Source organism: Nocardioides sp., assembly GCF_004803405.1.
GTDB lineage: Bacteria > Actinomycetota > Actinomycetes > Propionibacteriales > Nocardioidaceae > Nocardioides > Nocardioides vastitatis.
In genome coordinates, this window is sequence record NZ_SSXI01000144.1 from 55,014 (window position 1) to 101,314 (window position 46,301).

The following is a 46,301-nucleotide window of genomic DNA, read 5'->3' on the forward strand; positions in this document are numbered from 1 at the left end:
CCGCGCTGAAGGAGAGCGACGCCTACCCGGCGATGCCGGAGGACGGCTACGGCTGGGAGAAGCTCTTCAGCGAGCGGATGTGCCGCCACTTCGCCGAGGACTTCGGCATGGTCACCCGCGTCGCGCGGTACCACAACGTCTACGGCCCGGAGGGCACCTGGACCGGCGGCCGGGAGAAGGCGCCCGCGGCCGTGTGCCGCAAGATCGCCGAGGCTGTCATCACCGGCAACCACGAGGTCGAGATCTGGGGCGACGGTGAGCAGACCCGCAGCTTCATGTACGTCGACGACTGCCTCAAGGGCTCGCAGATGATCCTCGCCAGCGACCTCGAGGAGCCGATCAACCTGGGCTCCGCCGAGCTGGTCTCGATCAACCAGCTGTACACCATCGTGGAGGAGATCGCTGGCATCCGGTGTGAGCGGAAGTACAAGCTGGACGCGCCCCAGGGCGTGCGCGGCCGCAACTCCGACAACACCCGGATCAAGGAGGTCTTCGACTGGGAGCCCTCCGTGACCCTGGCGGACGGGCTCGCGAAGACCTACGCCTGGGTGTACGACCAGGTCAAGCGCGCCCAGGGCTGAGGTCTACCGCGTGCGCATCTTGGTGCACGACCACAGCGGACACCCGTTCCAGGCCGAGCTGAGCCGGGAGCTGGCCCGTCGTGGTCATGCCGTCACCCACTCCTACGCAGCGGGCTACGTGTCGGGCAAGGGCCGACTCGAGCCGGCACCTGGGGAGACCATCACCTTCGAGGGAATCGGCGGCGACAAGCCGATCGACAACCTCCGCTTCGCCAGTCGGCTGTGGCGCGAGGTCGTCCGTGGCTTCGCGCTGACCAGCGAGGTCCGCCGGGTGCGCGCCGACATCACCATGGTCTCCAACGCACAGATTCCGACCCTCGTCGTCTTCGCCTTCCTGATGGCTCTGCTTCGAAAGCCCTGGGTGCTGTGGCACCAGGACGTCTACGCAGTGGCCGTGCGTTCCTTCGCCGGCGAGAAGCTGGGACGCGGCTTCCGGTCAGTCGCCGCCATCTTCGAGGTCGCGGAGCGGTGGTGCTCCCGCCACGCGGCAGCCATCGTCGTGATCGCGCCGTCGTTCGTCCCTGTCCACGAAGCGTGGGGCACCTCGGAGAAGGTCACTGTGATCCCGAACTGGGCGCCGCTCGACGAGATCGTGCCCACCGCACGTAAGAACGACTGGGCCACCGAGCACGAGCTGGACGACGAGAAGACGATCCTCTACTCCGGCACCCTCGGGCTCAAGCACAACCCAGCGCTGCTCGTACGGCTGGCACGCTCCGTGATCGACCACGGCAGCCGGGTGCGGCTGGTGGTCGTCAACGACGGGCCCGCTGTCGCGGTGCTCCGCGCCGAGGCCGACCGGCTGGATGTCCCGATCACCCTGCTGCCCTTCCAGCCCTACGAGCGGCTGCCCGAGGTGCTCGGCACCGGAGACGTCCTGGTGGTGCTCCTCGAGCAGGCCGCCGGCGCGTTCTCCGTGCCGTCCAAGACCCTCTCCTATCTCTGCGCCGGCAGGCCGGTCCTCGGCCTGATGCCATCGGAGAACCTCGCCTCGGCCCTGATCACGCGAGCCGGAGGGGCGGTGCTGCCGCCCGTCGACGAGTCCCTGTCGGCCGCCGCGACGTGGGTCGCCGACGTGCTGGGGGATGACGAGATGCGCGCGGAGCTCGGCGAGGCGGCCCGAGACCTCGCCGAGGAGGAGTTCGCCCTCGACCGCTGCGCTGACCGGTTCGAGGCTCTGTTGCTGCAGGCCGGTCGGTAAATCCGGGCCCACGAGGAACGGGCGTGGAATTTCCCTCAACTTTCGTATCCCCTCGCCAACTCGCTCGTTGAGGGATTCGCGGAACGCTCCATTCCGCTCGACTCGGGCAGCCAGGAAGGTCGCTGGGGGGACATGAGGAGGCTGATCGTTGTGCGCAAGCGCCTGTTCGACGTCGTCGTGATCACCCTGGCGGCCGTTGTTTGGGTCCCCGTGGTGCTCCTTGCGGCCCTGGCCGTCCTGCTGCTGTCCGGGCGGCCCATCTTCTACCGCTCGCAACGCTGGGTCGGCCCCGGCCGGGCGATCGAGATGCTGAAGCTGCGGGTGATGGTGCCCGACGCCCACACGATCAAGGACCACGACGCGTCGGACCTGTTCTTGAACACCCTGCCGGACTCCCCTCTCTACACGCCGGTCGGTCGCGTGCTCGACCGTCTGGGCATCAACGAGATCCCGCAGTTCCTCCACGTCCTGCAGGGACACATGAGCATCGTCGGCGCGCGACCGCTGACCGACGACGTGCGTGACGCGTTGGTGGAGGCGCACGGCGCCATCGACGATCGTTGGGAGTCGCCGGCGGGGCTGACCGGCCTGCCCCAGCTCGTCGGTCGCACCGCGCTGACAGATCAGCAGCGGCTGCAGCTCGAGTGCGCGTACTCCCGCCTGGTGATGGAGGGCGGCTACCGGATCCGGACCGACTTCATGATCCTGCTGTCGACCGTCCTGATCACCTTCGGTCTTCGCAAGCCGATGACCTTCCCGGAGGCGCTGGCGTTCGCCACGCTGCGGCCGACGCGGGTGCGCCAGCTGGCGTCGCAGTCCTACACGCCCTCCCGCGACGTCGACGCCGTGGCCTGAACCGCAGCCTCCTCGGGCACCTGCACACGTTCCGGCGGGCGGGACGCTGCCCAGCAGGCGGCGCTGAGGCTGACCGGTAGCCACAGGGTCCTGTTGTCGAGGACGGGCACGGCGGCCATCAGGCCGACGTAGGCCCAGGCCGGGTAGGCGAGCCGCCGCAATGGGTGGTGGGTGAAGAGCGGCCGGGTGAGGCTGAAGAGGACGAAGAAGAACCCGATGAGGCCGATCAGGCCGGTGGCCATCGCGACTGCGACGACGACGTTGTGCACTTCGATGACGTCGGCGAACCCGCTTCCGATGAACGGGCTGGCCTGGAACGCGTCCAGCCCCTTCTCCGTCGCTTCGCGGCGAATCCGGTCCGAGCCCTCGGCGTCCTGGGTGCCGGCGAGCCGGTCGAGTGCGGAGCCGTCGCTGCTTGCCGCAATCACCACGGGCAACGCGCAGATCAGAAGCGCTCCGCCCAGGGCCAGGATGAAGCCCTTGAACACCGAGCGCTCCACGAGCGGGATCATCACGACCAGCCCGGCGATCACCAGCAGTGCCGCTCGGCTGCCGCTCATCAGCACTGACTGGACGCACAGCGCGGCGCTTCCAAGCACGATCAGCCGGTACCACAGCTCGCGCCGCAGGTAGAAGAGATAGAGGAGAGCGGCCACCGCCATCAACCCGGCTTCGGCCAGAGCGTTCGGGTGGTGGGTGAGCCCGACATAGCGGTTCCCGCCCTCCAGCGGGCCTTCGGCGAACGCGACCACCACACTCACCAGGTGGCCGGCGACATAGCTGCCGAGCAGAAGGCTGACGACCAGCGCCGTCGGTTGCCACAGAGCCACCACGCACACGAGCCCCACGATCAGCATGAGCCACTGGATGAACTCGAGTGCGCTCGCCAGTGGATCCGGCGAGACTGCGGTCGCGAGCCATCCAGTCACGAAGATGGCTGCTACGCCGAGGAGATAGGTCCCGGGCAGCCGCACCGCCCTGGTGAGCAGGGTGGGGACCAGGAGCAGGATGCCGAGCGCGAGGAGCATGTCCGTCGGTGTCCAGGGCGAGTCCGGAGCCGAGGCGAGACCCTTCGCCATGGGAGCCGTGGCGAAGGCTGCGGTCAGGGTGAGCACCGCGGTCCGCTCCCGACCGAAGAGCGCCAGGAGCAGGAGGTAACCGGCAGCGAGCAGAGCGAGCATCGCGACCTCCGGCCTGAGCGTCGCAGCTGCCACCAGGCCCGCACCGCCGATGACCAGGGCGAGGGTGACCAGCCGACGCTCGACCAGCCCGTCGGACGCGGCAGCGGAGACGGGTCGCGCGCTTGTCTGGCTCGACACTGCTCTCCTTTGCCCGGTCACCGTCGTCCGCACCGACGGCCGGACGGAGTCTAAGGGACGGCCGTCCCCGTCACTGAGCGACTCAGCCACCTGCGAAGGGAGGCAGGAACTCCACAGTGTCACCGGGTCGCACCACGACCGCCCCCGGGTCCCCGGACGAGACGGGGCGATCGCCGATGAGCACCGAGCAGACCGCGATCACGTCGGGCAGGCGGGAATCCGGATGGCGTTGCGCCACCTCGGCCCGCAGCTCCGCCAGGCTCAAGGGTCCCGGGACGTCCACCGACTCCTCGGCCACTCCTGCCGCAGAGCGTGCGGCGGCCCAGTAGCGGACCCGGATGGTCTTCGTCTCATTCACCGTCAATCTCTTCCCCGTTGCGCAGGCGTTTCGCTATCGTCCCCTACAGGAAAACTGATATGGGCCGGGACCCAGCGCTGCGTTTCGGTCTCGACACGGCGCTGCCGTTCTCGGCGCCAGTGAGGAGACCCGAGTGAGCACTCTTCTGCTCCTGACCAGCGCCTTGCAACCCTCTGCCGAGGTCCTGCCCGGTCTGGCCCTCCTCGGCCACCATGTCAAGATCCTGCCCGCCGAGGGCAGCGCGCTGCTCGAGGCACCGGAGTCCGACCTGGTTCTGGTCGACGGCCGGCACGACCTGGCGAGCTCGCGCGACCTGTGCCGTCTGATCCGGACCACGGGCACCGACATCCCCGTCATCCTGGTCGCGACCGAGGGTGGCCTGGCCGTCGTCGCCCACGACTGGGGTATGGACGACGTCGTCCTGCACACCTGCGGCCCCGCCGAGCTCGAGGCCCGGATCAAGCTGGCCATCGGTCGGCTGGCGGCCGCCCGTGAGGCGGCCGATCCCGAGGCCCACGTCATCCGCTCCGGTGAGGTCGTCGTGGACGACGCCACCTACACCGCGAAGGTGGGCGGCCGCGTGCTGGACCTGACCTTCAAGGAGTTCGAGCTCCTGAAGTTCCTCGCCCAGCACCCGGGCCGGGTCTTCAGCCGCCAGCAGCTGCTGCAGGAGGTGTGGGGCTACGACTACTTCGGTGGCACCCGCACCGTCGACGTTCACGTCCGGCGACTCCGCGCGAAGCTCGGCCCTGAGAACGAGACGCTGATCGGCACCGTGCGCAATGTCGGCTACCGGTTCGTACTGCCGTCCAAGGACGCGGAGGCAGCCGCGGCCCGAGTGCCCGAGCGCGACGACGTCGGCGCCTGAGACGGTCCGCGTCCGAGCGGCCCGGGGGGCCGCGATAACGTCGAGGCGTGGCTCCCGACGACCTGCTCCTGGTCGGTGACGACGCTCTTGCCGCCGTCACCGAGGTGCGCCGAGCCTGCGCCGAGCACGACGGCGCGGACCCTCTCGACGAGGCCGCCCACCTCCGGCTGAAGCACGACGGCCTGGCCGGCACCGACGCGTGGGTGACACGTGACGGCTTCGCTCTGCGCAGGGGGGCCGAGGTGGACCTGGCCGTGGCGCCACCCGCCCGGGAGAACGGTCTCGGCGGCCGACTCGCGGAGTTGGCGTGCCTGGAGCCGGGAAAGATCAGCGCGTGGTCGCACGGTGACCACCCCGCCGCCGCCCGCCTGGCCGACCGGCTCGGCTTCGCCCGCGAGCGGGAGCTGTGGGTGATGCGCCGGCCGTCGGCCCTCCCCCTTCCCCCGGTGGATCCGCCGCCGGGCGTGCTCATTCGTGACTACGGAGATCGCGACGCCGCCGCCCTGCTGGAGGTGAACGGGGCCGCGTTCGCACACCATCCCGAGCAGGGCGCAATGGACCAGGCCGGGCTCGCGGAGCGGATGGCAGAGCCCTGGTTCGACCCCGCCGGCCTCCTCCTGGCCGTGGGTGACGACGGCGAGCTGCTGGGCTTCCACTGGACCAAGCAGCACGACGATGCGACCGGCGAGGTCTACGTCATCGGCATCTCGCCCGCCGCACAGGGCCACGGCCTCGGGCGCGTCCTCACCCTCGCGGGCCTTCACCATCTCGCCGCCCGAGGCGTGGATCAGGTGCTGCTCTACGTCGAGTCCGACAACTCCGCAGCGCTGCGGCTCTACGACGGCCTCGGCTTCACGCACGCCGCAGCGGACACCCACGTGCAGTACCGACGAGCAGGACGATCTTGAACATCACCCCCAACTCAGCACAGCCTGAGTAGATTTGCCTCCTATGAGCTCTGTCACCGACGGCGAGCCGGGGCCTGAGGGCGGCCGGCTGGCTGACGCGCGTCGCGGACGCGGCCGGGGACGGAGAGGTCACCACTGGCGCAGCGACGACGAGGGTGCCCCGGTCGCCGGGGAGCTCGACCCCGACGAGGTCGAGGCCCTGCTACGCCTCGGGTCCACGTCCGAGGAGAGTGATCGTCGTCCGGAGGACGCGGCGGCCGACGCACCGGGTGTCGCGAAGTCCCGGGCCGAGGATGCCGAGAGCATCTCCTCCCGCGTCAGCGGGCGGCTTGGCGACGCCCCCGCGCTGCCCGCCGACACCGGCGAGGTCAACTGGGGAGTGCTGGTGACTCCGGCCGAGGATGACCGGCCGCCGACGCCGGAGCCGGCCGACGTCGGCGCCGACAACACCGACGCCGCCGCCGAGTGGGCTCGCCTGATCGAGCGGTCCGCAGGCCGGTCGGACGACTTCGCCGCCGAGGAGAGCGAGGTCGCCGCCGAGGAGGCCGAGCCGCAGCTCGACCAGCCCGCGCGGCAGCGGAGCGAGGAGTCAGCCGAGGAGCGGGTCATCGCCGACGCTGTCGAAGGCGGCTTCGCCGAGCCGATCCCGGCGGTTCAGCCCAAGGGGCTCGCCCGGTTCCGCCGGCGACCCACGGCCTCCGGTTCCCTGCCGAAGCTCCACACGCGGGCCGGATCCGACTTCGCCGACCCGCCGCTGCTCGACGAGCCCATTCCCGACGTCGACGGGCCGAGCGAGGTCGTCAAGCGCCCGGCCGAGGTGCTGTCGCACACGCACGTCGAGCTCGAGGCGCAGTCGCACCCGGACGTGGACGAGATCCCGACCGACGCTGAGCGCGCCGCCGCCGAGGAGGCAGCCGCCGAGCACAGCGGGACCGTCCAGCGGCTGCGCGCCGAGCTGGTCGAGATCCAGCAGCAGGCCCTGGAGCTCGCTCGGGCCAGGCTCGAGGCGGAGGCGGCGGCGGCCGAGCAGGCCTACGCCCGCGCCGAGGCGGAGGCGCGCGCCGCCGAGTACCTCGAGAAGGTCGCCGAGATCCGGGCGCGCATGGTGGCCGACGGCGACCCCGTCGTCGACACTCCTGGCCCTACCGCCAGCTCGGCCGGCGCGATCGGCGTCACCCTCACGCCTCCCCTCGACGAGTCTCCCGTCGAGGAGCCCGCGGTGGAGGCGACGTCGGGAACCGACGTGCCCGACCGGACCTGGGAGATCGACCCGCAGGAGGCAGCGCCCGAACTCGTCGATGAGTCCGCGGGTGCCGACGCGCCGCCTGTCCCGACCGGGGCGCCCGACGTGCACATCGATCCCCAGCCGTCGCTCGTCGAGCGTTGGCGTTCCGGGGCGACGACGCCTCCTACGACCGACGACACCGACGACATCGACGACATCGAGGACGCCGACTTCGAGACAGTCGAGGACCCGCTCGACGACGCTCTCGAGGAGTCGCTCGAGGATGCGGAGCCGGTCCTGGTGGAGGCGCCCAGCCTGCTCGATCAGTGGCGCGCCACCGCCACCAGCGTCGAGCCCGCGACACATCTCGAAGGCGTCGACGAGCCCATCGATGGGCCCGCCGATGGGCCCACCGACGACCCAACCGAGGCCCCGTACGACGTCGAGGCCTACGCCGAGGCCGAGGACGAAGCCGAGGTCGAGGCGGAACCGGAGCCGGTCGCGACACCCGAGCCGGACGCCGAGCCCGATGCCGAGCCGGACGCCGAGCCCGAGGCCGATGCCGATGCCGAGCCGGATGCCGAGTCCGCGATCGAGCCCGAGTCGCTCGTCAAGCTCGTCGCGGCACGAGCGGCGGAGGTGGTGCCACCGAAGCCGGCCGCGGCGCCCGCGGTGGCGGTCAAGCGCATCCCCTTCCACTCCCGGCGCGGCAACGGCAGCCTGCCGTGGATCGCGACGATCGCCGCCCTGGCCTGCGCCTTCGTCGTCGGTCGGATGGCGTATCTCGGCACCCTGTGGGACGACGTCCCGCTCAGCGTCACGATGACGGTCGTCGCCACGATCCTGCTGGGTTTCGCCCTCAAGGCCGGCAACTCCGCGCGTAGCGTGCACCTCGACGAGTCGGGCATCTTGAAGGTCACCGTCGGTGACATGAACAGCCGGTTCGACCTCACCAGCCCGAACACGAGGATCGAGCAGACAGGTGCGCCGGGCCAGCGGAACTGGCGGGTCTCGATCCTCCGACGCAGCATGTCTCCGGTCACCATCGACTCCCGCATGGTCGACCCGCACATCTTCATGAAGGCCCTTCGCCAGTGGCGACCGGACCTCTAGGCACCGACCCCGCGGACTCCCTCCGCTCGGAGCGAGACGTCCTGGCGCGCCGCTGCGCTGACGCGGAGGAGCAGATCCAGCGTCTGACCACCGAGCTCGAGCAGGCGCGTGCACAGCTCGCCGCCTACGAGTCTGAGGGCACCGCCGGGATCTCCCTCCTCTCCGGACAGCCGGCCTCCTCCGACCGCCTCACCGGGGACGGCAGCGACCCGCGCGTCCTGTCTCTGTTCCTGGCCGCCACAGCGGTGGTCGCCGCGATGGTCGCCTTCCTGGCACTCGTCAACGGCAAGCTCGGCACGCCCTTCGGGGTGGTGATGGTGCTGCTCACCATCGGTCTGGTCTGGGGCGCGGCCCGCAGCCGGGTCGTCCCGGTGGAGGTCAGCGTCGTCCGCGGGGTCGTGTACGTCGTGCAGGGTGAGGCCAGCCACCGCTTCGACCTCCGCAAGGAGCACACCCAGGTGCAGATGGTCGGACAGCCCGACGACCCGGGCTGGTCCGTCCGGTTCCCGCGACGCCACATGGAGCCGGTCGTGATCGACCGCACGATGGTCGACCCGCACGACTTCGTCTGGCAGCTGCGGGAGTACCGGCCGCAGCTCTGATCAGACCAGCGCCGCCCGCAGCCGTCCGGCGATCTCGAGGACGGCCGCTCGGCTGGTCCGGCCGACGCCCACGATGTTGAGGAAGCCGTGGATCTGGTCGGCGAACCGCTCGAGCTCGACCGACACACCCGCATCCGCCAGCCTGCGGGCGTACGCCTCGCCCTCGTCACGCAACGGGTCGAATCCGGCGGTCGCGACGAAGGCAGGGGCGAGTCCCTCGGGCAGCTCCGCACGCACCGGCGAGAGTCGCTCGTCCAGGAGCTGCGACGGGTCCGAGGTGTAGGAGGAGTTGGCCCGGTCCATGAACTCCTTGGTCAGGTAGAAGCCCTCCGAGAAGATCCGGGCGCTGTCGTTGTCGCGCAGCGCGTCGGCGCAGGGGTAGACCAGCATCTGCCATGCGACCGGGACCCCGTCCCGCGCGGCCGCGATCGCGACCCAGGCCGCCAGGTTGGCGCCGGCGGAGTCGCCGCCGACCGCGACCCGGGCCGGGTCGGCGCGCAGGTCCTCGGCGTTCTTGTGGATCCAGCGGAAGGCGTCGTACGCATCCTCGTGCGCCGCTGGGATCGTGTGCTCGGGTGCCAGCCGGTAGTCGACGGCCAGCACCGGTACCCCGGAGCGCTCGGCGAGCACCCGGCACGGCGCGTCGTGCGAGTCCAGGTCTCCCTCCATGAATCCACCACCGTGGAAGAAGACCAGCAGCGGCCCGAGCGAGCGCCGCGGCACGACCGGCGCGGTGGGCAGGTAGTGCCGCGCCGGTCGGCCCGCGACCTCGAGGTCGCGGACCGCTCCGATCGGCTGCCGCCCGCCGACGATCCCGGACTCGTGGCGCAGGTCGTCGCGCATCTTCTCGATCGGCACCTGCTCGTCGCGCCGCCGCGCGAGGGACTGCAGTCGCAGCAGCAGCTGGAGGTCGGTGGCGAGGGTCTGTCCGTCGCGGACGACGGGGCGGCCCGCGAGCGGGCGCTGGACCTTCTCAGGGAGCCCCATCAGGGCCTTGAGGGCGACTGCTTCGACGGCGGCGCGCGGACTCACGCGCACAACCTAGTCGGTACGGCGCCCGCCCGGCCGCGACGGTCACCTGCCGTTCACCCGGCGGTGCGACACTGAATCCCATGTCCTCCGAGCCGCAGCACGACGTCGAGCGGGCCGACCACCGCGGCGGCCTCGCAGCCGTCCCCGCACCGGCAGCCGCACCGGCGCCGAGCGAGGGGACGATGCTGAGCACGCCGTACGTCCCGGACCCGGAGATGATGGCCGCCATCGCCGACCAGCCGGACCGTTTCCTGGACCGCGAGCTGTCGTGGCTTCGGTTCAACGAGCGGGTCCTCGAGCTGGCGGAGGACGAGGAGCTGCCCCTGCTGGAGCGTGCCCGGTTCCTGGCGATCTTCACCAGCAACCTCGACGAGTTCTTCATGGTCCGCGTCGCCGGGCTGAAGCGCCGGATCGCGACCGGCCTCGCCGTCCGGGCCGTCTCGGGGCTGATGCCGCGCGATGCCCTGGAGCTGATCTGGAACCGTGCCGGCGAGCTCAGCCAGCGCCACGCGCGCACGTTCCGCGAGCAGGTGGTGCCGGCCCTGCGCGAGCACGACATCGAGCTGGTTCGCTGGGCAGATCTCGACAAGGACGAGCAGAAGTTCTGCAAGCGGCTGTTCAAGGAGCGGATCTTCCCGGTGCTGACGCCGCTGGCGGTCGACCCGGCCCACCCCTTCCCCTACATCTCGGGCCTCTCGCTCAACCTGGCCGTCCTCATTCGCAACCCGAAGACCGGCAAGGACCACTTCGCGCGCGTCAAGGTGCCTTCGAACTTCGACCGCTTCGTCGCGCTCGGCAACGCCCGGTTCGTCCCGCTGGAGGATGTGATCGGCGCGCACCTCGGCAGGCTCTTCCCCGGCATGGACGTGCTGGAGGTGCACACCTTCCGGGTGACCCGCAACGAGGACCTCGAGGTCGAGGAGGACGACGCCGAGAACCTCCTCGCCGCACTCGAGAAGGAGCTGCTGCGTCGTAAGTTCGGCCCACCGGTCCGGCTCGAGGTCGAGGAGTCGATCTCGGCGTCGGTGCTGGAGCTGCTGGTCTCCGAGCTCGACATCAGCGAGCACGAGGTGTTCCGCCTGCCCGGGCCGCTCGACCTCCGCGGCCTGCACAGCATCGCCGACCTGCCTCGCGAGGATCTCAAGTACCCCTCCTTCGTCCCGACGACGCACCGCCGCCTGGCCGAGGTGGAGTCCGCGGCACCGGTCGACGTGTTCAAGGCACTGCGCAGGCACGACGTGCTCGTCCATCACCCGTACGACTCCTTCGCGACCTCGGTCCAGCGGTTCATCGAGCAGGCGGCCGCGGACCCGCACGTGCTGGCGATCAAGCAGACGCTCTACCGCACCTCGGGCGACTCGCCGATCATCGACGCCCTCATCGACGCGGCCGAGGCCGGCAAGCAGGTGCTGGTCCTCGTCGAGATCAAGGCTCGCTTCGACGAGCAGGCCAACATCCGCTGGGCGCGCAAGCTCGAGCAGGCCGGGTGTCACGTCGTCTACGGCCTGGTGGGACTCAAGACCCACTGCAAGCTGGCGATGGTGGTGCGCGACGAGCCGGAGGGCATTCGGCGCTACACCCACATCGGCACGGGCAACTACAACCCCAAGACGTCCCGGATGTATGAGGACCTGGGGCTGCTGACGACCGACGAGACCATCGGCGAGGACGTCGCGCACCTCTTCAACAACCTGTCCGGGTGGTCCCGCAAGGCGACGTACGACGAGCTGCTGGTCGCGCCGGACTCGGTCCGCAGCGGCCTGATCGACCGGATCCACGCCGAGATCGCCCACCACAAGGCGGGGCGCCCCGCGGGCATCCGCGTCAAGGCGAACTCCGTGGTGGACGAGCCGATCATCGACGCGCTCTATCTCGCCTCGACCGAGGGAGTGAAGGTCGAGCTGCTGATCCGCGGCATCTGCGCCCTGCGCCCCGGCGTGCCGGGGCTGAGCGACAACATCACGGTGCGCTCGATCCTCGGGCGGTTCCTCGAGCACAGCCGGATCTTCGCCTTCGCGGGCGGAGGCGACCCGGAGGCGTGGATCGGCTCGGCCGACATGATGCACCGCAACCTGGACCGCCGGGTCGAAGTGCTGGTCCGACTGCCGAGGCACAGCCAGGAGGAGGTTCGTGAGCTCCTGGACCTCGCGTTCGCGCCCACGACACAGGCCTGGGAGCTCGGACCGAGCGGCGAGTGGACCCGGAACGCCGGATCCGAGCACCTGCAGGAGACTTTGATCGAGCGGCAGCGCAGGCGCCGGCAGGCGCCCTGACCTGCGACAACGTGGCCCGCGCCGGGCCACGTGCTGGTCGACACACCGTGCCGCTGGGCCGCGGGTTGCGTTCACCAGAGCGTGACCCCCTAGCATGAGTCCGTTCGCCTCCGCCTCAACGGGAGTCCATGTGGGTCTGCGTCTGCGTCCGGTCGATACCTCCTTCTACGACCTCTTCACCCAGTCGGCGCAGCATCTCGTCGCCGGCGCCGAGCTTCTCGCCGAGATGCTCTCCGACTCCTCCGACAAGGTGACGGTCGCCGAGCGCATGCGCGCGGCCGAGCACGCTGCGGACGAGACCACCCACGAGATCGTCAAGAAGGTCAACAGCACCTTCGTCACGCCGATCGACCGCGAGGACATCTACAACCTCGGGTCCGGTCTCGACGACGTCATGGACATGATGGACGAGGCCGTCGACCTGATCCTGCTCTACGAGGTCGAGGCCCTCCCGCCGGAGCTCTCCGAGCAGGTCGACGTCCTCCAGCGCTGCGCGGAGCTGACGGCCAACGCGATGCCGCGGCTGCGGTCGATGAAGTCTCTCGAGGACTACTGGATCGAGATCAACCGACTCGAGAACACCGGCGACCGCAACCACCGGCGCACGCTCGCGAAGCTGTTCTCCGGTGAGTTCTCGACCATCGAGGTCCTCAAGCTGAAGGACATCGTCGAATCCCTCGAGGGCGCCATCGACGCCTTCGAGAAGGTCGCGAACATCGTGGAACAGATCGCCGTCAAGGAAAGCTGAGCGGGTGTCCGTAACCCTCGCGATCGTCATCGCGGTCGTCGTCGTTGCCCTGGTGTTCGACTACACCAACGGGTTCCACGACGCGGCGAACGCGATCGCCACCTCGGTCTCGACCCGCGCGCTGACCCCCAAGGTCGCCCTCGCGCTGGCCGCGATCATGAACTTCGTGGGCGCCTTCCTCGGGCAGAAGGTCGCCCACACGGTCAGCGACACGATCTCCCCACCAGAGTCGAACCATGGGCTGATCATCGTGATGGCCGGCCTGATCGGCGCGATCGTGTGGAACCTGATCACCTGGTACTTCGGGCTGCCCTCGTCCTCCTCGCACGCCCTGATCGGCGGCCTCGTGGGTGCTGCTCTTGCGGCAACGGTCGCGGTCTCCTGGGACACGGTGCTGCAGAAGGTCGTGATCCCGATGTTCATCTCCCCGCTGGTCGCGTTCGCGCTCGGCGGGAGCGTCATGCTGGCCATCCTGTGGATCTTCAAGGGCGCCGGCCCGCACAAGGCCAACCGCGGGTTCCGGATCATGCAGACGGTTTCGGCTGCCGCGATGGCGCTCGGGCACGGCCTCCAGGACGCCCAGAAGACGATGGGCGTGATCTTCCTCGCCCTGCTCACCGGCGGCTACGTCGGAGCTGACGACGACCTTCCCCTCTGGGTGATCTTCGCGGCCGCGGCCGCGATCTCGCTCGGCACCTGGGCCGGCGGCTGGCGGATCATGCGCACCCTCGGCCGTCGGATCATCGCCCTCGACCCGCCGCAGGGCTTCGCCGCCGAGTCCGTCGCGGCGTCCGTGCTCTACACGACGGCCTTTGTCTACGAGGCGCCGATCTCCACCACGCACACGATCACCTCGGCGGTGATGGGCGTGGGTGCCACGAAGCGCCTCTCCGCGGTGCGCTGGGGAGTGGCACGCACCATCCTCGCGGCCTGGGTGCTGACGTTCCCGATGGCGGCCTCGGTCGCTGCGCTCAGCTACTTCATCCTGCACGGCATCACGCGCCTCTGAGCATCCGGGCCGCAGGCTCCCCCTGGGGTCAGTCCGGGTCCGGGGTCAGCGAGTAGCCACGCCCGCGGATCCGTCGTACGACGGCGGCGCCGTGGAGGCGGCTGCGCAACCGGGTGACGTGCATGGCGATGGTGTTGCCGCCGGGGCGGCTGCTCGCAGTCCCCCACAGCGCATCCCGCAGCTCGTCGTCGCTCACCACTCCCGGCGCCCGCAGCATCAACGCGCGCAGCAGCTCGAACTCCTTCAGCGGCAGGTCCGCGATCCGCTCGCCGTGCACCCGGACGCTGTAGGCGGTGGCGTCGAGCACGATCGGGCCGACCTCGAGCCGGGCGTGCTCCGCGAGCGAGCGGGGCGCGTGCGAGAGCAGCTCCCACAGGTGCGGCGCCGCATAGGGTCGCAGGACCACGGCAGACGCGCCGGCCAGGATCAGCGCGCCGACCTCGCGGGACTCCGCGCCGGAGGGGTCGACCGCTCCCGCGATGACGTACGGCGAGCCGTGCCGCCGGATCGCGCCGACGAACTCCGCGGGGGCGATCCCTGGAGCGTCGGGGGCCAGCAGGACGGCGTGCGGATCGGTGCGACCGAACTCGACGAGGCCGTCGATCGTCGAGGTGACCCAGGTGACGTGCACCCCTCGGCCCGCCATCGCCTCGGACAGCGCCCCGTCGTCGCCCATGGGGTCGACGACGAGGAGCTGGGCACCCGCTGTCTCCGCCCAGCGGTGGAGGTAGGCACGGACGGTCTGCTGTCGTGTGACGGATCCCGAGAAGGACGCACGCGGTGACTGCGTGCTCATCGCATCGCTCAGCCGAACCGACCCGAGATGTAGTCCTCGGTGCGCTTGTCGAACGGGTTGGAGAACAGCTGCTTGGTGCGGTCGAACTCGACGAGGAGGCCGGTCCGGTTGCCGGTGGTCTCGTCCGGCTTCGCGGTGAAGAAGGCGGTTCGGTCGGAGACCCGAGCGGCCTGCTGCATGTTGTGGGTGACGACGATGATCGTGTACTCGTCACGCAGCTGCATCATCAGGTCCTCGATCTTCGAGGTCGCGATCGGGTCGAGCGCCGAGCAGGGCTCGTCCATCAAGATGACGTCGGGCTTCGTGGCGATCGTCCGTGCGATGCACAGCCGCTGCTGCTGGCCGCCCGAGAGCCCGTACGCCGACTGCTTGAGCTTGTCCTTGACCTCGTCCCACAGCGCGGCACCACGCAATGCCTCCTCGACCAGGTCGTCCATGCTGTCGACCTTCATGCCGGTGACCCGCGGTCCGTAGGCGATGTTGTCGTAGATCGACTTGGGGAACGGGTTCGGCTTCTGGAAGACCATCCCGATGTGGGTGCGGACCGCGATCGGGTCCACCTTCTTCTCGTAGATGTTCTGTCCGTGGTAGAGCACCGAGCCCTCGACCCGGGCGCCGGCGACGAGGTCGTTCATGCGGTTCAGGCAGCGCAGCACCGTCGACTTGCCGCAGCCGGAGGGCCCGATCATCGCGGTGATCTCGTTCTTGCCGAACTGCAGGTTGACGTCGTGCACGGCGTGGAAGTCGCCGTAGAACACGTTGAGACCGTCGGCCTCCATCACGGCTTCGGCGGGGACTTCGCCGATCGTCTGCTCACCCTCGATGGCGGAGTACACGTCGAAGCGCGGCTCCTCGGGGGTGCTCGTGCTGAACGTCGCAGGGTGACTGGCCATTACGGGGCTCCTACCAGGACTTCTGGAACTTGTTGCGGATGATGATGGCGACCGCGTTCATTGCGAGAACCATGACGAGTAGCACGATGATCGCGGCCGAGGCGGCCGTCTGGAAGGCCTCCTGCGAGTTGCTGGACAGATTGAAGATCTGGATCGGCAGCGCCGTGACCTTGCTGTCGAGGCCGGTCGGCAGGAACCGCACGGTCGCGATGCCCACCAGAATCAGCGGCGCGGCCTCCCCGATGGCGCGGGAGAGCCCGAGGATCGTGCCGGTCGCGATGCCGGGCACCGCCGACGGGAGCGTCTGGCGCCAGGTGGTCTGCCACGGCGTCGCGCCCAGGGCCAACGACGCCTGCCGGATGTCCTGCGGGACCGCCCGCACCGCCTCACGGGTCGTGATGATCACGACCGGCAGGATCAGCAGGGCCAGCGCGATCGCGCCGCCGATCACGATGCCGCCGAACGCGAACCCCAGAAAGCTCATGATCGCCCCGGCGAGCATGCCGTAGATGATCGAGGGCACCGCGGCGAGGTTCTGCAGGTTCACCTCGATCAGCTTGTTGTACCAGCGGGTGCCGTCCGCGAACTCCTCGAGGTGGAGGGCGGCGGCGATGCCGAGCGGGATCGCCAGCAACGCGGTGGTGGCCATCAGCCACAGCGAGCCCACGATGCCGGCCTTGAAGCCGGTGCGCTCGGGGAAGAGCGTCGACTCGAAGCGGGTGAACAGGTTGCCGTCGAGACGCGGCGCTCCCGCGATGGCGGTGTCGATGATCAGCGCCAGGAGCACCATGATCCCGAAGAACAGCGAGAACCAGAGCGCACCGAGGAACAGCAGCGACTTGATGTCGCGGTCGCGGGTCCGGCCGCTCGCGATCGTGGCCAGCGTGACTTCACTGGCGGTGGACGCAGCAACACTCATCAGTAGGCCTGCCTGAATCGTCGGACGATGGCGATGCTGACCGCGTTGATCACGAAGGTGATCGCGAACAGCAGCAGGGCCACCGCGAAGAGCATGTTGTACCCCGGCGTGCCGACGGGCGTCTCACCCTGGGCGGTCTGCGCGATGAAGGCGGTCATGGTCTGGCGTCCCTCACCGGGGTCCAGGCTCATGTTCTTCGCGGCGCCGCCGGCCATGGTCACGATCATCGTCTCGCCGACGGCACGGGACAGGCCCAGCACGACGGCGGCGGCGATGCCGGACAGGGCGGCCGGAAACACCACGCGCAGCGTGGTCTGCATCCGGTTGGCACCCATCGCGAAAGAGCCCTGGCGCAGCGCCTGCGGGACGGCGCTCAGTGCGTCCTCGGCCAGCGAGGCGACCGTGGGGATGATCATCACGCCGAGCACCAGGCCGGCGGACCAGGAGTTGAAGAAGCTGACCTCGAGACCGAGCCAGCCCTGCAGCACGATCTGGGTCACGAAGTAGACGGCGAAGAAGCCGTAGACGACCGACGGGACTCCCGCGAGGAGCTCGACCGTCGGCTTGAGCCACTTCCGAGCACGCTTCGAGGCGTACTCCGAGAGGTACATCGCGGCACCCAAGCCGAACGGCACGGCGACCACGAGCGCGATCGCGGTCGTGATGGCCGTGCCCATCATCAGCGGAACCACCGCAGGGCGGATGTCCTGGCTGCCGATGTCCTTGGTGGCGAAGAACTGGCCGACGGGCACCTGCTGGAAGAACTCGATCGTAGGCCCGATGATCGCGGCGACGATGCCGAAGGTGATGCCGATCGACAGCACTGCCGCAAGCAGCAGCAGTGCCTTGATAACGGCCTCGCCCGGTCGCGACCGGGCGGAGAGATCGGGGGCCGTCAGGCCCGCCCCGGGGGGCGGGCCTGACGTGAGTGCATCAGACATGAACTCGATTTTCCGGTAGGGGCTACGTCAGCCCGCGAGGCCCTCGAGGGCCGTCTTGGTCTCCGCGTAGTCCTCGTCGTTGAGCGGGATGTACTTCGCGCCCTTGGCGATGGCGGCGAGGTTCTCGATGTAGAAGTCGGTGTACGCCTTGACCGCTTCGTTGTCGTTGTACTTGGCGTTGTTCACGTAGATGAACAGCGGGCGGGCCAGCGGGGTGTACTCCCCGGCCTGCGCGGTCTCGGCCGACGGCGCGACGCAGCCCTGGCCGTCGTCGATCTGGAGGGCCTTCACCTTGTCGGCGTTCTCCTCGAAGTAGGTGTAGCCGAAGAAGCCGACCGCGCCCTCGGTGCCGGACACGCCCTGGACCAGCACGTTGTCGTCCTCGGAGCTCTCGAAGTCCTCACGAAGCGTCTCGGACTCGTCGCCCACGACGTCGGCGGCCATGTAGTCATAGGTGCCGGAGTCGGTGCCGGGGATGAAGCCGGCGACCTTCGTGTCGGGGAAGCTCGGGTCGAGGTCGCTCCACTTGGTGACCTTCGAGTTCGGGCCGAAGAGCTCCACGACCTGCTCGGTGGTGAGGCAGTCGACCGCGAGGTCGGGGTGGACGACGACGGTCAGCGCGTCGGTCGCGACGAGGAGCTCGGTGTACTCGATGCCGGCGTCGGTGCAGGCAGTCGCCTCCTCGTCCTTGATCGGGCGCGAGGCGTTGGAGATGTCGGTGTCGCCGCTGCAGAACTTCTCGAAGCCGCCGCCGGTGCCGGCGAAGCCCACCGACACCTCGATGTCGGAGTTCTCATCGGCGAGGAGCTCGGCCGCGGCGCTGCTCATCGGGTAGACGGTCGAGGAGCCGTCCACGGTGACCGAGCCGCTGGCGCCGCTGCCGCCCTCGGCACCCCCACCGCAAGCGGTGAGGATAAGGGCGAGTGCAGCGCCACCGGGAACCAGCGCGCGGCGGAAGGGAGTGACGTTCAAGGAACTTGCCTCTCAGACCTGAGGGGCGTTCTTCGGGCCCCCCGATTCGTACCTGGACACTGGAAACGTAAGGAGCGCCGGTAACACAACTCCCCGGCAGACCTGAACGCACGGTGAACAGTGGCGGTCAGTGGGGCGATGCTCGGTGGCCCACGTCTCAGACGGAGCGGCTCAGGTCACGCCGTGACGCTCCACGGCGACGATGCCACCCTTGCGCACGTGCAGGACCAGCATCTCGCCGGGCTCGAGCTGCGGCGTCCTGGCCGCCAGGTCGAGGCCTGCGGCGTCGTACACCATGGGCAGCACGGGCCGGTGGCTGCAGAGCACGACGCCCTCGTCACCGCCGAGGAGGTCGTCCACCATCAGCTCGACCGTCTCCGGGGTCGCGCCGTCCTCGGTGAGCCGGTCACTCAGCTCGAGCCGGTAGCCGGTCGTGTCCGCGTAGGGCCGCACCGTCTGAAGACAGCGGGTGCTCGTCGACGACACCACTCGCGTGACGTCGTACGCGGCGAGGATCGGCACCAGGCGCTCGGCTTGCAGCTGGCCGTCCTTGAGCAGCGGCCGGTCGGCGTCGTCACCGCGCCACGCCTTGCGGGAGCGGGCCTTCGCGTGCCGGAGTACGACGACCGCGTGAGTCTTGCGCCGGACCCTGCGCGCGCTGGCGAGGGTCTCCCGGTCCCACGGATGCGTCAGCCGGACGGGCGCCTCGTCGATCGGCACCCACTCCACCTGGTCGATCTCGTCGTTGGGGCGGTAGCCGGAGACGTCGTCGTCGCCGACCACACGGCCGGTCCAGTAGTAGACCGTCTTCATCCGGCGTGCCACCGGGTAGCGCTGGAGCGGGAGCGGGGGGCCGAGGCGGACGTGCACCCCGGTCTCCTCGACCACCTCGCGCACCGCGGCTGCCGTCGCGTGCTCCCCGGGATCCAGCTTGCCCTTCGGGAATGACCAGTCGTCATACTTCGGGCGGTGCACGAGGAGGACCTCGCGACCGGGACGGAAGGTGACCACGCCGGCGGCGAGGATGTCGGGCACGGCGCTAGTCTGCACTGTCCGCACGAGATGAGGGAGAGCCACCGCTGATGCGTCGACGATGGATCGTCCTCGGCGCCGTCGCGATCCTGGTCGGGGCCGCCTCGGTGGTCGGGTTCGTGAAGCTTCGTGACGACCGCAGCCGGTTCGCCCAGGCGGTCGCGCTGGCACCCGAGTCGAGCGCCCGCTTCAACTGGACCGACTGGGCGGGCGTGCGGGCCGAGCTGGACGCGGACCTCACCGGCTCGTCGTCGACCGACCAGCTGGACGAGTTCCTGCTGGAGGCGTTCGACCGCGACCTCTCCTCGACGACGGCGCTCAGTGAGTCCGCGCCGACCATCCACGCCGAGCTCGGCTTCTCCCCCGCCACGATCGACTGGGAGCTCTTCGCCCAGGGCGAGCGCGGCGCCGTCGTGATCATGGGCCTTCCGGAGTCCTTCGACGTCGATCACCTGCGCGCCTCACTGAAAGAGGTGGGGTTCACCGAGCCCGACCAGGCCGACGGCGTGTGGCTGGGAGGCGTCGACCTCCTCGAGGGCCTGGACGGTCCGGTCACGCCGGAGCTCGCGGCACTGCAGATCGACGAGGAGGAGGGCCTGCTCTTCGGCAGCGACAACCCCGGGTACCTGGAGGCGCGGGCGGACGCCGAGCGTGGCGAGCGGGATGACGGGGTGGCTGAGGTGATCGACGGGGTCGGCGAGGCGCTGACCGCCACCGCCTACACCGGCGAGCAGGCCTGCGCGGCGCTGTCGATGACCGAGGCCGACGCAACCGACCGCACCCGTGCCGCCGAGCTGGTCGAGCAGGCGGGTGAGGTCAACCCGCTCACGGGCTTCGCGATCGCCGGCCGGCCCGGCGGCGACGTACGCGTCGCGATGTCGTTCGACACCGAGGACCAGGCGCGCAACAACGCGGACAGCCGCTCGCGACTCGCCGTCGGTCCCGCCCCCGGGCAGGGCGGCTCCTTCGGCGAGCGGTTCTCGTTGGGCAAGGTGGTCGCCCACGGGCGGACAGTGACGATGGAGCTCGAGCCGGTCGACGGCGCCTTCGTGCTGTCCGACCTCAGCCACGGGCCGGTGCTGTTCGCGACCTGCTAGAGGCACCCGCCCAGCGGGCCGCGCGGGGCGGCTCAGCCGAGCGGGTCGTCGTGCCGGTGGGTGACACCCAGGATCCGGTCGATCTCCTCGGGCGTGAGTCGGTCATCCGAGGCGCTCGCGGCGATGATGAGGTTCGTGGTCAGCTCGACCTCGACGAGCAGGTCGCCGTCCTCGAGGGATACGTCGTACTGGTCGCCGCCCATGACACCTCCCCCTGCACTCGCCGAGAACGGTCTTCCGCCTTTATTCTCCCCCGCTTCGCAAGGTGCAAACCCCGAACTTCAAACAAATATTCGGTGAGGAGCAAAAAGCTCGTGGGGCCCCGCCGAACCGGCGGGGCCCCACGTCAGGACGCGCAGTCTCCTCCGGTCAGAGGGGACGGACGTTCTCTGCCTGCGGGCCCTTCGGACCCTGGGTGACGTCGAACTCGACCTTCTGGTTGTCCTCGAGGGACTTGTAGCCAGAGGACTGGATCGCCGAGTAGTGAACGAAGACGTCGTCGCCGCCGCCCTCCTGCTCGATGAAGCCGAAGCCCTTCTCCGCGCTGAACCACTTGACGGTGCCCTGAGCCATGTTGCTCGTTACTCCTTGTGTCGGGGCGAGAGCCGCCACCTCGGCGACCCGCAGCGGATGCGATGACACGTCGCTCCGACCCGTGATGGGACACCACAAACCAGATACGCCGTCGGCCACAGACTCCGCAGGCGTCAAACCTTGAGAACTGCATCCGCTGCGAAATCGACCCTACCAACCAGCGCCGCCAAGGGAACTCCCCTGCTGCAAGGTTCTCGAAGTCGGGCGTGAAGGTTCCGCTACGGAGGCGTGACGCAGCGGGAAACCGGATGGCGTCCTCGACCGCAACCGGGACTCGCGCAGGCCCGTCCAGCGCGGGGGGTGGGGGTGACGCCGTACGACCGGGAGAGCGGACCACTATCCTGAGCGAGCCGAGGGCCCCTAGCTCAATTGGCAGAGCTGAGGACTTTTAATCCTTAGGTTGTGGGTTCGAGTCCCACGGGGCCTACCGACGCGGACCGTCGTGGCGGGCCGCACACTCCGCACAGAGACCGACCAGCTCCACGGTGTGGCTCACGTCGGTGAAGCCGTGCTCCTCCGCCACGGCGTGCGCCCACCGCTCGACGGCCGACCCCGTGATCTCCACCGTGCGACCACAGGAGCGGCAGACCAGGTGGTGGTGGTGCGAGGGGCTGCACCGGCGGTACGTCGCCTCGCCGGCGGGATTGTGGCGGACATCGACCTCGCCCGCCTCAGCCATGGCCTGAAGCGTCCGGTAGACCGTCGCGAGGCCGACCTTCTCACCGCCCTGGCGCAGGGCGTCGTGAATGTCCTGGGCGCTCTGGAAGTCGGTCGCCTCGCGCAGGGCGTCGGTGATCGCCAGCCGCTGGCGCGTCGGGCGCAGCGCGGTCGGTCGCTCCTCGGTGCCGGACAACTGCCCTCCAAGTATTGGGAATCGGTCTCAATCTACCCGGTGCTGCATCCCTCGATCCGGCTCAGCCCCCACCCACGTCACCCCCCTGCCTGTCCTTCCGATGCAAGGACGCTGCGGCCGAACCGGAGCTACCCTGATTTGGGGACGAGGGAGAGGGGAGGGCTCCGTCATGGGAAGCGACGACCAGTTCGGGCCCGACACGGAGACGATTCGCGCCTGGTTGAGCAAGCGCGCCAGCTACGCCGATGACGCCAGGGTCGCCGGCCCGCCCCACGACGCGCTCGGAGCGCCTGGCGCCGGCACCGAGGCGGCCGACCGGTCACCTGAGGCACCTGAGGCACCTGAAGCACCTGAGGCACCTGAGGCGCCCGCGGCTCGCTCGACCGCCGCGGCGCTCGACGACACGCCGCCGCACGATGTGGCACCCGAAGCGCCTCACGGCGCGCCTCGCCATGCGCGGCGCCCGACCGATGTCCCGGACGGCGTCGCCGCGGGTCTCTCGGTCCTCGACGCACTCGGCGAGGACCCACCTGATGCCCAGCCGGCCCCTCCACAGCGCGCCGACGACCCGCCCGCCACCGCAGAGATCCCGTCGGCGATCCCGCCCGCGCGGGTCGCCGAGCCGGTGGCCCTCGAAGTCGGCCGCTGGTCCGAGCCGATCGAGAACGTCACGGCGGCTCGCGCCAGCACCAACGTCGAGTTCCCGGTGCGCACCGTCGTCCCCCGCACGCTGACCGTCATCCTGGCTGCTTCCATCGCGGGGGCCGCGGCGTCGGCGTACCTGGCCTGGCAGCAGCCGTCGGCCGCGACCGTCGGCGCCGCCGGCATCCTCGGCCTGCTCTCGCTCATGGCGTGGGCGGCGCGCGCCGGTTCCACGACGGTCGGGTTGTCGATCCATCACGGCCAGCTCTCGGTCCACCACGGTGGCCAGGTCGAGGTCGTCGACCTGTCCAGCCACCACACGCCGATCGCGATCATCGGCGAACCCGGCCAGCGCCGGTGGCGGGTGCTCATCGAGCGCCCCGGCCTGCCACTGACCACGATCACCCGAGCGATGGTGGATCCGCACTCGTTCACCGCCGCGTTGTACCGCGTCCGCCCCGACCTCAGGCCGGGCACTCGAACCGCTGCACGCGAGCCGGCCGCGCAGGACGACTCCCAGGAGCACGGCGTCGGCCAGGCCTCCTGATCAGGTCGTGATCCAGTAGCGAAGCTTGCCGTTCCGCTCGTCCTCGCGAACCCCGCCGTTGCGCTCGATGGTCAGCCGCGACGGCTCGTTGTCGACGTCGCAGGTGACCAGCACCCGGGCGATCCCGAGTCCGGCCGCCTCGCGCACGCCGAGCGCCAGTGCGGCCGAGGCGTGCCCGAGCCGGCGCGCGGAGGGCTTCACCGAGAAGCCGATGTGGCCACCCTCCTCCAGCAGGAACGCGTTGAGGGTGTGGCGCAGGTTGAGGAAGCCCACGAGATCGTCGCCGTCGCTGCCATCGCCCGCCGCGACCCAGAAGTACGACGACCGGACCCGGGTGCCGTCGAGGTCGGCCGCTGACGTCAGCTCCGTCATCGCCACGAACTCTGCGCACCCCGCCTCGGTGGGGATCGGGTCGTGGCTGAGATTCCAGTGACCGGACCCGTGCATCTCCTTCGGGCCGCCGAAGTCCTCGAGCATCGCGACCCACCGCCTCCAGCGGCGGACGTCGGGGGCCACGAGGGATGTCATGGACTCATCTCATCAAGCCGGGGCGCTCCGCCGCCACCGGGATCAGTGGACCTCGGCCACTGAAAGAGAACGTGTTCTAGTCTGCTGCCATGGACCCGTTCCCGACCTCCCCGCCGGACCAGACCCCGGAGGAGGAGATCGCTCGTGAGGTCGGGCTCTGGCGTCCCTTCACCCAGGCGGTCCGCGACCTGGTCGACGCCAGCGTCCTCACCGCGGTCGACGAGGACGAGATCCGCGCCGCTCAGGCCGAGATCGAGCAGATCGTGTCCCGACTGCGCAAGGAGCAGCTGTCGGAGACGCTGGGGATGACCCATCGACCGAACGGCAGGCGCCGCCCGTGGGGCAATCCCGTGATCGGGGTCCGCAATCCGATCGCGCCACCCCTCGTCGTACGGACCGAGGCGACGGGGCGCGCGGAGAGCGACTTCCACTGTGGCGCCGCCTACGAGGGGCCCCCGGGGCTGGTCCATGGCGGCGTCGTGTCCCTCCTGCTCGACCAGATGCTCGGGCAGGCGGTCGGTGCCGGCGGGCGGCCGGGGATGACCGGGACCCTGACGATCGTCTACCGCACGGGCACGCCGCTCGGAGACCTGCGGTGCGAGGCGTGGATCGAGCGCCACGACGAGGTGAAGACCTGGGCGAAGGGCCACATCATCGGACCCGACGGCGTCACCGCCGAGGCCGAGGGCGTGTTCATCCTGCCGCGCTGGGTGCGCGAGCGGATGGCGGCCGCCGCGGCCGGCGAGGACGTCCCGCCGGTGCCGGGACTGAGGATCTTCGAGTAGGTCGTGCGCGACGGCGGACTCGTGACGGTCGCTGCGCGACCTCCTCGACCGGCGACGGGGGCGCTGCGCGACCTCCTCGACCCGCGAAGGTCTCCTACACCTTCACGCCGCGGGCGTTCTCGTCGCTGAGCCGCGCCTCCTCGGCGGCCTGCGCCTCCAGCTCCGCGCGACGACGCGCCTGGGCCGCCTCGTCGTACTCGCCCGGCTCGGAGACCAGGTCGGTCGCACCGCGCTCCAGCCGCTGCAGGGCCACGCGGGCGAAGATCTGCTGCTCGGTCGACGTGCGCTCCGAGCGTCCGGTGCCGATGAAGGAGACGAACCAGTGCAAAACGGCCGTGACGCGATTCTTGAAGCCGGTGATGTAGAAGAGGTGCACGACCAGCCACATCAGCCAGGCGATGACGCCGGTGAGCCGGAGCTTGCCGACCATCGCGACCGCGCGGAAGCGGCTGATGATCGCCATCGACCCCTTGTCGAAGTACTTGAACGGCTTCTGCGGCGCATGGCCCTTGAGCCGGCCGTCGATCTCCTTGGCCGCATACTTCGCGCCCTGGATCGCGACCTGCGCGACACCGGGCAGGTTGTCGAGCGAGATCATGTCGCCGACCACGAACACCTCGGGGTGACCGGGGAGCGTGAGGTCGGGGTTGACGGAGATCCGGCCGGCGCGGTCGAGCGGGGCGCCGGTCTGCTCCGAGAGCAGCTTGCCGAGGGGGTTGGCCTGGACGCCGGCCGCCCACACCTTGGTGACCGCGTCGACGCGCTGCTGGGTGCCGTCCTTGTACTTCACCACCAGTCCGCGCTCGTCGACATGGGACACCAGTGCGCCGAGCATGACCTCGACACCGATCTTCTCGAGCTTCTCCTGGGTCCACTTGCCGAGCTTGGCGCCGAAGGGCGGCAGCACCTGGGGTGCGGCGTCGACGAGGATCACCCGCGCGTGGCGGGTGCTGATCGCACGGAAGTCACGGGTCAGCGTGCGGTGGGCGAGCTCGGCGATCTGGCCGGCCATCTCGACACCGGTCGGGCCGGCGCCGACCACGACGAAGGTCAGCAGGTGGTCGACGTTCTCGCCGCGGGACGCCCCGAGCTCGGCCATCTCGAAAGCGCCGAAGATTCGGCCGCGGAGCTCGAGCGCGTCGTCGATGCTCTTCATCCCCGGCGCGAACTCCGCGAAGTGGTCGTTGCCGAAGTACGACTGGCCGGCGCCCGCGGCCACGATCAGGGAGTCGTACGGCGTCACCAGCTCGCGACCCAGGACGTGGGAGGTGACGAGCCTCTTCTCCAGATCGATGTCGGTGACCTCGCCGAGCAGGACCTGCGCGTTCTTCTGGTTGGCCAGGACCTCCCGCGTCGGCGGCGCGATCTCTCCTTCGGAGAGGATGCCGGTCGCCACCTGGTAGAGCAGCGGCTGGAAGAGGTGGTGCGTCGTCTTCGCGATCATGGTCACGTCGACGTCGGACCTCCTCAGCGCCTTGGTGCCGAACAGTCCGCCGAATCCGGAGCCGATGACCACGACCTGATGCTTGTCCGAGCGGCGTACCAACGCCCGATCCGGCATTCCGTCGACTGCTGCCATGGCTTCCTCCTGGCGCCTCGGTGACCTGTGCGAAAGGTGCGGTGGGCCGCGTTCCGCGGCGGCCGTGCCGGACCTCGTCGTCCGTCCGGCTCATTGTCCCGCGTGCGGCCGGTGACCCCCAAGCCAGCGCCGTCGTCTGGTCGGTCACAGGCGGAGATTTCGTTGAAACTTCTTGGAGTGAGCTGGTTTAGCGCGTGATCCACAGGGGTATCGGCCTCAGGATCAGCACTATCAGACCGATAAGAAGTACGGACTCGGGCGCTGAAACTTGCAGTGGAGGCTTCACCCGTGCCAAACCGGCAGACCCTGGAGCTGGGCCCCGGCCCACGCAGCGTGCACGATGCACGCCGCTGGGTCGTGCAGACCTGCCGGGACATCGGTCGCGAGGAGCTCTGCGAGTGTGCCGAGCTGGCCATCTCCGAGCTGGTCACCAACGCTGTTCTCCACGGCGAGCCACCGATCAGGATGCAGTTGCGCGGCACCCCCGAACATCCCCGGTTCGAGGTCCACGACGGTTCGACGATCGCGCCGCAGGCCTCGACCCAGGCCGGCGGCTTCGACATCGATGCCTTCGACCTCGGCGCCTTCGACGAGCTCGACCCTGAGCAGATCGCCGCCCTGACGACGGTGGGGCGTGGGCTGGACATCGTCGCCCGGGCATCGGTCGCCTGGGGAACCGAGATCGAGGAGGACGGCAAGACGGTCTGGTTCGAGCCGGCCGCCGACCTGTCGGAGACCGGTGGGGCGCCGTACCAGCTCACCCGCAGCATCCCGCCCCTGGCCGAGGAGCGCACCCGCGTCGGCGAGGTGGCCGTGCAGATCAACGGGGTGCCGGTGGCTGAGTTCGGCCGCTTCCAGCGGCACTACCGCGACCTGCGCCGCGAGATCCGGCTGCTCGCCCTCGCCCACGAGGACGACTACCCGCTGGCGAAGGTGCTCTCCGAGCACTTCAACGCGCTCGAGCGTCCGCTGCGGGCCAACATGGGTCGCGAGCAGGTGGACGACGCGCGCGGCCAGGGGCGCCGGACCGTCGACCTGCGGCTCCGGATGCCGCGGGACGCCGCTCGTCAGATCGGCGGCCTCACCGACCTGCTCGACGCTGCCGACGAGTTCAGCCGCGCCCAGCGCCTCCTCACCGCGCCGCGCTCGCCCGAGCAGCGGTCGTTCCAGATCTGGTTCCTCGGCGAGTTCCGCCGGCAGGCGGCCGGGGCAGCGCCCGTGTCGTGGCAGGGCGGATCCGGGACCGGCGCACCTTCGCGGGCCCTTTAGAGTCGCCCGCATGACTCCCCCGCCGCGGTTGCTTCTCGCGGTGGCTGCGGGCGGCGCGCTCGGTGGCGTCGTGAGGTACGGCGCCGGGCTGGCCGTGCCGGACGGGACCGGCATCCCGTGGACCACGTTCGCGGTGAACGTCGCGGGCTCCTCCCTCCTGGCCGGGCTGCTCCTGCTCCCGCTCGCGCGCCGCTCGGAGGTCTGGGCGGCGGGACTGGGGCCGGGCGTGCTGGGCGGCTTCACGACCTTCTCGGCGACCTCGGAGCAGGGGCGGGCGCTGCTCGCCGACGGCCACCCGGGGCTGGCGCTGGCCTACCTGGTCGGGACGCTGGCGGTCTGCCTGGCCGCAGTGGCGTTGGTGGGACGCATCGCTCCGCCGCTGCCCGAGGAGGACGAGCTGTGACCGCGCCGTGCCGCCTCGGAGGCTCCGCGTGACCGCACTCCTGGTCGCGCTGGGTTCCGGCGTCGGCTCCGTGCTGCGGTACGTCCTCGGCCAGCGGTTCGACGGGACCCGTCACACCGGCACCCTGACCGCGAACACCACGGCCAGCCTGCTGCTCGGCGCCTGCGTCGGCTGGTCCCTCGACGGGTCCACGCTCGCGATCGCCGGCGCGGGGTTCTGCGGCGGCCTGTCGACGTACTCCTCGCTGATGGTGCAGGCGCGCGATCTCGGCGGTGTCCGGGGCGCTGTCTACGCGGTCGCCACGGTCCTGCTGGGGCTGGGCGCCTGCGCCCTGGGCTACTGGGGCGCGGCTCAGGCGTAGCCGAGCTCGTGCAAGCGCGCGTCGTCGATGCCGAAGTGGTGGGCGACCTCGTGGACCACGGTGATGCGAACCTCCTTGGCGAGGTCCTCGCGGTCCTCGCACATGTCGAGCAGCGGCCCGCGGAACAGGAAGATCCGGTCGGGCAGCTGCGGGAGCATGGTGCCGTCCCGCTCCGTGAGCGCGACGCCGTCGTAGAGTCCGAGCAGGTCGTCGGGCTCGTTCTCGGGAGGCTCGGCCTCGACCAGCACGACGACGTTGTGCACGAGGCGGGCGATCTCCTCGGGAATCTCGTCCAGGGCCTCGTCGACGAGGGCGTCGAACTCCTCGGGGCTCATCTCGACCGGCACACCGGCCATTGTGCCCGGTCCGGGGATGCAGAGAGCCCCCACCGTGACGGTGGGGGCTCTGCTGTGCCGGCGACCCTGACGAGACTCGAACTCGCGACCTCCGCCGTGACAGGGCGGCGCGCTAACCAACTGCGCTACAGGGCCTTGCTGCTTCGTGGTGAAGCGGTGGAACTCTAACCCATCGCCTCGGCCGGTTCCCAATCGGGAGCCGGCATCCATTGTGCACCGCACCCCCAACCGGATTCGAACCGGCGTACCCGCCGTGAAAGGGCGGTGTCCTAGGCCGCTAGACGATGGGGGCCCGCTGCCCGTGGCATTGCCTCCAGCAGCCCGGCAAGCATAGTGCGAGGCCGTCATGGCGCACTCATTGCCGTAGTATTCGCCCCGATGGCATGGTCCACGAATGGTCCGTCCCTGGTCCGCGCATTTCCTGCAGACCAGGCGGCGTCCAGTCCAGAATGGTGACCTCACCCTCCGGGGGGCAGCGCTCGCCGTTGGGAGCGCACGCCGAGCGTTATGGGGCGCAGGCTCGGGTAAGGCGCCACCTGGGGGTGGGGATTGCATCGACCCTTCGCGCCCTGGAGAAGTGAATAAAGTCGATGACACAACTGGACCGCACTCGGGCGCTCCGCAAAGTCAGCGCAACCCCCACCAGAGAAATCCTTCGGCACCTGACCGACGTGGCGCACACAGCGCCGCCTCGTTCCGGCCGCGAACCCGACGACATACCGCGGGTACCCACCTCCTTCGTGCCCCGTCCCGTCCTGGCCCGTCGCCTCGGCCGGCTTGCGGCCCTGACCATCGTGGAGGCCCTGCCGGGCCTCGGCTCCACGTCACTGATGGCCAGCTGGGCTCGCGAGGAGCGGGCCCGCGGCCGAGACGTCGTGTGGCTGCGTACCTCGTCGGCCGACAGCGACGGTGATGCCGTCCTCGATCGCCTCGGGGCACGCCTGGTCGCCGCGGGGGTGATCCGGACAGCCCCAGCCGGCGACGACGAGTCCGGTCGACGATCCTGGCTTGATCGGCTGGCGCAGGTCAGCACACCGGTGATCGTGGTCCTCGACGACTCGGCCCGAGTGACCACGGAGGAGACGGCCGCGGCACTGGTCGAGATGGTCCGGTCCGCGCATGCGATCCACCTCGTCGTCCGGTGCGAGTCGGCGGCCCATTTCCACGACGCCGCCGTGGGCCACAACGTCGAGACGAACACCCTCCGCGGCACCGACCTGTGCGTTCGGGCCGACGAGCTGCCCTCCTTCGCCGCGGGATGGGGCCATGAGATCGACGCCGCGACGGCCGTCCGCCTCCATCAGCTGGTCGGAGGATGGCTGCATCCCACGCGACTGGTGCTGGACGCGAGCCCGCCCGGGGCACGCACCCTGGCCACCTACGCTGCCCACGAGTTCCTCCAGGAGCGGGTCCTGCGGGACCTGGTCGGCCTGGACCAGCTCGACACGGCGATGCGGCTCGCCATCCCGGCCGAGCTCGACCCCGACCTCGCCGAGGCGCTGGCGCCGGACGGCGCGGCGGCGGTGAACCTGCTGCAGCGCCAGGGTCTCCTCTGGCGGGTGCCGGAGGACGACGGTCTGGCCCGCTGGCGGTTCCCCACCCTGCTCCGCCGGAGCCTGCGCATGGAGCTCGAGCGCCGTGACCCCCAGGTTGCCGCGGCCGGGCACGGTGTCGTTGCCCGTGCCCTCGTCGCACGCGATCCGGGGAGGCACATGGCAGCCGCTGTCGAGCACGGGCGGCTCGCCGAGGACTGGCGCCTCCTGACGAACGCATGGCTCGAGCACGGATGGCTGCTGCTCGCGTCCGACCCCGACGCCTTCGAGCGGGCCTACGCGATGCCGAAGCCCCCCGCCGACCGCTCCCTCGCCGTCGCGGCAGGGCTTGCGCACGGACTCAGCCTGATCCCGGCCGAGGCCGACTGGGCGCTGCGCTCGGAGACGCTGATGCGGCACTACGCCCAGGTGGGATCAGAGTTCCTCGCGGCGGACGAGCCGAGGGTGGAGCAGAGGATCTCGCCGACCGCGCAGGTCGACCTGCTCACCGCTGCCATGGTGTCGCGCCGGACCGAGGGCCGGATCGAGGAAGCCCTCGCCCTGACCGGCGCCCTCGAGGACGCCACCCACCGACGCCGCGCCTCGGACGTGCACCTCCCGGCGTCCCAGTCCGCGTGGTCACGCGTTCAGGCCGCCACCACCTACCTGATGGCGACCCGGTTCGGGGACGCGTACCGCCTGGCCACGGCCGCACACGAGGCGGCACCCAAGACCGTGCTCGGGGCCGGCGCCGCCGGCATGCTCGCCGCTCTGCACGCCGGCGGCGGAGACCGGCTGGAAGCACAGCGATGGCTGACCGCCTACGACGCCGTGGATCTCACTGAGAGCTGGGCCGGGCCACTGGCCGGACTGCCGGCTCGCACCGCGAAGGCGATGCTGGCCATGGACCGGCTCGACGGCGTGACCGCGCACGCCGAGCTCGCCGACGCCCCCCTCACCGGGGATGCCCTGGGCATGTGGCCCTTCGTGATCAGTGCTCACACGCGCTACGCCCTCCTCTTCGGCGAGCCGGTGACGATGCTCGCGCGCGTCGACCACCTCGCGACGGTTCTGTCACGGCACTTGAGGGATCCCACGGCCGTGGGACGCCGGGTCTTCGACCGCTCGTCGGCCGACCTGATGCTCGCCGTGGGCGAGGTGGACCGCGCCCGGGCCTTCCTCGAGCGTCGCCGGGACCTGCCATCCTGGCTCTACCCGCCGGCCGCCCGCTTCCACCTGATCACCGGTGATCGACAGCAGGCGGCACGGCTGGCACGAGCCGGCGCCTGGCGCGACGACGTGCACGCGCGCGACCGCATGGAGCTTCTCGCGATCAGCGCGCTCGCCCTCCACGCCGAGGGCAAGCACTCGATGGCGCACGAGGACTTCCGGCACGCCCATGCGCTCGGGTGCCACACCGGCAGCCTCGAGCCGTATCTCCTGATGGATCCGGAGACCCGCCGGGAGCTGATGGCGGCCACCGGCCTCTCGCTGGACCCCGAGGCCGATCGCCTGCTCGCCATGTCACAGCCGGTCTATCCGAGATCGGCGGCGGTGACCCGCCTGACGCCACGCGAGCTCGTCGTACTCCGGGAGATGGCCCACCAGGAGACCGCCGCGGGCGTCGCGCGTGCGCTCAGCGTCTCCGTCAACACCGTCAAGAAGCAGATGATCTCGGTCTACGCCAAGCTCGGCGTGCACGACCGCGCGTCCGCCCTCATGCGCGCCCGACGGCTGGGCCTCCTCGACACCGGTGCCTGCACCGTGGAGTGACCGGTCGAGCCCGAGTGGCGGCGTCACTTTCGTACGACGCCGACCACTCGGGTATGGTGTGCGACTGCTTGGGCAGGTAGCTCAGTTGGTACGAGCGTCCGCCTGAAAAGTGGAAGGTCGGCGGTTCGACCCCGCCCCTGCCCACAAGCACGCAGGTCTCTGATCTGCAAGAACGCCCCCGCCGGGCCCGTCCGGCGGGGGCGTTTCGTGTCGCCGGTGTCCCGATGCATCTCGAGGGCGCTGTGGTCACCGGCTTGCGAGGTGCGGGAGGGCCGCTTGCCACACGGCCGAGGGGTCGGCCTGCTCGGCCGTCCACGTCGTCGACCGCAGCCGGCCGCGCTGCCGGTACTCCTTCATGATCGCCACGTGGTCTGGCCACGCGACGAACTGCATCAGTGCGTCCTCGTCCCGCCACACCGAGACCGAACCGCACTCGCGAGGCCACGGCTTGCTCCACAGCCACATCCCGACGCGCCGGTCAGTTCGGGCCAAGCGCTCCGGAGGCGCATGCCGGCGCGGAAGATGCCCGGCAGGTCTCGCATCGCGTCGGCACGGAAGGCAGTGACGGCGACGACGACCGCCTCTGCAAACGTCGGTCTCCGGTCCTCGAGTCCAGGAGCTGCGGACGACGCGGGGTCTGCGAACACCTAACATGCGATCTATCCACCCATTTTCAGCACGACCGTTCTATGACGTCGGAGGCTAGCACCCCGCCTTCGCAGGCGTGTTTTCCACGTACAGGCACTGACCGCGCGGCCGAACAGTGTCGTCACCTTGACCAAAAAAGCATGATCGTGCGACCCTGTTCGCGTGAGCAAGGGCCAGCAGACGAAGACCGCGATCCTCGACGAGGCCGTGCGCCTCGCGTCGCGGGTCGGATTCAACGCGCTCACGATCGGACAGCTCGCCGAGGCCACCGAGATGAGCAAGAGCGGGCTGTTCGCGCACTTCAAGTCCAAGGAGGCGCTGCAGCTCGCCACGCTCGACCGCGGTCGCGAGTGGTTCACCGGCGTCGTCATCCGGCCGACCCTCGCATCGCCGCGGGGGATCGCCCGCGTGCGCACGCTGTTCGACCGCTGGCTGGTCTGGGAGACCGAGACCCTCCCGGGCGGCTGCATCTTCGTCACCGGATCGATCGAGTACGACGACCAGCCGGGCCCGATGCGTGACGCGCTCGTACGCAACCAGCGAGACTGGGCAGAGTTCATCGAGTCGGTCGCGAGCGCCGCAGTCAACGAAGGCGACTTTCGCGCGGACCTGGACCTCCAGCAGTTCGCGTTCTCACTCCAGGGCCTCATCTACGCGTACCACCACGGCACCCGGCTGCTGCGCGACCCCAAATCGCTCGAGCACACCCATCGCGGCCTCGAGCTGCTGATCGACTCCGCCAAAGCCTAAGCAGACAGCGCACGACGTTCCGGGCACGGACTCGGCAATCGCCTCATCGACGGGAAGGGTCCTCATGGCACACCACGGAAAAAGCACGATCATGCGTTTTCGGAACGTCGGACTGCGGATGCTCTTCCGCAACGCGGACCTGCTGGCGCCGAGGCTGGCCGGGCGGATCGCCCGCGACCTCTGGTTCACCGCGCCACCTCGCATGGCCGACCTCGCGGTTCCCCCGGGCGGCGCGTCGTTCGAGGTCCACGCGCAGGGACACGCAGTGCGTGGCCGAGTCTGGGAGGAGCAGAGCGGCTCGTCCGAGCCGCCGAGGTCGGTCTACCTCATGCACGGATGGGGAGGACGCGGCTCACAGTTCGGAGCGATGGTCGAACCACTGGTCCAGTCCGGGTACCGGGTGGTCATGCTCGACGCCCCGGCGCACGGCGACTCCGACCCGGGCCCGGTCGGCCCCCGTCGTACCAACGGTGTCGAGTTCGCCAAGGCCCTGGATGCGGTGTACTGCAGGTTCGGACCGGCGGAGGCCGTGGTCGCGCACTCGCTCGGCACCATCGCCACCTACCTCGCCATGAGGTTCGGCTGGCTCGGGACGAAGCGGCTCGTCCTCATCGCGCCGATGGTCCAGTCACAATCGCTCTTCGACCAGTTCCAGGCGGCCCTCGGCTTCGGGAAGCGCACCCGACGTGCGTTCGACCGGTCGCTCTACGACTGGGTCGGCATCCCCGTCGCCGAGTTCGACGCCCGCTTCCAGGCGGCCCAGGTGGATCCGGTGCCGACCCTCGTCCTCACCGACCGCGGAGACCGCCAGACTCCCCACGCCGACGTCGTCGACCTCGCCACCTCGATCGGCGCCCCGCTGGTCACGACCGAGGGCCTCGGCCATCGCAAGATCCTCCGCGACCCCGACGTCGTCGCCCGGGTCGTCGACTTCATCGCGGGCCGCCGCCGCGGACGGCGAGCTCCCTTCGACCGCGTGAGCGAGTGGCGCCGCCTCACCCCCTGAGCGCCCGTGAACGGTCGCCGGGTCCCCTCGTGCGTCCGGCCGGTGCATCGCCCGCGGATCTCGGGGTACCGCCACCGTCGAGCGATGGGAGGCGCGATGCGACCGAGATGGGAGAGCGGCCCGGCCGAGCTGGTGCTCGTCCGGCACGGCGAGAGCGTGGGCAACCAGGCCGACGCCGCTGCACGGACCGCCGGGGCGGAGGCGCTGGAGCTCAGCGCGCGCGACGCCGACGTGGAGCTCTCCAAGACCGGACGGGAGCAGGCCGGCGCGCTCCGGGCCTGGCTCGCGGTCCGCGAGCGCGAAGCACTACCGACGGTGGTCGTGACGTCCCCGTACCGCCGGGCGGCCGACACCGCGGCGCTCGCGGTGGCGGGCGTCGATCTGGAGGTCGACCACGACGAGCGGCTCCGTGAGCGCGACCTCGGTCTCCTCGACGGTCTCACCGGCACCGGCATCCGCGCCCGCCATCCCGATGAGGCCGCCCGGCGCAAGAAGCTGGGGAAGTTCTACTACCAACCGCCGAGCGGGGAGAGCTGGGCCGACGTCGCCCATCGAGTGCGCGGACTCCTGGCCGACCTTCGCTTCGGGTACGACGGCGAGCGGGTGTGGCTCTTCACCCATCAGGCGGTGATCATGGGGTTCCGCTACGTCCTCGAGGGGATCGACGAAGCCGCACTGCTCGACCTCGACCGGGGGGTCAGGATCCCGAACGCATCGGTGACGACCTACTGCCGGCGGGGCCGGCTCCTCGAGCTCGACACCTTCGCCGACACCACCGCCGTCGACCGCCACGACGTCGAGGTGACCCGAGAGGCGCCCGCAGGGTGGCCGTCGTGACACCGGCCCCACAGGGGTACGCCGACGGGCCGCGGGTGGTCACGCCCGCGCTCCTCCGGAACTGGGCGCTGCCCGCGCCGGGGGCCGACAAGAACGCCAGCGGGCGTCTGCTCGTGCTGGGAGGGTCGATCCGCTCCCCGGGGGCGGTGCGCCTCGCGGGCGAAGCCGCGCTCCGCACCGGGGCAGGCAAGGTGGCCCTGGCGACGGTGGAGACCGTCACCGCCGGCCTCGGCCCGCTCTTCCCCGAGGCCGCGCTCGTGCCGCTGCGCGCGGACGACGTCGGCTCGATCGACGTCGACAGGGCCGAGGAGATCATCGAGCACGTCCAGGAGGCGGAGGTGCTGCTGGCCGGTCCGGGCCTGGTGGATCCCCAGCACGCCGTCACGCTGCTCGACCGCATCCTGGCGAAGACCGACGCCACCCTCGTGCTGGACGCGCTGGGCTCCGCGTTCGTCACCGAGCATCCCGAGGGGCTCCACCACCTCGACGGCCGCGCGGTGCTGACGGTCAACCCCGAAGAGCTGGCGCGGACCGCACACGCCACCGACGAGGAGGTCGGTCGTGCGCCCCTCGCTGTGGCCGCCCGGGTCGCCGCGCGGAGCCGCGCCGTGGTGGTGTGCGGCGGCACGACGAAGCACGTGGTGACCCCGGACGGCGAGGCCTGGACGGTGGAGGGCGGCGGACCGGGCCTGGCGGCGTCGGGATCGGGCGACGTGCAGTCCGGAGTCCTCGCCGGCCTCCTGGCCCGCCGCGCCTCCCCCGCCCAGGCGGCGGTGTGGGCTGGCTACGTGCACGCGCGCTGCGGCGAGCGGCTGGCCGCGTCGATCGGAGCGGTCGGGTACCTCGCGAGCGAGCTGCCGGGCCAGGTGCCTGCCGTGCTGGCCGAGCTGGGGTGACGTGCAGACGTTCCTGCCGTATCCCGACTTCGACCGCGCTGCCCGCGCTCTCGATCCCAAGCGGCTCGGCAAGCAGCGGGTCGAGACCATCCAGGTGGTGCGCGCGCTGACGAGGCCGGGCTACGGCTGGGCCAACCACCCCGCGGTGCTGATGTGGAGGGGGTACGAGGAGGCGCTCGGCCGGTACGGGCTCACCTGCTGCGAGGTCTGGACCGAGCTCGGCTTCGGGGACACCTGCGCCCTGACCATCGCGGCCGACCTGCGGGTGGTCGGCGTCACCGTCGTCCGGACGCAGGACGAGCTCGCCGACGCCGGTGCGCTGCCTCCGTGGCTGGGTGACGAGGAGCTGCACCGCAGCCACCGGTCCGCGCTGGTGCGGAAGGACCCGGACCACTACCGCTCCCTGTTCCCCGACGTTCCCGCCGACCTCCCCTACGTGTGGCCGGTCCGCTCCGCCGCGGCGGTCGCCGCGGAGCAGCGAAGGGCCGAGAACGACGTACGACGGCGGCAGCGCGCGCACGAGCGACGGCTCGTGGAGGCCGAGCGGCTGCACCGGAAGCGGAGCCGCGCGGCCAAGAAGGCCTGGCAGACCCGACGCCGGAACGCGGCCACGTCGGCGATCGGTCCAGGCGCTGCCGCCGCCCCGGCGGTCAGGAATGGCACCGAGCCGCCCGACGAGGCATCATCGCCGTCGTACGGGACGCTCGAGACCACGCGGCGACCACGCTCAGCACCGACCGGAGCCAACGGGAGACCCATGCGTACCTCGACGCTCGCCCAGAGCCTCAACGTCCACGTGGACGGACCGTCCGACGCTCGCCCCATCGTCTTCGCCCACGGCTTCGGCTGCGACCAGACCATGTGGTGCGAGGTCGCGCCCCGCTTCACCGACCGCTACCGCACCGTGCTCTTCGACTACATCGGCTCGGGCGGGTCCGACATGGCCTCCTACGACTTCGAGCGCTACGCCTCCCTCGACGGGTACGCGGACGACATCGTCGGGCTGGTCGAGGAGCTCGACCTGCGCGACGTCGTCCTCGTCGGCCACTCGGTCTCGTCGATGATCGGCGCACTGGCCCAGGTGGCGGCGCCCGACCGGATCACCGCATTGGTGATGGTCGGTCCGTCCCCGCGCTACATCGACGACGACGGGTACGTCGGCGGGTTCACCCGCGAGGACATCGACGGCCTCCTGGAGGCGCTGGCCAGCAACTACGTCGGCTGGTCGACCGCGATGGCTCCGGCCATCGTCGGGAACCCCGACCGGCCCCGTCTGGGCCAGGAGCTGACCGAGACCTTCTGCCGAATGGACCCGGACGTGGCCCGCAACTTCGCCCGGGCGACCTTCCTGAGCGACACCCGCGACGTGCTGCCACGGGTCACCGCTCCGACCCTCGTGCTCCAGTGCAGCGAGGACATCATCGCCCCCGAGTCCGTGGGGCGCTACGTCGCAGCGAAGATGCGGGAAGCCAAGCTGGTCCTGATGCAGGCGACGGGGCACTGCCCCAACCTCAGCGCCCCGGACGAGACGTCCGCGGCGATCGACGCCTTCCTCGACCCGGCCTGACGCCTTGGAAGAGGTCACCTCCGCCGCGTTCCACGACGCCCTGCTCGTCGACGACCCGGTCGCCCTCTACGACCGCGCGCCGTGCGGATACCTGTCCACGACACCGGACGGCGTCATCGTCAAGGTCAACGCGACCTTCTGCTCCTGGGTCGGTCACGACGCGTCCACGCTGGTGGGTCGCCGGCTCTCCGACCTGCTGACGGTCGGGTCCCGGATCTACCACGAGACCCACTACGCGCCGATGCTCCGCCTGCACGGCCGGATCAAGGAGGTCGCCCTCGACCTGGTCCGGCAGGACCGCACCCGACTGCCGGTGCTGCTCAACGCGGTGCTGGAGCGCGATGTCTCCGGCCGACCGCTGGTGGCCCGCCTGGCGGTCTTCGACGCGACCGATCGACGCCGGTACGAGCGCGACCTGGTGACGGCGAAGGAGGCGGCGGAGGCAGAGCGCGAGCGGAGCCAGCTGCTGCTGCGGACCCTTCAGCAGAGCTTCATCCCCCCTGCACCTCCGTCCGTCCCGGACCTCGAGGTCAGCGCGGCCTTCCACCCCGCCGACAGCGAGATCGGTGGCGACTTCTACGACATCTTCCCGATCGGCCCCCAGGAGTGGTACGTCCTGCTGGGCGACGTGTGCGGCAAGGGAGCGGAGGCTGCCGTCGTCACCTCCCTGGTCCGTCACACGGTCCGGGGCCTCTCCGTGCTCGCCTCGGACCCCGTGGAGGTCCTGGGCCAGCTCAACGAGGTCGTGCTGCGCTCGAGCGCCGACCGCTTCTGCACCCTGGTGCTGGGTCGCCTCGTGCGGCGCGACGGAACCTGGGAGGTCACCTTGGCCTCAGCCGGCCACCCGACGCCGCTGCTCTGCACCCCGGGCGAGCCTCCCCGGCCGGTCGGGGGGTCCGGGCCGCTGCTCGGCGTCCTGGAGGATCCCGTCTTCGCGCAGGAGACCTTCCTCCTCCGACCGGGCCACCTGGTGCTGCTCTACACCGACGGCATCACCGAGGCCCGCTCCCAGACGGAGCTCTACGGCGACGATCGCCTGGCGATCGCCTGCGCCCGCTGGGCGGCCACGCCCCAGGACCTGATCGCCGAGCTCACCGCCGAGGCCCTGTCGTTCGCCACCCGCGGCCGCGACGACATCGCCGTGCTCGCGTTCGGGGCCAGCGCATCGCCCTGACCGTGCGGACCGGGCGGGGGCGAGCGTCCGGGGGTGAGCCTGCCAGCGCTGGGCCGCACCGCCAACGATCGCGGTCCACTGACCGCGCGCCGGTTTGAGCCTGCGACGCAGAGGCGGGACAGTCGGCAGGTGCTCCCCCGCTTCGAGATCGTCGACCGCCAGCGTCCGGTCGCTGTCGTCGGCGTGCCCTTCCTCTCCGAGCAGTACGACGGTCGACGCGCGCCGTCCGGCGCCACCGCCGCGACTCCCCACCTCGCGCCGTACGCCGCGATCGAGGTCGGCCTGCGCCCGGGGGCCGGGTCGGCGGGGCCGACCACGCTCAGCCTCACAGGGGAGGACGACACCCGACTCAGCGTCCACCTCCACGACCGGAAGGTCTCGCTGTCGGTCGCCAGGGACGGCTCGGAGACCCGGCACCGGAGCCGGCGCCACGGCCGCTGCGCAACCGAGCCGACCCGCCTCGCCCTGGCCCTCACCGGACGCCACCTCGCGGTACTGACCCTGGAGCGCGGCTCGTGGGTGGTGCGCGGACGGGTCGACCTCGGCAGGACCGGCCGGCGAGGTTCACAGGCCGACACCCGCGACGTCGACTGGCTGGCCGGGCTGACCAGCTCGTGGGCCACGGCCGGCTCGACCCCCGGAGTCACCGACTGGAGCGCGGGCGCCTTCGGCCAGCTCGGGCTGCGCGACCTGAGGCTGGTGACGAACGCCGACGGCTCGCCCTACCGGGCGAAGGGGGGAGACGTGCTGTTCACCGCCACCAGCGCCGGCCCCGGGTTCTTCGACACCGCCCACACCTCGGTGTGGACCTGCCCGCCGGACGCGCCGACCCTGCGGCACACCGCCGACCTCTACTTCGAGCGATCGGACCGCCCGGGCGCCTGGGGCGACCACGCGACGCACCTCGTGCGCGACGGCGACCGGTGGCTGGTGGCGACGAGCACCTGGGCGGACTTCCCGAGCGAGAGGAGGGAACGCAAGACGGCCACCGTCGGCATCACGCTCGCGGAGTCGACGGCCGACCTCACCCAAGGACAGCACCGGCTGCCCACCCGCCCCCTGTCGCTGCCGACCCGAGGCCCCTCCGTCGGCGTCTGGGACCCCCACCTCGTGCGCACGCCGACGGGCGGTGCCGGGGAGTGGCTGGTGGGCTACGTCAGCGCGAGGCGGTTCTTCGACTTCCATCCGGTCCTGGCATCGGGGCCGAGCCTGGACGACCTCACGCTCAGGGGTGCGGCCACGGACCGCAGAGCCACCGAGGGCACCACCCTGGTCCGCGTCGGCCCCGAGTGGCGGGTGCTGGCCAGCGACGGCCGGGACAGCCCGCGACGCGTCCGCGCGCGCTACCCCGTGTTCGACCTCGGCCTCGCCGAGGTCGGAGTCCTTCAGGCGCCGTACCCGACCAACATCCCGTGGCCGAGCCTCGTGCCTCCGGCCGCGGGCGCACCCGAGGACGACTGGCTGCTCGTCACCTTCAACGGCAGGCCGTACGGCGGTCCACTCGTGGGCTACGGGACCCACGGGGAGGTCGTGGTGATGCGTCCGCGCTGAGCCCGTCGGGCGTCAGGCCCGCGGGCGGCACGGTGGGAGGCGCCGAGAGTCAGTCTCGGTGCGGGTCGGCATAGTCCGACCACTTCTCGAGCACTTCGGGCTCCACCGGGTCCTCGGTGCGGGTCGTCGGCTCCCCGTGGAGCTCGGCGGCCAGAGCCGAAAGATCGGTCTCGTGAGTCCGGTACTTCAGGTCGCGTGCGACCTTGGTCTGCTTGGCTTTCGCTCGGCCGCGGCCCATAGGGTCCAGCCCCCTCGCACACTTGGCCGGGTGCCCTCCGGGCCCCGGACTGCTGAATCAGAGTCTCGTGGTCACAACGGTACATGGCGCCCGGGTGTTCCCGCACGTCAGGGCACGCGACCCGCCGGGCCGTGAGTCGGAGATCACCAGCCGGGGTGCTGGCCCACCAGCTCGACCGTACCCTGCTGCGCCGGGTCGACCCCGACCTCGCCGGCGACCCAGGCGTCGATGCCGTCGTCGCCGAGTCGCGCGAGCGCCGCGTCGACGGCGTCGGGCGCCACCAGGGCGACCATCCCGACACCGCAGTTGAGCGTCGCTTCCAGGTCCGCCTGGGACACCTCGCCGAGCTTGCGGACGACGTCGAAGACCGGCGCGGGCGTCCACGAGGCGCGGTCGAGGGTGGCCTTGAGCTCCGCAGGCATCACTCGGGCGAGATTGTTGGCCAGGCCCCCGCCGGTGATGTGCGCCATGGCGTGGGTCTCGGTCTCGCGGGCGATGGCCAGGGCGGGCTTGGTGTAGATCCGGGTCGGCTCGAGGAGCTCCTCGCCGAGGGTGCGCCCGAACTCGTCGACGTGCCGGTCCACGGTCCAGCCCGCCTGGGTGAAGAACACGTGGCGGGCCAGGGAGTATCCGTTGGAGTGCAGGCCGCTCGCGGCCATGGCCAGTACGACGTCACCCGGCCGCACTCGACCCGGACCGAGCAGGGCGTCGGCCTCCACCACACCGGTGGTGGCGCCCGCGACGTCGTACTCGTCGGGGGCGAGCAGTCCGGGGTGCTCCGCGGTCTCGCCACCGACCAGGGCACAGCCGGCCTCGACGCATGCCTCGGCGATGCCCTTGACGATCGCCGCGATCCGCTCGGGGACCACCTTGCCGGTGGCGATGTAGTCGGTCATGAAGAGCGGCTCGGCGCCGCAGACGACCAGGTCGTCGACCACCATGCCGACCAGGTCGAACCCGATCGTGTCGTGCTTGTCGACCAGCTGAGCGACGGCGACCTTGGTGCCGACACCATCGGTGGAGGTCGCGAGCAGCGGACGCTTGTAGGAGAGCAGCGCGGAGGCGTCGAAGAGCCCGGCGAACCCGCCCAGGCCGCCGAGCATCTCGGGGCGGCGGGCCTTCTCGACCCACTCCTTCATCAGGTCGACGGCGCGGTCGGCCGCCTCGATGTCGACACCTGCGCGGGCGTAGGCGTTGCTGCCTGCGTTCTGGTCCACGATCGGCTGGTCTCCTGTCACGGATTGTTGAAGACGGGCAGGGCCTCGCCGTGCGTGGTCGGCTTGAGCGTCGCCTCGAGGAGGTGCTTGCCGAGGAGGCTCTCATCGGGGAGGTCGATGGGGTACTTGCCGGTGAAGCAGGCCGTGCAGAGCGCGGTCTCGGGCTGGCCGGTGGCCTCCACCATGCCCTCGAGGGAGATGTAGCCGAGGCTGTCGGCACCGACGCTGGCCGCGATCTCGTCGACCTCGAGCCCGTTCGCGATCAGCTCCGCGCGGGTGGCGAAGTCGATGCCGTAGAAGCACGGCCACTTCACCGGCGGGCTGGAGATCCGCACGTGGACCTCGAGTGCGCCGGCCTCGCGGAGCATCCGGACCTGGGCCCGCTGCGTGTTGCCGCGGACGATCGAGTCGTCGACGACGACGATCCGCTTGCCGCGGATCATGTGCTCGAGCGCGTTGAGCTTGAGCCGGATGCCGAGCTGGCGCAGGGTCTGGCTCGGCTGGATGAAGGTGCGGCCCACGTAGGCGTTCTTGACGAACCCCTGACCGAACGGGATGCCGCTCTCGAGCGCGTAGCCCGACGCGGCCGGCGTGCCGGACTCGGGCACCGGGATGACCAGGTCTGCCTCGACCGGGAACTCGCGGGCCAACTGGCGGCCCATCTCGACCCGCGCCTCGTGGACGCTGCGGCCGGCGATGGTGGCGTCGGGGCGGGCGAGGTAGACGTACTCGAAGACGCACCCCTTGCGGCGCGGCTCGGCGAACTTGTGGGAGCGCAGACCGTCCTCGTCGATCACGATCAGCTCGCCGGGCTCGACCTCGCGGACGACGCTGGCACCGACGGTGGCCAGCGCGGAGTCCTCGCTCGCGACGACCCATCCCCGCTCGAGGCGGCCCAGCACGAGCGGACGGATGCCCTCCGGGTCGCGGGCGGCGTACAGCGTGTTCTCGTTCATGAAGACGAAGGAGAACGCCCCGTTGACCTGCGGCAGCAGCTCGAGGGCGCGGGACTCCAACGACTGGTCCGGGTGGTGCGCCAGCAGCGCCGTGACGAGGCTGGTGTCGTTGGTCGCAGCCTCGAGGTTGCGGGCGTGGATGTCGAGCTCGCTCTCGTCGCTCGGCAGGTCGGCGACCATCTGGGCGAGCGCGGCGGTGTTGATCAGGTTGCCGTTGTGGCCCAGCGCGATCGAGCCGTCGGCGGTCGGGCGGAAGGTCGGCTGGGCGTTCTGCCAGGTGCTGGCGCCGGTGGTGGAGTAGCGGCAGTGGCCGACGGCGAGATGACCGGCGAACGACTCGAGCGTGTTCTCGTCGAAGACCTGCGAGACGAGACCCATGTCCTTGTAGACGAGGATCTGCCGGCCGTTGCTCACCGAGATGCCCGCAGACTCCTGACCGCGGTGCTGCAGGGCATAGAGGCCGAAGTAGGTGAGCTTGGCGACGTCCTCACCAGGAGCCCAGACACCGAAGACACCGCACACAAGTCTCAGCGTACCGGCGGCGCGTCACATCTCCGCCTTGGCGAGGCCTTCCACGATCGTGGTCCGGGCCACGTCCACGACCGACGATGGCCAGCGAGCGTGGTCAGCGGGAGGAGTTCCCGACGATCCGTGCGTACGACGCCGGGTCGGTCGCGCCCTCGGTCGAGACCACCAGCACGCGGTCGTCGGGGCGCAGGCCGACCGGTTCCGCGTGCGCGAGCAGACCGGCGAGTCCGGCGGCACCGGACCCGCCGGACTCGATGCCGGCCTCGGCCAGCGCACGCATCGCCTCCTCGGCGTCGGCCTCGGTCACGGTCGCCAGGACCGCGATGCCGTCACGCATCGTCGGCCAGGCCAGCGGCGACGGCGTGCCGCAGTTGAGGCCCGCCATGACCGTCTCGGCCTCACCCCCGGTGGTCACCGGCTCACCTGCCTCGACGCTGGCCTGCACGCAGCTCGCGGTCACCGGCTCCACGCCGACGATCCGTGCCTCGGGGAAGCCGCGCACCAGCGCCGCCGCCAGGGCACCGACCCCGATCTGGGCCGGCACCAGGGTCGGTAGGCCGGCCCCGACCGCCGCGAGCTGCTCCCGCGCCTCGAGCGCGATCGTGCTGTAGCCGTCGATCACCCATCCCGGCACGTCGGTGTAGCCCTCCCAGCTCGTGTCGGACACGACGACGTGCGCGGGACCGGCCAGCTGGGCGGACGTGGCCACCGCCTCGTCGTACGGTCCAGGGACCACGGTGACGTGCGCGCCCTCCGACCGCAGCGCCTCGATCCGCGCGGGCACCATGTGGTGCGGCACGAGGATGTGGGCGGGCAGGCCGAGGAGGCTCGCCATCCGGGCCACGGCGCGACCGTGGTTGCCGTCGGTCGCGGCGACGAGGGTGATCGTGGCCCCTGCCGCGGCGAGTGCGGCCCTGAGCCCCTCGAGTCCGCCGACCGCTGCCGGGTCGAGCTCGAGCCGCTCGCACAGCACGCGGTAGGTCGCCCACGACGCGCCCATGATCTTGAACGCCGGCATGCCGAGCCGGGTGGACTCGTCCTTGACCCACACCTCGGCGACGCCGAGGCGCTCGGCGACCGTGGACGCCGGCACGAGCGGCGAGGGCGCGTAGCCGGGCAGGGACTCATGGAACGCCCGGACGGCGGGATCCGGCTCCGGCGCGGCCAGGTCGCGCCGCAGGTGCGGGTTGCGGACGACCCGGGGACTCACGCTCGCTCCGCTCGCCTCGACCACCGGCAGTCAGCTCCCGGCGGCCAGGTTGCGCAGCAGCAGCGCCTCGGCCAGCAGCACCCGCTCGAACTCCGCGAGGTGCAGGCCCTCGTTGGCGCCGTGCGCGCGGGTGTCGGGGTCCTCCACCCCGGTGACCAGCACGGACGCCTGCGGGAAGGACTCGAGGAACTCGGCGATGAACGGGATCGACCCGCCCACGCCCATGTCGACGGGCTCGGTGCCGTCCCAGGCCTCGGCGAACGCCGAGCGCGCGGCGTCGTAGGCCGGGCCCGAGGCGTCGATCTTCGTGGCCTCGCCGGTGTCGACGATCTTGACGGTCAGCCCGGCACCCCACGGGACGTGCTCCTCGAGGTGCCGCCTGAGGCAGGCGACGGCGTTGTCGGTGGTGTCGCCGGGCGCGACGCGCAGCGCGATCTTCGCCCGCGCGGCGGCGACGAGCGTGTTCGAGGCTCCGTCGACCTTCGGCGCGTCGATGCCGGTGATGCTCAGCGCCGGCTTCGTCCAGAGCCGCTCGACGGCCGAACCCTCGCCGATCCACTCGACGTCCGGGGCGACGCCGGACTCGGCGCGAAGGCGCTCCTCGGGGTAGTCCACGTCGGCGGCCGGGCCGCTGTAGAGACCCTGCACCGCCACGTTGCCCCGGTCGTCGTGCAGGCTGGCGATGAGGCGGGACAGCGTGATCAGCGCGTCGGGAACCAGTCCGCCCCACATGCCGGAGTGGACCGCGTGGGTCAGCGTGCGGACCTCGACGTCCACCCGGACCAGGCCGCGCAGCGACGTGGTCAGCGCAGGCACGCCGATGTCCCAGTTGCCGGAGTCGGCGATCACGATGACGTCGGCCGCGAGCCGCTCCTGGTACTGCTTCAGCAGCGCCGGAAGTGTCTCCGAGCCGACCTCCTCCTCTCCCTCGATGAAGATCTTCACCGACACCGGGAGGTCGTCGCCGAAGGCCCGCAAGGCGGCGATGTGGGTGACGATCCCTGCCTTGTCGTCGGCCGCGCCGCGGGCGTAGAGCCGCACTCCCGTCGCGCCCTCGCGAACGGTCGGCTCCCACGGCGGGCTGTCCCACTCGCTGTGGTCGTTCTCCGGCTGCACGTCATGGTGCGCGTAGAGGAGGACGGTCGGCGCCCCCTCCGGCCCGGCGCGGTGACCGATCACGGCAGGCGGCGCGCCGTCGAAGGCTCGGACGATCTCGACCTCGAGGCCCTCGGCGGCGAACAGGTCCGCCGTCGCCTGCGCGCTGCGTTCGACCTGGTCGAGGCGCGCCGGGTCGGCGCTGACCGACTGGATCCGGACGAGATCCTCGAGGTCCTTGCGGACTCCGGGGAGGAGGTCGTTGAGGCGAGCGCGGAGGGCCTCGGTGGCGACGGGTGCAGTCATGGATCAAACCTATGCGAAGCCTCGACCGGCGCCGCTCCGAACCCCGGCCTACCCGAGGGGGAGGAACGCGGAGAGGTCCGTGCGCTCCCCGCTGGCCTGCACCCGTCCGTCGGCGACGGCCTCGGTCCAGCTGAGCGTGCCCGTGGCGAGCGCGATCCAGGTGCCGGCGTCGGTCTCGATCACCGCGGGCGGAGTGCCGCGCGTGTGCCGGACGCCCTCGACGACCTGGACAGCGGCGAAGGGCGGCACCCGCACCTCGACCGAGCGTCCGGGAGCGCGATCCTCCAGGAGCGCCAGGTAGTGCTTGGCGAGCAGCCTCAGGTCGGTGCCCGACGCCGGCTCGCCGGTCGCGACGGCG

General features: G+C 70.8%; 46 protein-coding genes and 4 tRNA genes (1 of these 50 only partly in view). 26 read left to right on the plus strand and 24 right to left on the minus strand.

What is annotated here, in order from left to right; genetic code table 11:
- From E7Z54_RS10385 to E7Z54_RS10395, 3 genes are all read left to right on the plus strand, one after another.
- Positions 1-581, plus strand: partial view of an NAD-dependent epimerase/dehydratase family protein gene (locus tag E7Z54_RS10385; RefSeq protein WP_136433449.1) — the 3' portion only. 403 nt of this gene lie to the left of the window's left edge; the window shows 581 of its 984 coding nt (coding positions 404-984); its start codon lies off the left edge, out of view; the stop codon is at positions 579-581.
- A 10-nt stretch (positions 582-591) separates the two neighbouring features.
- Positions 592-1,782, plus strand: coding sequence for a glycosyltransferase family 4 protein (locus E7Z54_RS10390; RefSeq protein ID WP_136433451.1), 1,191 nt, complete (start codon positions 592-594; stop codon positions 1,780-1,782).
- A gap of 132 nt (positions 1,783-1,914) precedes the next feature.
- Positions 1,915-2,637 (plus strand): sugar transferase, encoded by a 723-nt coding sequence (locus tag E7Z54_RS10395; protein ID WP_136433452.1) that lies wholly within the window; start codon positions 1,915-1,917, stop codon positions 2,635-2,637.
- Here the strand turns inward: E7Z54_RS10395 and E7Z54_RS10400 are convergent.
- Together E7Z54_RS10400 and E7Z54_RS10405 are read right to left on the minus strand one after the other, a co-directional pair.
- Positions 2,601-3,956, minus strand: a complete 1,356-nt coding sequence (locus E7Z54_RS10400) for an O-antigen ligase family protein (RefSeq protein ID WP_136433454.1) — start codon at positions 3,954-3,956, stop codon at positions 2,601-2,603. The genes E7Z54_RS10395 and E7Z54_RS10400 overlap by 37 nt on opposite strands.
- An 82-nt stretch (positions 3,957-4,038) precedes the next feature.
- Positions 4,039-4,314, minus strand: a complete 276-nt coding sequence (locus tag E7Z54_RS10405; RefSeq protein ID WP_136433456.1) for a MoaD/ThiS family protein — start codon at positions 4,312-4,314, stop codon at positions 4,039-4,041.
- Positions 4,315-4,447: 133 nt separating this feature from the next.
- On the opposite strand from E7Z54_RS10405, the gene E7Z54_RS10410 reads away from it, so the two are divergent.
- The 4 genes from E7Z54_RS10410 to E7Z54_RS10425 are packed head-to-tail and all read left to right on the plus strand — an operon-like array spanning position 4,448 to position 9,030.
- Positions 4,448-5,182, plus strand: coding sequence for a response regulator transcription factor (locus tag E7Z54_RS10410; protein ID WP_136433458.1), 735 nt, complete (start codon positions 4,448-4,450; stop codon positions 5,180-5,182).
- A gap of 47 nt (positions 5,183-5,229) precedes the next feature.
- Positions 5,230-6,090 carry a mycothiol synthase gene (gene mshD / locus E7Z54_RS10415; protein ID WP_240769613.1) on the plus strand — a complete coding sequence of 287 codons (861 nt, stop codon included), beginning with the start codon at positions 5,230-5,232 and terminating at the stop codon, positions 6,088-6,090.
- 43 nt (positions 6,091-6,133) lie between these two features.
- Positions 6,134-8,428, plus strand: coding sequence for a hypothetical protein (locus tag E7Z54_RS10420; RefSeq protein WP_136433460.1), 2,295 nt, complete (start codon positions 6,134-6,136; stop codon positions 8,426-8,428).
- Positions 8,410-9,030: a hypothetical protein gene (locus tag E7Z54_RS10425; protein WP_136433462.1), complete on the plus strand. Its 621-nt coding sequence runs from the start codon at positions 8,410-8,412 to the stop codon at positions 9,028-9,030. The genes E7Z54_RS10420 and E7Z54_RS10425 overlap by 19 nt, the downstream gene beginning before the upstream one ends.
- Here E7Z54_RS10425 and E7Z54_RS10430 read toward each other — a convergent pair whose 3' ends face one another.
- Complete coding sequence (locus tag E7Z54_RS10430) at positions 9,031-10,062, minus strand: alpha/beta hydrolase (RefSeq protein WP_240769614.1); 1,032 nt, start codon at positions 10,060-10,062, stop codon at positions 9,031-9,033.
- Positions 10,063-10,277: 215 nt separating this feature from the next.
- On the opposite strand from E7Z54_RS10430, the gene E7Z54_RS10435 reads away from it, so the two are divergent.
- The 3 genes from E7Z54_RS10435 (at position 10,278) to E7Z54_RS10445 (ending at position 14,092) form a co-directional block, all read left to right on the plus strand.
- Positions 10,278-12,335: an RNA degradosome polyphosphate kinase gene (locus E7Z54_RS10435; protein WP_206056127.1), complete on the plus strand. Its 2,058-nt coding sequence runs from the start codon at positions 10,278-10,280 to the stop codon at positions 12,333-12,335.
- A 130-nt stretch (positions 12,336-12,465) separates the two neighbouring features.
- Positions 12,466-13,083, plus strand: a complete 618-nt coding sequence (locus E7Z54_RS10440) for a DUF47 domain-containing protein (RefSeq protein WP_136433465.1) — start codon at positions 12,466-12,468, stop codon at positions 13,081-13,083.
- A 4-nt stretch (positions 13,084-13,087) separates the two neighbouring features.
- Positions 13,088-14,092, plus strand: a complete 1,005-nt coding sequence (locus E7Z54_RS10445) for an inorganic phosphate transporter (protein ID WP_136433466.1) — start codon at positions 13,088-13,090, stop codon at positions 14,090-14,092.
- Between the two features lie 28 nt (positions 14,093-14,120).
- Here the strand turns inward: E7Z54_RS10445 and E7Z54_RS10450 are convergent, their stop codons facing one another.
- The 6 genes from E7Z54_RS10450 to E7Z54_RS10475 all read right to left on the minus strand — a co-directional run bounded on the left by E7Z54_RS10450 (position 14,121) and on the right by E7Z54_RS10475 (position 19,648).
- Positions 14,121-14,888 (minus strand): winged helix-turn-helix transcriptional regulator, encoded by a 768-nt coding sequence (locus E7Z54_RS10450; RefSeq protein WP_136433467.1) that lies wholly within the window; start codon positions 14,886-14,888, stop codon positions 14,121-14,123.
- A gap of 8 nt (positions 14,889-14,896) precedes the next feature.
- The gene (gene pstB / locus E7Z54_RS10455) at positions 14,897-15,667 is read right to left on the minus strand and encodes a phosphate ABC transporter ATP-binding protein PstB (protein ID WP_206056128.1); all 771 of its coding nucleotides are present in this window, start codon (positions 15,665-15,667) and stop codon (positions 14,897-14,899) included.
- Between the two features lie 124 nt (positions 15,668-15,791).
- Positions 15,792-16,700 (minus strand): phosphate ABC transporter permease PstA, encoded by a 909-nt coding sequence (gene pstA, locus E7Z54_RS10460; protein WP_136433469.1) that lies wholly within the window; start codon positions 16,698-16,700, stop codon positions 15,792-15,794.
- Positions 16,700-17,641: a phosphate ABC transporter permease subunit PstC gene (pstC, locus tag E7Z54_RS10465; protein WP_136433471.1), complete on the minus strand. Its 942-nt coding sequence runs from the start codon at positions 17,639-17,641 to the stop codon at positions 16,700-16,702. The genes pstA and pstC overlap by 1 nt, the downstream gene beginning before the upstream one ends.
- Before the next feature lie 27 nt (positions 17,642-17,668).
- Positions 17,669-18,613 (minus strand): PstS family phosphate ABC transporter substrate-binding protein, encoded by a 945-nt coding sequence (locus E7Z54_RS10470; protein ID WP_136433473.1) that lies wholly within the window; start codon positions 18,611-18,613, stop codon positions 17,669-17,671.
- 171 nt (positions 18,614-18,784) lie between these two features.
- Positions 18,785-19,648 (minus strand): NUDIX hydrolase, encoded by an 864-nt coding sequence (locus E7Z54_RS10475; RefSeq protein ID WP_136433475.1) that lies wholly within the window; start codon positions 19,646-19,648, stop codon positions 18,785-18,787.
- A gap of 47 nt (positions 19,649-19,695) precedes the next feature.
- Here E7Z54_RS10475 and E7Z54_RS10480 point away from each other — a divergent pair, with 47 nt between their 5' ends.
- The gene (locus tag E7Z54_RS10480) at positions 19,696-20,742 is read left to right on the plus strand and encodes a hypothetical protein (protein WP_136433477.1); all 1,047 of its coding nucleotides are present in this window, start codon (positions 19,696-19,698) and stop codon (positions 20,740-20,742) included.
- 32 nt (positions 20,743-20,774) lie between these two features.
- Here E7Z54_RS10480 and E7Z54_RS23140 read toward each other — a convergent pair whose 3' ends face one another.
- Both E7Z54_RS23140 and E7Z54_RS10485 read right to left on the minus strand, forming a co-directional pair.
- On the minus strand, positions 20,775-20,945 hold the full coding sequence (locus E7Z54_RS23140; RefSeq protein WP_168798267.1) for a hypothetical protein: 171 nt from the start codon (positions 20,943-20,945) through the stop codon (positions 20,775-20,777).
- Between the two features lie 166 nt (positions 20,946-21,111).
- Positions 21,112-21,315, minus strand: coding sequence for a cold-shock protein (locus E7Z54_RS10485; protein WP_109697153.1), 204 nt, complete (start codon positions 21,313-21,315; stop codon positions 21,112-21,114).
- 375 nt (positions 21,316-21,690) lie between these two features.
- On the opposite strand from E7Z54_RS10485, the gene E7Z54_RS10490 reads away from it, so the two are divergent.
- Positions 21,691-21,763, plus strand: a tRNA-Lys gene (locus E7Z54_RS10490).
- Here the strand turns inward: E7Z54_RS10490 and E7Z54_RS10495 are convergent.
- A complete protein-coding gene (locus E7Z54_RS10495) occupies positions 21,761-22,189 on the minus strand; it encodes a Fur family transcriptional regulator (protein WP_240769615.1) in 429 nt (142 codons plus the stop codon). The genes E7Z54_RS10490 and E7Z54_RS10495 overlap by 3 nt on opposite strands.
- A gap of 169 nt (positions 22,190-22,358) precedes the next feature.
- On the opposite strand from E7Z54_RS10495, the gene E7Z54_RS10500 reads away from it, so the two are divergent.
- Complete coding sequence (locus E7Z54_RS10500; protein ID WP_136433479.1) at positions 22,359-23,378, plus strand: hypothetical protein; 1,020 nt, start codon at positions 22,359-22,361, stop codon at positions 23,376-23,378.
- Here E7Z54_RS10500 and E7Z54_RS10505 read toward each other — a convergent pair whose 3' ends face one another.
- Entirely contained in the window at positions 23,379-23,906 is a 528-nt protein-coding gene (locus E7Z54_RS10505) for a GNAT family N-acetyltransferase (protein ID WP_206056123.1), read from the minus strand. It abuts the gene before it with no gap.
- 89 nt (positions 23,907-23,995) lie between these two features.
- Here E7Z54_RS10505 and E7Z54_RS10510 point away from each other — a divergent pair, with 89 nt between their 5' ends.
- Complete coding sequence (locus E7Z54_RS10510; RefSeq protein WP_136433481.1) at positions 23,996-24,691, plus strand: PaaI family thioesterase; 696 nt, start codon at positions 23,996-23,998, stop codon at positions 24,689-24,691.
- Between the two features lie 94 nt (positions 24,692-24,785).
- On the opposite strand, the gene E7Z54_RS10515 is transcribed toward E7Z54_RS10510, so the two are convergent.
- Complete coding sequence (locus tag E7Z54_RS10515) at positions 24,786-26,270, minus strand: NAD(P)/FAD-dependent oxidoreductase (RefSeq protein ID WP_136433483.1); 1,485 nt, start codon at positions 26,268-26,270, stop codon at positions 24,786-24,788.
- A 288-nt stretch (positions 26,271-26,558) separates the two neighbouring features.
- Between E7Z54_RS10515 and E7Z54_RS10520 the strand changes: the two genes are divergently transcribed.
- The 3 genes from E7Z54_RS10520 to E7Z54_RS10530 are packed head-to-tail and all read left to right on the plus strand — an operon-like array spanning position 26,559 to position 28,303.
- Positions 26,559-27,539: an ATP-binding protein gene (locus E7Z54_RS10520; RefSeq protein WP_136433485.1), complete on the plus strand. Its 981-nt coding sequence runs from the start codon at positions 26,559-26,561 to the stop codon at positions 27,537-27,539.
- A 10-nt stretch (positions 27,540-27,549) separates the two neighbouring features.
- The gene (locus E7Z54_RS10525) at positions 27,550-27,942 is read left to right on the plus strand and encodes a fluoride efflux transporter FluC (RefSeq protein WP_136433487.1); all 393 of its coding nucleotides are present in this window, start codon (positions 27,550-27,552) and stop codon (positions 27,940-27,942) included.
- Between the two features lie 28 nt (positions 27,943-27,970).
- A complete protein-coding gene (locus tag E7Z54_RS10530; RefSeq protein ID WP_168798268.1) occupies positions 27,971-28,303 on the plus strand; it encodes a fluoride efflux transporter FluC in 333 nt (110 codons plus the stop codon).
- On the opposite strand, the gene E7Z54_RS10535 is transcribed toward E7Z54_RS10530, so the two are convergent.
- The 3 genes from E7Z54_RS10535 to E7Z54_RS10545 form a co-directional block, all read right to left on the minus strand.
- Positions 28,294-28,650 carry a metallopeptidase family protein gene (locus E7Z54_RS10535; RefSeq protein WP_168798269.1) on the minus strand — a complete coding sequence of 119 codons (357 nt, stop codon included), beginning with the start codon at positions 28,648-28,650 and terminating at the stop codon, positions 28,294-28,296. The two genes, E7Z54_RS10530 and E7Z54_RS10535, sit on opposite strands and share 10 nt — an antisense overlap.
- Before the next feature lie 70 nt (positions 28,651-28,720).
- Positions 28,721-28,794: transfer RNA gene (locus E7Z54_RS10540), tRNA-Asp, on the minus strand.
- 84 nt (positions 28,795-28,878) lie between these two features.
- Positions 28,879-28,951 (minus strand) — tRNA-Glu (locus E7Z54_RS10545).
- Between the two features lie 448 nt (positions 28,952-29,399).
- Between E7Z54_RS10545 and E7Z54_RS10550 the strand changes: the two genes are divergently transcribed.
- Entirely contained in the window at positions 29,400-31,964 is a 2,565-nt protein-coding gene (locus E7Z54_RS10550) for a helix-turn-helix transcriptional regulator (RefSeq protein WP_136433493.1), read from the plus strand.
- 70 nt (positions 31,965-32,034) lie between these two features.
- Positions 32,035-32,108: transfer RNA gene (locus tag E7Z54_RS10555), tRNA-Phe, on the plus strand.
- 102 nt (positions 32,109-32,210) lie between these two features.
- On the opposite strand, the gene E7Z54_RS23145 is transcribed toward E7Z54_RS10555, so the two are convergent.
- The gene (locus E7Z54_RS23145; protein ID WP_168798270.1) at positions 32,211-32,357 is read right to left on the minus strand and encodes a hypothetical protein; all 147 of its coding nucleotides are present in this window, start codon (positions 32,355-32,357) and stop codon (positions 32,211-32,213) included.
- A 417-nt stretch (positions 32,358-32,774) separates the two neighbouring features.
- Between E7Z54_RS23145 and E7Z54_RS10560 the strand changes: the two genes are divergently transcribed.
- The 7 genes from E7Z54_RS10560 (at position 32,775) to E7Z54_RS10590 (ending at position 40,393) form a co-directional block, all read left to right on the plus strand.
- Entirely contained in the window at positions 32,775-33,362 is a 588-nt protein-coding gene (locus E7Z54_RS10560) for a TetR/AcrR family transcriptional regulator (protein WP_136433495.1), read from the plus strand.
- A gap of 91 nt (positions 33,363-33,453) precedes the next feature.
- A complete protein-coding gene (locus E7Z54_RS10565; protein ID WP_168798271.1) occupies positions 33,454-34,368 on the plus strand; it encodes an alpha/beta fold hydrolase in 915 nt (304 codons plus the stop codon).
- Between the two features lie 96 nt (positions 34,369-34,464).
- Complete coding sequence (locus tag E7Z54_RS10570) at positions 34,465-35,205, plus strand: histidine phosphatase family protein (protein WP_136433498.1); 741 nt, start codon at positions 34,465-34,467, stop codon at positions 35,203-35,205.
- Positions 35,202-36,101 (plus strand): NAD(P)H-hydrate dehydratase, encoded by a 900-nt coding sequence (locus tag E7Z54_RS10575; protein WP_206056124.1) that lies wholly within the window; start codon positions 35,202-35,204, stop codon positions 36,099-36,101. Before E7Z54_RS10570 ends, E7Z54_RS10575 begins: the two co-directional genes overlap by 4 nt.
- A 1-nt stretch (position 36,102) precedes the next feature.
- The gene (locus tag E7Z54_RS24020) at positions 36,103-37,668 is read left to right on the plus strand and encodes an MSMEG_6728 family protein (RefSeq protein WP_240769616.1); all 1,566 of its coding nucleotides are present in this window, start codon (positions 36,103-36,105) and stop codon (positions 37,666-37,668) included.
- Between the two features lie 4 nt (positions 37,669-37,672).
- On the plus strand, positions 37,673-38,842 hold the full coding sequence (locus E7Z54_RS10585; protein WP_136433502.1) for a PP2C family protein-serine/threonine phosphatase: 1,170 nt from the start codon (positions 37,673-37,675) through the stop codon (positions 38,840-38,842).
- Between the two features lie 129 nt (positions 38,843-38,971).
- Positions 38,972-40,393 carry a hypothetical protein gene (locus E7Z54_RS10590; RefSeq protein ID WP_136433504.1) on the plus strand — a complete coding sequence of 474 codons (1,422 nt, stop codon included), beginning with the start codon at positions 38,972-38,974 and terminating at the stop codon, positions 40,391-40,393.
- A gap of 49 nt (positions 40,394-40,442) precedes the next feature.
- On the opposite strand, the gene E7Z54_RS10595 is transcribed toward E7Z54_RS10590, so the two are convergent.
- The 6 genes from E7Z54_RS10595 to E7Z54_RS10620 form a co-directional block, all read right to left on the minus strand.
- Complete coding sequence (locus tag E7Z54_RS10595; protein ID WP_136433506.1) at positions 40,443-40,631, minus strand: DUF3073 domain-containing protein; 189 nt, start codon at positions 40,629-40,631, stop codon at positions 40,443-40,445.
- Positions 40,632-40,774: 143 nt separating this feature from the next.
- Entirely contained in the window at positions 40,775-41,848 is a 1,074-nt protein-coding gene (gene purM, locus E7Z54_RS10600) for a phosphoribosylformylglycinamidine cyclo-ligase (RefSeq protein WP_206056125.1), read from the minus strand.
- 17 nt (positions 41,849-41,865) lie between these two features.
- The gene (purF, locus tag E7Z54_RS10605) at positions 41,866-43,326 is read right to left on the minus strand and encodes an amidophosphoribosyltransferase (RefSeq protein WP_240769617.1); all 1,461 of its coding nucleotides are present in this window, start codon (positions 43,324-43,326) and stop codon (positions 41,866-41,868) included.
- 103 nt (positions 43,327-43,429) lie between these two features.
- Positions 43,430-44,542 (minus strand): diaminopropionate ammonia-lyase, encoded by a 1,113-nt coding sequence (locus E7Z54_RS10610; RefSeq protein ID WP_136433509.1) that lies wholly within the window; start codon positions 44,540-44,542, stop codon positions 43,430-43,432.
- A 30-nt stretch (positions 44,543-44,572) separates the two neighbouring features.
- Positions 44,573-45,943, minus strand: coding sequence for a dipeptidase (locus E7Z54_RS10615; protein WP_136433511.1), 1,371 nt, complete (start codon positions 45,941-45,943; stop codon positions 44,573-44,575).
- Positions 45,944-45,991: 48 nt separating this feature from the next.
- Positions 45,992-46,301 (minus strand): sterol carrier family protein (locus tag E7Z54_RS10620; protein WP_136433512.1); only part of this gene is annotated, 310 nt, incomplete at its 5' end.

Excerpts from the sequence above, each read along its gene's own strand:
- E7Z54_RS10395 (WP_136433452.1), top strand. The coding sequence starts at position 1,915 with ATGAGGAGGCTGATCGTTGTGCGCAAGCGCCTGTTCGACGTCGTCGTG.
- E7Z54_RS10420 (WP_136433460.1), top strand. The coding sequence starts at position 6,134 with ATGAGCTCTGTCACCGACGGCGAGCCGGGGCCTGAGGGCGGCCGGCTG.
- E7Z54_RS10435 (WP_206056127.1), top strand. The coding sequence starts at position 10,278 with ATGATGGCCGCCATCGCCGACCAGCCGGACCGTTTCCTGGACCGCGAG.
- E7Z54_RS10450 (WP_136433467.1), bottom strand. The coding sequence starts at position 14,888 with ATGAGCACGCAGTCACCGCGTGCGTCCTTCTCGGGATCCGTCACACGA.
- pstB (WP_206056128.1), bottom strand. The coding sequence starts at position 15,667 with ATGGAGGCCGACGGTCTCAACGTGTTCTACGGCGACTTCCACGCCGTG.
- pstA (WP_136433469.1), bottom strand. The coding sequence starts at position 16,700 with ATGAGTGTTGCTGCGTCCACCGCCAGTGAAGTCACGCTGGCCACGATC.
- pstC (WP_136433471.1), bottom strand. The coding sequence starts at position 17,641 with ATGTCTGATGCACTCACGTCAGGCCCGCCCCCCGGGGCGGGCCTGACG.
- E7Z54_RS10480 (WP_136433477.1), top strand. The coding sequence starts at position 19,696 with ATGCGTCGACGATGGATCGTCCTCGGCGCCGTCGCGATCCTGGTCGGG.
- E7Z54_RS23140 (WP_168798267.1), bottom strand. The coding sequence starts at position 20,945 with ATGGGCGGCGACCAGTACGACGTATCCCTCGAGGACGGCGACCTGCTC.
- E7Z54_RS10485 (WP_109697153.1), bottom strand. The coding sequence starts at position 21,315 with ATGGCTCAGGGCACCGTCAAGTGGTTCAGCGCGGAGAAGGGCTTCGGC.
- E7Z54_RS10500 (WP_136433479.1), top strand. The coding sequence starts at position 22,359 with ATGGGAAGCGACGACCAGTTCGGGCCCGACACGGAGACGATTCGCGCC.
- E7Z54_RS10505 (WP_206056123.1), bottom strand. The coding sequence starts at position 23,906 with ATGACATCCCTCGTGGCCCCCGACGTCCGCCGCTGGAGGCGGTGGGTC.
- E7Z54_RS10510 (WP_136433481.1), top strand. The coding sequence starts at position 23,996 with ATGGACCCGTTCCCGACCTCCCCGCCGGACCAGACCCCGGAGGAGGAG.
- E7Z54_RS10515 (WP_136433483.1), bottom strand. The coding sequence starts at position 26,270 with ATGGCAGCAGTCGACGGAATGCCGGATCGGGCGTTGGTACGCCGCTCG.
- E7Z54_RS10525 (WP_136433487.1), top strand. The coding sequence starts at position 27,550 with ATGACTCCCCCGCCGCGGTTGCTTCTCGCGGTGGCTGCGGGCGGCGCG.
- E7Z54_RS23145 (WP_168798270.1), bottom strand. The coding sequence starts at position 32,357 with ATGCAGTTCGTCGCGTGGCCAGACCACGTGGCGATCATGAAGGAGTAC.
- E7Z54_RS10565 (WP_168798271.1), top strand. The coding sequence starts at position 33,454 with ATGCGTTTTCGGAACGTCGGACTGCGGATGCTCTTCCGCAACGCGGAC.
- E7Z54_RS10570 (WP_136433498.1), top strand. The coding sequence starts at position 34,465 with ATGCGACCGAGATGGGAGAGCGGCCCGGCCGAGCTGGTGCTCGTCCGG.
- E7Z54_RS10595 (WP_136433506.1), bottom strand. The coding sequence starts at position 40,631 with ATGGGCCGCGGCCGAGCGAAAGCCAAGCAGACCAAGGTCGCACGCGAC.
- E7Z54_RS10615 (WP_136433511.1), bottom strand. The coding sequence starts at position 45,943 with ATGACTGCACCCGTCGCCACCGAGGCCCTCCGCGCTCGCCTCAACGAC.